The 56395-nt window shown below is 40.3% G+C and carries 61 protein-coding genes and 1 pseudogene; 34 read left to right on the forward strand and 28 right to left on the reverse strand.

Annotated features, from left to right (window positions below; genetic code table 11):
* Positions 1-284: 284 nt before the first annotated feature.
* Complete coding sequence (locus H6G74_RS22165; protein ID WP_190969789.1) at positions 285-452, reverse strand: hypothetical protein; 168 nt, start codon at positions 450-452, stop codon at positions 285-287.
* A gap of 225 nt (positions 453-677) precedes the next feature.
* On the opposite strand from H6G74_RS22165, the gene H6G74_RS22170 reads away from it, so the two are divergent.
* The 4 genes from H6G74_RS22170 (at position 678) to H6G74_RS22185 (ending at position 4595) form a co-directional block, all read left to right on the forward strand.
* Entirely contained in the window at positions 678-1565 is an 888-nt protein-coding gene (locus H6G74_RS22170) for a phosphate/phosphite/phosphonate ABC transporter substrate-binding protein (RefSeq protein ID WP_190969719.1), read from the forward strand.
* Positions 1566-1606: 41 nt separating this feature from the next.
* Positions 1607-3478, forward strand: a complete 1872-nt coding sequence (locus tag H6G74_RS22175) for a sensor histidine kinase (RefSeq protein ID WP_199341089.1) — start codon at positions 1607-1609, stop codon at positions 3476-3478.
* A gap of 80 nt (positions 3479-3558) precedes the next feature.
* The gene (locus H6G74_RS22180; protein ID WP_190969720.1) at positions 3559-4008 is read left to right on the forward strand and encodes an NADAR family protein; all 450 of its coding nucleotides are present in this window, start codon (positions 3559-3561) and stop codon (positions 4006-4008) included.
* Positions 4009-4289: 281 nt separating this feature from the next.
* The gene (locus H6G74_RS22185; protein WP_190969721.1) at positions 4290-4595 is read left to right on the forward strand and encodes a hypothetical protein; all 306 of its coding nucleotides are present in this window, start codon (positions 4290-4292) and stop codon (positions 4593-4595) included.
* A 39-nt stretch (positions 4596-4634) separates the two neighbouring features.
* Here H6G74_RS22185 and H6G74_RS22190 read toward each other — a convergent pair whose 3' ends face one another.
* Positions 4635-5303 (reverse strand): class I SAM-dependent methyltransferase, encoded by a 669-nt coding sequence (locus H6G74_RS22190; protein ID WP_190969787.1) that lies wholly within the window; start codon positions 5301-5303, stop codon positions 4635-4637.
* A gap of 352 nt (positions 5304-5655) precedes the next feature.
* On the opposite strand from H6G74_RS22190, the gene H6G74_RS22195 reads away from it, so the two are divergent.
* Together H6G74_RS22195 and H6G74_RS22200 are read left to right on the forward strand one after the other, a co-directional pair.
* On the forward strand, positions 5656-6735 hold the full coding sequence (locus H6G74_RS22195) for a tetratricopeptide repeat protein (RefSeq protein ID WP_190969722.1): 1080 nt from the start codon (positions 5656-5658) through the stop codon (positions 6733-6735).
* Between the two features lie 236 nt (positions 6736-6971).
* The gene (locus H6G74_RS22200) at positions 6972-7655 is read left to right on the forward strand and encodes a uracil-DNA glycosylase (protein WP_190969723.1); all 684 of its coding nucleotides are present in this window, start codon (positions 6972-6974) and stop codon (positions 7653-7655) included.
* 58 nt (positions 7656-7713) lie between these two features.
* On the opposite strand, the gene H6G74_RS22205 is transcribed toward H6G74_RS22200, so the two are convergent.
* Both H6G74_RS22205 and H6G74_RS22210 read right to left on the reverse strand, forming a co-directional pair.
* The gene (locus H6G74_RS22205) at positions 7714-7908 is read right to left on the reverse strand and encodes a heavy-metal-associated domain-containing protein (protein ID WP_190969724.1); all 195 of its coding nucleotides are present in this window, start codon (positions 7906-7908) and stop codon (positions 7714-7716) included.
* A 25-nt stretch (positions 7909-7933) separates the two neighbouring features.
* On the reverse strand, positions 7934-8590 hold the full coding sequence (locus tag H6G74_RS22210) for a DUF305 domain-containing protein (RefSeq protein WP_190969725.1): 657 nt from the start codon (positions 8588-8590) through the stop codon (positions 7934-7936).
* Between the two features lie 334 nt (positions 8591-8924).
* On the opposite strand from H6G74_RS22210, the gene H6G74_RS22215 reads away from it, so the two are divergent.
* Together H6G74_RS22215 and H6G74_RS31615 are read left to right on the forward strand one after the other, a co-directional pair.
* Positions 8925-9227 carry an RNA recognition motif domain-containing protein gene (locus tag H6G74_RS22215; protein ID WP_062297343.1) on the forward strand — a complete coding sequence of 101 codons (303 nt, stop codon included), beginning with the start codon at positions 8925-8927 and terminating at the stop codon, positions 9225-9227.
* A gap of 237 nt (positions 9228-9464) precedes the next feature.
* A pseudogene (locus H6G74_RS31615) lies at positions 9465-10531 on the forward strand (ISAs1 family transposase); the annotation flags it as partial.
* A 185-nt stretch (positions 10532-10716) separates the two neighbouring features.
* On the opposite strand, the gene H6G74_RS22230 reads toward H6G74_RS31615, so the two are convergent.
* Positions 10717-12555 (reverse strand): bifunctional serine/threonine-protein kinase/formylglycine-generating enzyme family protein, encoded by a 1839-nt coding sequence (locus tag H6G74_RS22230; RefSeq protein WP_190969728.1) that lies wholly within the window; start codon positions 12553-12555, stop codon positions 10717-10719.
* Positions 12556-12933: 378 nt separating this feature from the next.
* Positions 12934-13659, reverse strand: a complete 726-nt coding sequence (locus H6G74_RS22235) for an ABC transporter permease (protein ID WP_242051318.1) — start codon at positions 13657-13659, stop codon at positions 12934-12936.
* Positions 13660-14232: 573 nt separating this feature from the next.
* Between H6G74_RS22235 and H6G74_RS22240 the strand changes: the two genes are divergently transcribed.
* Complete coding sequence (locus H6G74_RS22240) at positions 14233-15318, forward strand: glycosyltransferase family 4 protein (protein ID WP_190969730.1); 1086 nt, start codon at positions 14233-14235, stop codon at positions 15316-15318.
* Positions 15319-15412: 94 nt separating this feature from the next.
* On the opposite strand, the gene H6G74_RS22245 is transcribed toward H6G74_RS22240, so the two are convergent.
* Positions 15413-15814, reverse strand: a complete 402-nt coding sequence (locus H6G74_RS22245) for a DUF4189 domain-containing protein (RefSeq protein WP_190969731.1) — start codon at positions 15812-15814, stop codon at positions 15413-15415.
* Between the two features lie 251 nt (positions 15815-16065).
* Positions 16066-16461, reverse strand: coding sequence for a DUF1499 domain-containing protein (locus tag H6G74_RS22250; protein ID WP_190969732.1), 396 nt, complete (start codon positions 16459-16461; stop codon positions 16066-16068).
* A 252-nt stretch (positions 16462-16713) separates the two neighbouring features.
* Between H6G74_RS22250 and H6G74_RS22255 the strand changes: the two genes are divergently transcribed.
* On the forward strand, positions 16714-17859 hold the full coding sequence (locus tag H6G74_RS22255) for an alanine--glyoxylate aminotransferase family protein (RefSeq protein WP_190969733.1): 1146 nt from the start codon (positions 16714-16716) through the stop codon (positions 17857-17859).
* A gap of 169 nt (positions 17860-18028) precedes the next feature.
* Here the strand turns inward: H6G74_RS22255 and H6G74_RS22260 are convergent, their stop codons facing one another.
* Positions 18029-18265: a hypothetical protein gene (locus H6G74_RS22260; RefSeq protein ID WP_190969734.1), complete on the reverse strand. Its 237-nt coding sequence runs from the start codon at positions 18263-18265 to the stop codon at positions 18029-18031.
* On the opposite strand from H6G74_RS22260, the gene H6G74_RS22265 reads away from it, so the two are divergent.
* On the forward strand, positions 18264-18467 hold the full coding sequence (locus H6G74_RS22265) for a hypothetical protein (RefSeq protein WP_190969735.1): 204 nt from the start codon (positions 18264-18266) through the stop codon (positions 18465-18467). The genes H6G74_RS22260 and H6G74_RS22265 overlap by 2 nt on opposite strands.
* A gap of 465 nt (positions 18468-18932) precedes the next feature.
* On the forward strand, positions 18933-19940 hold the full coding sequence (locus H6G74_RS22270; RefSeq protein WP_190969736.1) for a cyanophycin synthetase: 1008 nt from the start codon (positions 18933-18935) through the stop codon (positions 19938-19940).
* 83 nt (positions 19941-20023) lie between these two features.
* On the opposite strand, the gene H6G74_RS22275 is transcribed toward H6G74_RS22270, so the two are convergent.
* Positions 20024-21673 carry a Ppx/GppA phosphatase family protein gene (locus tag H6G74_RS22275; protein WP_190969737.1) on the reverse strand — a complete coding sequence of 550 codons (1650 nt, stop codon included), beginning with the start codon at positions 21671-21673 and terminating at the stop codon, positions 20024-20026.
* Positions 21674-21946: 273 nt separating this feature from the next.
* On the opposite strand from H6G74_RS22275, the gene H6G74_RS22280 reads away from it, so the two are divergent.
* The 3 genes from H6G74_RS22280 to H6G74_RS22290 all read left to right on the forward strand — a co-directional run bounded on the left by H6G74_RS22280 (position 21947) and on the right by H6G74_RS22290 (position 24104).
* A complete protein-coding gene (locus H6G74_RS22280) occupies positions 21947-22828 on the forward strand; it encodes a 4-hydroxybenzoate solanesyltransferase (protein WP_190969738.1) in 882 nt (293 codons plus the stop codon).
* Positions 22829-23021: 193 nt separating this feature from the next.
* Positions 23022-23600 (forward strand): hypothetical protein, encoded by a 579-nt coding sequence (locus H6G74_RS22285; RefSeq protein WP_190969739.1) that lies wholly within the window; start codon positions 23022-23024, stop codon positions 23598-23600.
* 6 nt (positions 23601-23606) lie between these two features.
* Positions 23607-24104 carry a TIGR00725 family protein gene (locus H6G74_RS22290; protein ID WP_190969740.1) on the forward strand — a complete coding sequence of 166 codons (498 nt, stop codon included), beginning with the start codon at positions 23607-23609 and terminating at the stop codon, positions 24102-24104.
* Between the two features lie 194 nt (positions 24105-24298).
* On the opposite strand, the gene H6G74_RS22295 is transcribed toward H6G74_RS22290, so the two are convergent.
* Both H6G74_RS22295 and H6G74_RS22300 read right to left on the reverse strand, forming a co-directional pair.
* Positions 24299-25321 carry a GGDEF domain-containing response regulator gene (locus H6G74_RS22295; protein ID WP_190969741.1) on the reverse strand — a complete coding sequence of 341 codons (1023 nt, stop codon included), beginning with the start codon at positions 25319-25321 and terminating at the stop codon, positions 24299-24301.
* Positions 25322-26050: 729 nt separating this feature from the next.
* Positions 26051-26251, reverse strand: coding sequence for a heavy-metal-associated domain-containing protein (locus H6G74_RS22300; RefSeq protein WP_190969742.1), 201 nt, complete (start codon positions 26249-26251; stop codon positions 26051-26053).
* Positions 26252-26607: 356 nt separating this feature from the next.
* Between H6G74_RS22300 and alaS the strand changes: the two genes are divergently transcribed.
* Together alaS and H6G74_RS22310 are read left to right on the forward strand one after the other, a co-directional pair.
* Positions 26608-29250, forward strand: coding sequence for an alanine--tRNA ligase (gene alaS, locus H6G74_RS22305; protein ID WP_190969743.1), 2643 nt, complete (start codon positions 26608-26610; stop codon positions 29248-29250).
* Positions 29251-29400: 150 nt separating this feature from the next.
* Positions 29401-29640 carry a type II toxin-antitoxin system Phd/YefM family antitoxin gene (locus tag H6G74_RS22310; RefSeq protein ID WP_190969744.1) on the forward strand — a complete coding sequence of 80 codons (240 nt, stop codon included), beginning with the start codon at positions 29401-29403 and terminating at the stop codon, positions 29638-29640.
* 167 nt (positions 29641-29807) lie between these two features.
* Here H6G74_RS22310 and H6G74_RS22315 read toward each other — a convergent pair whose 3' ends face one another.
* From H6G74_RS22315 to H6G74_RS22330, 4 genes are all read right to left on the reverse strand, one after another.
* A complete protein-coding gene (locus tag H6G74_RS22315) occupies positions 29808-30215 on the reverse strand; it encodes a DUF6979 family protein (protein ID WP_190969745.1) in 408 nt (135 codons plus the stop codon).
* 109 nt (positions 30216-30324) lie between these two features.
* Positions 30325-30723, reverse strand: a complete 399-nt coding sequence (gene vapC, locus H6G74_RS22320) for a type II toxin-antitoxin system VapC family toxin (RefSeq protein WP_190969746.1) — start codon at positions 30721-30723, stop codon at positions 30325-30327.
* Positions 30710-30934 carry a type II toxin-antitoxin system VapB family antitoxin gene (locus H6G74_RS22325; protein WP_190969747.1) on the reverse strand — a complete coding sequence of 75 codons (225 nt, stop codon included), beginning with the start codon at positions 30932-30934 and terminating at the stop codon, positions 30710-30712. The genes vapC and H6G74_RS22325 overlap by 14 nt, the downstream gene beginning before the upstream one ends.
* Before the next feature lie 37 nt (positions 30935-30971).
* Complete coding sequence (locus H6G74_RS22330; RefSeq protein ID WP_190969748.1) at positions 30972-31955, reverse strand: RsmB/NOP family class I SAM-dependent RNA methyltransferase; 984 nt, start codon at positions 31953-31955, stop codon at positions 30972-30974.
* 347 nt (positions 31956-32302) lie between these two features.
* On the opposite strand from H6G74_RS22330, the gene H6G74_RS22335 reads away from it, so the two are divergent.
* Together H6G74_RS22335 and H6G74_RS22340 are read left to right on the forward strand one after the other, a co-directional pair.
* On the forward strand, positions 32303-33748 hold the full coding sequence (locus H6G74_RS22335) for a DUF2157 domain-containing protein (protein ID WP_190969749.1): 1446 nt from the start codon (positions 32303-32305) through the stop codon (positions 33746-33748).
* A gap of 388 nt (positions 33749-34136) precedes the next feature.
* Complete coding sequence (locus H6G74_RS22340; protein WP_190969750.1) at positions 34137-34889, forward strand: GDYXXLXY domain-containing protein; 753 nt, start codon at positions 34137-34139, stop codon at positions 34887-34889.
* Here the strand turns inward: H6G74_RS22340 and H6G74_RS22345 are convergent.
* The 4 genes from H6G74_RS22345 to namA form a co-directional block, all read right to left on the reverse strand.
* Complete coding sequence (locus tag H6G74_RS22345; RefSeq protein ID WP_190969751.1) at positions 34886-35125, reverse strand: hypothetical protein; 240 nt, start codon at positions 35123-35125, stop codon at positions 34886-34888. The two genes, H6G74_RS22340 and H6G74_RS22345, sit on opposite strands and share 4 nt — an antisense overlap.
* A gap of 93 nt (positions 35126-35218) precedes the next feature.
* On the reverse strand, positions 35219-35494 hold the full coding sequence (locus H6G74_RS31325) for a DUF4351 domain-containing protein (protein ID WP_313888509.1): 276 nt from the start codon (positions 35492-35494) through the stop codon (positions 35219-35221).
* Between the two features lie 17 nt (positions 35495-35511).
* Positions 35512-35661, reverse strand: coding sequence for a hypothetical protein (locus tag H6G74_RS31330; protein ID WP_242051319.1), 150 nt, complete (start codon positions 35659-35661; stop codon positions 35512-35514).
* Positions 35662-35668: 7 nt separating this feature from the next.
* Positions 35669-36736, reverse strand: coding sequence for an NADPH dehydrogenase NamA (namA, locus tag H6G74_RS22355; protein ID WP_190969752.1), 1068 nt, complete (start codon positions 36734-36736; stop codon positions 35669-35671).
* A gap of 390 nt (positions 36737-37126) precedes the next feature.
* Between namA and H6G74_RS22360 the strand changes: the two genes are divergently transcribed.
* From H6G74_RS22360 to H6G74_RS22380, 6 genes are all read left to right on the forward strand, one after another.
* A complete protein-coding gene (locus H6G74_RS22360) occupies positions 37127-37540 on the forward strand; it encodes a secondary thiamine-phosphate synthase enzyme YjbQ (RefSeq protein WP_190969788.1) in 414 nt (137 codons plus the stop codon).
* 276 nt (positions 37541-37816) lie between these two features.
* The gene (locus H6G74_RS22365) at positions 37817-38566 is read left to right on the forward strand and encodes a hypothetical protein (protein WP_190969753.1); all 750 of its coding nucleotides are present in this window, start codon (positions 37817-37819) and stop codon (positions 38564-38566) included.
* A 41-nt stretch (positions 38567-38607) separates the two neighbouring features.
* Positions 38608-39405: a Nif3-like dinuclear metal center hexameric protein gene (locus tag H6G74_RS22370; RefSeq protein ID WP_190969754.1), complete on the forward strand. Its 798-nt coding sequence runs from the start codon at positions 38608-38610 to the stop codon at positions 39403-39405.
* Positions 39406-39734: 329 nt separating this feature from the next.
* The gene (locus H6G74_RS31335) at positions 39735-39950 is read left to right on the forward strand and encodes a hypothetical protein (RefSeq protein WP_242051320.1); all 216 of its coding nucleotides are present in this window, start codon (positions 39735-39737) and stop codon (positions 39948-39950) included.
* A gap of 223 nt (positions 39951-40173) precedes the next feature.
* Positions 40174-40359 (forward strand): hypothetical protein, encoded by a 186-nt coding sequence (locus H6G74_RS22375; RefSeq protein ID WP_083468859.1) that lies wholly within the window; start codon positions 40174-40176, stop codon positions 40357-40359.
* A 167-nt stretch (positions 40360-40526) separates the two neighbouring features.
* Positions 40527-40838, forward strand: coding sequence for a DUF6679 family protein (locus H6G74_RS22380; RefSeq protein ID WP_190590263.1), 312 nt, complete (start codon positions 40527-40529; stop codon positions 40836-40838).
* Between the two features lie 50 nt (positions 40839-40888).
* Here H6G74_RS22380 and H6G74_RS22385 read toward each other — a convergent pair whose 3' ends face one another.
* The gene (locus tag H6G74_RS22385; protein WP_190969755.1) at positions 40889-42559 is read right to left on the reverse strand and encodes an MBL fold metallo-hydrolase; all 1671 of its coding nucleotides are present in this window, start codon (positions 42557-42559) and stop codon (positions 40889-40891) included.
* 860 nt (positions 42560-43419) lie between these two features.
* Here H6G74_RS22385 and H6G74_RS22390 point away from each other — a divergent pair.
* From H6G74_RS22390 to H6G74_RS31770, 5 genes are all read left to right on the forward strand, one after another.
* The gene (locus H6G74_RS22390; protein ID WP_190590261.1) at positions 43420-44010 is read left to right on the forward strand and encodes a ParA family protein; all 591 of its coding nucleotides are present in this window, start codon (positions 43420-43422) and stop codon (positions 44008-44010) included.
* A gap of 5 nt (positions 44011-44015) precedes the next feature.
* Positions 44016-44279 (forward strand): CopG family transcriptional regulator, encoded by a 264-nt coding sequence (locus tag H6G74_RS22395; protein WP_190590260.1) that lies wholly within the window; start codon positions 44016-44018, stop codon positions 44277-44279.
* A 170-nt stretch (positions 44280-44449) separates the two neighbouring features.
* Positions 44450-44842 (forward strand): hypothetical protein, encoded by a 393-nt coding sequence (locus tag H6G74_RS22400; RefSeq protein WP_190969756.1) that lies wholly within the window; start codon positions 44450-44452, stop codon positions 44840-44842.
* Positions 44843-44894: 52 nt separating this feature from the next.
* Positions 44895-45089: an element excision factor XisI family protein gene (locus H6G74_RS31765; RefSeq protein WP_313888510.1), complete on the forward strand. Its 195-nt coding sequence runs from the start codon at positions 44895-44897 to the stop codon at positions 45087-45089.
* Positions 45090-45126: 37 nt separating this feature from the next.
* On the forward strand, positions 45127-45234 hold the full coding sequence (locus tag H6G74_RS31770) for an element excision factor XisI family protein (protein WP_313888511.1): 108 nt from the start codon (positions 45127-45129) through the stop codon (positions 45232-45234).
* A gap of 109 nt (positions 45235-45343) precedes the next feature.
* Here the strand turns inward: H6G74_RS31770 and H6G74_RS22410 are convergent, their stop codons facing one another.
* The gene (locus H6G74_RS22410) at positions 45344-45916 is read right to left on the reverse strand and encodes a TMEM175 family protein (RefSeq protein ID WP_190969757.1); all 573 of its coding nucleotides are present in this window, start codon (positions 45914-45916) and stop codon (positions 45344-45346) included.
* A gap of 434 nt (positions 45917-46350) precedes the next feature.
* On the opposite strand from H6G74_RS22410, the gene H6G74_RS22415 reads away from it, so the two are divergent.
* Both H6G74_RS22415 and H6G74_RS22420 read left to right on the forward strand, forming a co-directional pair.
* A complete protein-coding gene (locus H6G74_RS22415) occupies positions 46351-46752 on the forward strand; it encodes a sugar ABC transporter permease (RefSeq protein ID WP_190590257.1) in 402 nt (133 codons plus the stop codon).
* Positions 46745-48808 (forward strand): caspase, EACC1-associated type, encoded by a 2064-nt coding sequence (locus tag H6G74_RS22420; protein WP_190969758.1) that lies wholly within the window; start codon positions 46745-46747, stop codon positions 48806-48808. The genes H6G74_RS22415 and H6G74_RS22420 overlap by 8 nt, the downstream gene beginning before the upstream one ends.
* Before the next feature lie 105 nt (positions 48809-48913).
* Here H6G74_RS22420 and H6G74_RS22425 read toward each other — a convergent pair whose 3' ends face one another.
* Both H6G74_RS22425 and H6G74_RS22430 read right to left on the reverse strand, forming a co-directional pair.
* Positions 48914-49198: a type II toxin-antitoxin system RelE/ParE family toxin gene (locus H6G74_RS22425; RefSeq protein ID WP_190969759.1), complete on the reverse strand. Its 285-nt coding sequence runs from the start codon at positions 49196-49198 to the stop codon at positions 48914-48916.
* Positions 49198-49464, reverse strand: coding sequence for a type II toxin-antitoxin system ParD family antitoxin (locus tag H6G74_RS22430; protein WP_190969760.1), 267 nt, complete (start codon positions 49462-49464; stop codon positions 49198-49200). The genes H6G74_RS22425 and H6G74_RS22430 overlap by 1 nt, the downstream gene beginning before the upstream one ends.
* Positions 49465-49696: 232 nt before the next feature.
* Here H6G74_RS22430 and H6G74_RS22435 point away from each other — a divergent pair, with 232 nt between their 5' ends.
* Complete coding sequence (locus H6G74_RS22435; RefSeq protein ID WP_190969761.1) at positions 49697-50329, forward strand: type I restriction endonuclease; 633 nt, start codon at positions 49697-49699, stop codon at positions 50327-50329.
* On the opposite strand, the gene H6G74_RS22440 is transcribed toward H6G74_RS22435, so the two are convergent.
* The 3 genes from H6G74_RS22440 to H6G74_RS22450 all read right to left on the reverse strand — a co-directional run bounded on the left by H6G74_RS22440 (position 50330) and on the right by H6G74_RS22450 (position 52226).
* Positions 50330-50905, reverse strand: coding sequence for a Uma2 family endonuclease (locus H6G74_RS22440; protein WP_190969762.1), 576 nt, complete (start codon positions 50903-50905; stop codon positions 50330-50332).
* A gap of 254 nt (positions 50906-51159) precedes the next feature.
* Positions 51160-51393, reverse strand: coding sequence for a hypothetical protein (locus H6G74_RS22445; RefSeq protein WP_190969763.1), 234 nt, complete (start codon positions 51391-51393; stop codon positions 51160-51162).
* Between the two features lie 194 nt (positions 51394-51587).
* A complete protein-coding gene (locus H6G74_RS22450; RefSeq protein WP_190969764.1) occupies positions 51588-52226 on the reverse strand; it encodes a Uma2 family endonuclease in 639 nt (212 codons plus the stop codon).
* A gap of 54 nt (positions 52227-52280) precedes the next feature.
* On the opposite strand from H6G74_RS22450, the gene H6G74_RS22455 reads away from it, so the two are divergent.
* Positions 52281-52859, forward strand: coding sequence for a Uma2 family endonuclease (locus tag H6G74_RS22455; RefSeq protein WP_190969765.1), 579 nt, complete (start codon positions 52281-52283; stop codon positions 52857-52859).
* A gap of 4 nt (positions 52860-52863) precedes the next feature.
* Here the strand turns inward: H6G74_RS22455 and H6G74_RS22460 are convergent, their stop codons facing one another.
* The gene (locus H6G74_RS22460; protein ID WP_190969766.1) at positions 52864-56262 is read right to left on the reverse strand and encodes a PAS domain-containing sensor histidine kinase; all 3399 of its coding nucleotides are present in this window, start codon (positions 56260-56262) and stop codon (positions 52864-52866) included.
* Between the last annotated feature and the right edge of the window lie 133 nt (positions 56263-56395).

Here is a 56395-nt window from a genome sequence, read left to right on the forward strand (position 1 = left end):
TTTTTCATTACGATCGCTCGCCAACTTGGTTTCCGAACTATTCCTCAAGCACAACGTGCCCTCTCTAACCAACTGCACAAAGTTTTTTCTTTCTTTGTATGAAACCACCCTGCTCCCCGTTGACGGGGAGGGGAGACATAGCGTAGCTGTGGCGGGGTGGGGTTCTTCGGTTTTTGTAAGTAATCAAGCGGACATGATATCAGTTTGTCCCTGAATTCAACATTGCTGATTTACCCCAATACTAAAGTTTCATAAATTAACTGAATTAAATCTTGAGAACTATCTCAATAATGCCGTTCAAAATAACGCAAAATTGCCGGTTTATAACCGTGACGCTGTGCCACCAATGGCTTGAGAGGACAATGTATAGTTAATAGTTTAACTAAAGGCGATCGCTTTTCTTCTATGTATGTACTTAACTTACTATCAACGTTAAAATCTGAAATCGGCAAAAGATAGATTTTAATCAATCAATAATCTTTTGTTAAACAAATATTTACTATAGCTAAATTAGGTAATATTACAGAAGTCATTAATCAAGGCTATAAATATCATAATTAGTTGTATTAATTATGAATTCAATGCCAATATTTCGTTCAAGAGTTAAATATTAATTCCACATATTAATTACAGGATGGACTTATATTTTCATTAACTCTCCAGAATAGATAATAATTATGAAAAGACGAAAAATATTAAGCTACTGCTCTATATTTCTGTCTGGATTTATAACAGCATGTAATTCTAATTCCCAGAAGCAAAATACAGAAATATCAGTTAATGTACCAAAAAATATCAAATTTACTATTACAGATGTTAATAATCTTCAAGAATTAGAAGCAAGTTATGGAAAATTAAGAAAGACATTAGAAGAAATATTAGATATTAAAATTGAATTTTTACCAGTTGAAAATAGAACAGCCGCAGCCGCAGCCTTAGTTTCAGGTAAACTAGATATTGTTTTCGCCGGGCCTTCAGAATATTTAATTTTAAATTCTAGAGCTAAAAGTATTCCCATAATTGGAGTTAAGCGTCCTAATTACCATTCTATTATTGTTGTCCGTGCAAACAGTAAAATTAAATCATTATCTCAATTGAAAGGAAAAACAATTGCTATGAGCCGTATTGGTTCAACTTCTGGACATATTGGGCCAACAAAATTACTGATGGATGCTGGATTAGATCCAAAGAATGATGTAAAAATTGTTATGTTAGGTGATCATGGACTAAAAGCTTTAGTCAAAGGTGAAGTAGATGCTTGGGTCAATGCTTCTGATACATATAATGATAAACTAGCGAAAGAAAAATTATTAGAAAAAGATTTTGATATAATCGCAAAAAGCCCCTTATTACCCAATGATGTATTTGTTGCTAATAACAGACTTCAAGCTAACTTAATAGCAGATATGCGATCGCGGATGCTAAAAAATCAAGATAAAATACTTCAAAGTATTATACTAGCTGACAAGAAATACCAAGGAGCAAGTTTGACGGCTGCAAATGACTCTGACTACAACATGATTCGTGAAGTTTATCAGAACATGGGAGAAGGAAGCTTTCTCTAAAAATATTCATGTTGGAAATTAAATGAATTTTACTAAAAAAATTGGTTAAAAAACTTTCAAACTGGCTATTCAAATTAAGCAACAATTGGAGTATCGCTAAAAAAATAATTTACGGCTATACACTAACTGTTGGTATTACTTGTATAGGTACAGCAAGTGGTTTACTAGTAGGATATAACTATGAGTCTTACGCTCACAAACAGCTAATTCTTGCGTATCAACAGCAGGCTTTATTAAAAGATTTAGAAAATGCTGTCACTAGAGTCAGACTACACCCCCAAAGATTAGTTACAGTATTAGATAATTCCATTTGGCTAGAATTTGAAAAAAATCGGTTTTTAGATGGTATTGTTCAAGTTAGACAAAAATTATTAGAGTTAGAGCAGTTTGTCAGTCTTTATCAGAATGATTTATTAATTAATAGCCAAGATATTCATCAGTTATTAAATGCTTATGATCAAACCACTGAAAGTTATAATCAAATTGTTAAAACTTTTTGGCAAGAAATTGAAGTAAAAAATTCATCATCAATCAGAAATAAAAATTACCAGCAACAAATATTAAATTTTCTCAATCAAGAGAAAGCTACTAATATTCCGATAAAATTTGAGCAGCTATCAGACGAATTATCTCGGTTAATAGGACATGCTGAACTGCAAAAGCAGCACGCAAATACTAGTTTTAATAATGCTCAAAAATTACAAGTGAATGTTATTTTAGGAAGTGTGCTAATATCAGTTGCGATCGCTATCCTACTGGCAGTATTTACTAGTCATTTAATTGCTCGTCCTTTGCAAGTAGTGACTAATGTTGCTAAAACAATCACTCAAGAATCTAATTTTCGGATTAAAGCCGATATTACTAGTAAAGATGAGGTAGGAACATTAGCCAATTCTTTAAACCAATTGGTAGAGTGGGTAGGAGATTATACCCAAGAATTAGAACTAGCTCGTCAAACTCTAGAGAAACGAGTAGAGGAACGTACTCACGAATTAGAATTAGCACGCCATAATTTAGAAAAACGAGTAGAAGAACGTACTCAAGAACTGCAAAAAACTCTTCAAGATTTGCAAGCTACTCAAGGACAACTGATTCAAACAGAAAAAATGTCCTCTCTCGGACAGATGGTAGCAGGTATCGCTCACGAAATTAATAACCCTGTTAGTTTTATTTATGGCAATATTCAACACGCCAAAGAGTATGTAGAAGATTTATTAGCATTAGTAGAATTATACCAGCAACAATATCCAGAACCAAGCCATGTGATCATTGATAAAATTGAAGATATTGATTTAATATTCATTAGCCAAGATTTATCTAATTTACTGTCATCAATGCAAACAGGCGCACAACGCATTCGAGAAATTGTATTATCTTTACGCAACTTTTCTCGACTAGATGAAGCTGAGATGAAAGAAGTAGATGTTCATGAAGGTCTTGAAAATACATTACTACTTTTAAATCATAAAATTACTCCAAAAATAACCGTAAATAAGAACTATCATAACCTACCTTTAATTGAGTGCTATCCAGCACAGATTAACCAGGTATTTATGAATATTGTGAGCAATGCTATAGATGCTTTAAGCGAACAAAATAATCCTACAAATAAACAAATTAGTATTGAGACTCTCAAAATAAATGATAATTACATTAAAATAAGCATCAAAGATAATGGTAATGGAATCCCTACGGCTATTCAGCATAAAATTTTTGACCCATTTTTTACAACTAAACCAGTAGGTAAAGGTACAGGGCTAGGCTTAAGTACTTGTTATCAAATAGTTGAAAAACATCAAGGTAAAATAGAAGTATTTTCAGAAATAGGACAAGGTACAGAGTTTACGATCACTTTGCCAATTAAATATAAAATAAATCAAAAATTGTCTGTTAACTCTACATTGATTATTTAGTTTTATGGAAAGTTTTGGTAAAGTCCAATTAGAAATGCTATTAATAAAATTTCTAATTAGCCAGAGTGCAGAGTAATTCGATGACTGTCTATTTTTATAGCACCCGCGAACAATATGGTTGCTTTTCCAACTTTTCGGCTCACGGATTTGTGTTGGATGATTTATACTGGTATACTAGCGAGCATTATTTTCAAGCGCAAAAGTTTGTTGGGACATTTCATTTAGAACAAATCCGCTTAGTAAAAACTCCTAAAGAAGCCGCAAAAATGGGTAGAGAAAGAAGCCGTCCTTTGCGTCCCGATTGGGAGCAAGTCAAAGACGGTATTATGAGAAAAGCAGTACTGTGTAAGTTTGAAACTCATACAGATATTCGGGAAATCTTACTTAGTACAGGTGATGAGGAAATAGTAGAAAATTCTCCCATTGATTATTATTGGGGTTGTGGTGCTGATGGTAGTGGCAAAAATATGTTAGGGATAATTTTAATGGAAGTACGTGATATTCTACGCGCAGAAGATGGCACAAAATAGGGAAGTGTTACGATAAAATAAACTGGCTACTGTGAATTTTCAGTCTTGTATAGCAGTCCTAGTTGATATGTGAATAACAAAGATAAGGGAGACAAGGAAGACAAGGTATACAAGGTAAAGCGATGTTTATAAATCATTTGTGATTGCTGTAGATATCGTCACTTCATTCATTAATGTAAATTTATTAATAGATATTTACTTAGAATTACAAAAACTAGGTTTTTGTAACTTTAAGTTAAAAATAACAGAGTTTGAAAGGAGGCATTAAAGGAGGAAACAATATGCTCTTATCAACAACTAAGGTCAAGAAATATTGTAAATGGTTTTGGGATGAAACCTTGGGAGGAGAATATGATGCCTGGGGTACTAGTACTTATTTTCTCGAAATTGGTAATGATCTATATCCTATGAGACAAATAGAAGTCTATGAAAATGGCAACGTCTTATTTTATGATAGTAGCCACTTCGCAGACAATTACGGAATGTTATGTGATAAACCAATTCAAGAAGAAGATATTCGAGAATTTGGGATTACTAAAGCAGAATTTGAATTAGTTTGGAATACAAAAATCCCCATGAATCGATAAGTTTGGGTAGTAGAAATTAAAGTGTTGCTGACTTCAATTTTAAACAGATAAATTACAATGGCGTGCAATTGTCCAATGGCGATCGCTTGATTGATAAACTTTCACTCCAGCTAACCCGACACTAGTCACCAACTGATTCACCTCATCTAGTGTGAGTGCAGCGTGGAGAGAGTCTCGAAATAACTTTTGCTGACGGGGATCATAGTCATAGCCAATGCTGGATACTAAAGCATTCATGGTCTCTTCGTCGACTGGACGTAATAAATCTCGAATTAGCAAGCCGCCGTTTGGTTTACTAACTCGCTGGATTTCTTGGAAAAATGGCAGAGGATCAGGTAAATGGTGAACCAAGCTATTGGAAATCACCAAATCAAACATTTCCTTTGTGTAGGGTAACTGTTTCGCATCCACCAATTCCAAAGAAATTTGCTGTTGTAAGCCAGCTTGTTGAACATGCTGCGTGGCAATTTTGAGCATATTCTGAGCTAAATCAATCGCAATTAACTGCCATTGGGGACGCATTTGAGCGATGAGAACTGGGATACGACCGGGGCCAGTTCCAGCATCTAGTACTAAACATGGTTCTGTTGTCCCAAGAGCGATCGCTTCCTCAGCAAAAGCTGTGTTAACCCCAGTAAAATCCATCGCATCATAGTCAATGGCTTCTTCCCAAGTGTCCATGACTTCTGGTTCCAACACTCTTTCCATCATCAACCCTGCTATTAAACCAACAATAACTACAGTAAGCTATTAAGCACTTAGTTTGCAGTTTAGACCGCAGGGGAGCAGAGGGGCAGAGGGACAGAGGAGAGAGTTTAAGTCATTTATGTACAATTTCAATAGTGCAGCTTAAATGCTGATTAGCTTAATAGTTTTCTATTAAGACTTACGCAAAAAACGAAAAAATCAGGTCACACCTCCCACACCCCCACACCTCCCACACTCCCCACACCCCCCACACTCCCCACAGACAATTTTGGTGCGTAACTCCTGTCTATGAGAGATAAGCATTGATTTTGGGAACACTTGATCTACTAGTTGATTTAACGGGAATTGGTCAATGTCAGACGGTCAATGGAAAAACAACTTGAACAGTACCTCTCCTGCGCCAGCGCCTACAAACCGCCTTACGCCAATCAAGCGCAATACCATTACCCATGAATTTGACCAAAATTCACCAGAAGCAATGTTGGCGGAAGACAGCAACACTCAGTTATGGGAAGCAGCAGAACTATTGCGCCAAGGTATACAACAGCAACAAGCGGGGGAACTCATCGCGGCTTTGAAGTCCTTGCAACAATCCTTGGCGTTATTTGAGGTTCTTGGAGATATCCCCCAACAAGAACAGGCGCTATGCTTTCTAGCAGTAGTCACCTACGCTTCTGGAGATTATAAAAGTACTATTACTTATGCCCAGCAGTGTCTGGCGTTAAAAAAAGAGACACCAGACCCATCAATACAAATGCAAGCATTTTCCCATTTAGGTAATGCTTATCGTCATTTAAATGAACATAACAAAGCAATTAAATATTTAGAAGAGTGTTTAAAAATTACCCGCAGCTTGCAAGACAAGCGCAGTCAAGTTGCCGCCTTAAATAATTTAGGATTGGTTTACAAAGCAGCAGGTAACTTAACACAGGCAATAGAGTATCAAGAACAAAGCTTAAAATTGGTGCAGGAACTCCAAGATAACTGGGGTATAGAACAAGTCCTGAAGAATTTGGGTAACGCTTGGTATGCTCTAGACAATTATCCCAAAGCGATCGCCTACTACGAACAATGTGTCAAAGTTGCACGCATTCTCAACAATCCCCGCAGTGCCATTCAAGTACTCAAAAATTTAGGCAATGCCTGTTATGCTACCAATGACTACGGCAAAGCTATGACTTATTATCAAGAACGTCTCCAACTAGCCAGAGAATTAAAAGACAAACGCAGTGAAGAACAATCTCTAGGCAGTTTAGGCGTAACTTGTGAAGCTTTGGGAGATTATAACCAAGCCATCCAATATTATGAACAACGCTTACTCTTAGCTAGAAGTATCAAAGACCGCCGCATTGAAGAACAAGCCCTAGCCAGCCTCAAAGTTGCTTGCTATGCCTTGGGTGATTACGCCAAAGCTATGCAATATCAGCAATAGGCAATGATATCATGTCCGGGTAATCAGTTATGATTCGGTCAATCTGTGCAGACACATCAAAACCCTCTCCCCTGCTCCTCTGCTTCCTCTGCTCCCTCTGCGGTCTTGATGATAAGTCTTTTAGCGGACACGATATGATTCTTTGTCTTAAGTTCGCTGCTACAATGGAACTCACGCCAATTTCAGTATTCCGCAATCAACATCATCTAGGTGCTTAAACCAACAAGCGTAGTTTCATGAGCAGCGACATTCAACTGAGTCTCTTTGGAGAATCTAACATCAATCAAAAAGACCAGATTCCTACAGATGGCAAAATTCCCATTCCGGCGGGAACCTACAACAACATAGACGAATTGGCACAGCACTGCAACCAGTGTCAACGTTGCGAATTAGGACAAACACGCACCCATGCTGTCGTAGGGCGAGGTAATCTCAAAGCACCAATCATGATTGTGGGAGAAGCACCAGGCCAAAGCGAAGACGAAACAGGCTTACCATTTGTGGGTCGGTCTGGTCAGCTACTAGAGAAAATATTAGCATCGGTGAATTTGACTACTGAGCAAGATGTCTACATTGGTAACATCAATAAATGTAGACCACCAAATAATCGGGTTCCAACTCCTAATGAAATGGCAGCTTGCATACCATACTTGTTAGAACAAATTCGCTTAATTGATCCCAAAATCATTTTGTTAACAGGTGCAACGGCAGTTAAAGGATTAACAGGCGAAAAACAAGGAATCACAAAAATTCGCGGCCAGTGGATAGAGTGGGAAGGCCGTTTATGTATGCCAATTTTTCACCCTTCCTACTTATTGCGTAACCCATCGAAAGAAAAAGGCAGCCCAAAATGGTTGATGTGGCAAGATATCCAGGCAGTCCGCGCTAAGTATGACGAAATAGCAGGTGACAGGTTATAGGGTGTATTGCTCCCTGCCCCCTGCGGTCTTAATGTGCTTTATATGCTTAACACCTTACTTAAGCTGGGGGATAGCCAGCATTAACTAAAGCATCTTTGATTGTTTCCTCAGAAGCTTGAGTTTCCACATTAACAAGCTTAGTTGCGGGATCAGCTTGTACGATCGCATCAGCATCAACTGTTTTCACGGCATTGGTGATATTGTTAGCACAGGCAGAACAAGCCATGTTGGGAACGGTGAGTGTAAGTGTCATAGATTTAGAATTTTGAATGATAAAACTACTTAGACCAAGCTTGATACCATTGCTGCATTTGTTGAATTTCAGCAGTTTGAGACTTAATAATAGCTTCAGCTAACTTCCTAATTTCGGGATGTGTGGCATTATTGGCTACCATCTTGGCCATCATCACTGCTGATTCATGGTGAGGAATCATCTGGCGAATAAATTCCTTGTCAAAATCAGAGGCATTTTTTAATGTCTCTAAATTCATCCCCATACCCATCATTCCGGAGTGTATGGACATTTCCGGCATTTTGTGACCTGTACCATGATGACTTCCCATCTGGGTGCTTGGAGTCGCAGGAACTTCCGCGCCATACCATTGTTTGTACCAAGCTTTCATTTGGTCAATTTCTTTGGTCTGGTCGGCTTTAATTGCCGTAGCCAGCTGTTTAATTTCTGGCCGTTGAGATTTTTGCAACGCTATATCCGCCATCTCGACTGCGCCTTGATGGTGGGGAATCATCATTTCAATGAAGTGCTGATCTACTTGCTGTGTTCCTGCCATCTTATGTGGCATAGTGCTGGTTGTCGCACAAGGAGGAGATTGTAGACGCTGTTGTGCGGCTCTGGTAGCGTAGGTAAAAGATAAAGCAGTAATCGTACTACCTGCGAGTATACCTACTAGTCCATAAATTGTTGATTTACTTAACATCGCTGTTCCTCTTTGTTATTCAAAGGAACTATTTGTGTCCTACTCGTTACATTCATCCTAAACTCTCCAGTCGAATGGAGAATCTAGTGGATTTTACAAGTTGTTACACTTGCGCTTAAGTCCAAAATGTGGAGCGATCGCCTGTTTATATATATTTTTATAACAATTTTTCTCTTTTCTTCCCCAAAATTTACATCTTATGTCATGATGAGGTGTGAGAATTAATTCGGCGATAGCGTTTGTTTTTAGTATTGATGGGCTTTTCCTTTTGGTATTTACAGACTTCTCCCCGAAATCTAATATCTCTGCAAACTTGCGATTTCGGATTTAAATTATGTCAATTTACGTAGGTAACCTCTCTTATGAAGTTACACAAGATGCTTTGAATAGTGTTTTTGCAGAATATGGTTCTGTAAAGCGGATTCAAATCCCTACCGACCGTGAAACAGGTCGTCTACGTGGTTTTGCCTTTGTAGAGATGGGTAGCGACGCTGAAGAAACAGCCGCTATTGAAGCACTTGATGGTGCTGAATGGATGGGTCGTGACCTCAAAGTTAATAAAGCTAGACCTAAAGAAGACCGTGGTTCCTTTGGTGGTAATCGCGGTGGTGGTGGCGGCTACCGTAACCGCTATTAAGTGGTGACAGTTTCGGGATGATTTAATCATCTCAGTTAAATAATTTAATCAAGGCTTAAGTAGTAATACTTGAGCCTTTGATTTTTAAGATTTCTGTTCTACCTATCAGACAATGAGCAAGATTTGGGGGATTCTCCCCCACACCCCCGATTGGGCAGGGCTGTTTCATTCCCTAAAACAGGTAAAATTGCAAGTGTTGAAGGGATAAAAATCATGGGTGCTTCTCTGATTGAACATTTGCGGCAAGTGGAAGATTTCAGAACGACTGATGGTCGGAGACATCGACTATGGTTGGTGTTGCTGTTTGTAATAATGGGCACCATGAGTGGATATGTCGGGTATCGTGGATGGGGGGATTTCGTCAAACGGCATCGTCGGATACTAATAGAGATGTTTGGCATTCAAAAACATGGTGTACCTTCATACTCAACTATCAGGCGTATAGTGATGGGAGTAGATTTTGATAAACTTGTCGCTATATTCAATCAGTGGGCATACCAATACGTTGATTTAGAGCCATCTGATTGGTGTGGAATTGATGGTAAAAGCATTAAAGGAACAGTAATTGACCACGAGAAGTCATGTCAGAACTTTGTCAGCATAGTCTCAGTATTTGCAAGTAAAAGAGGACTAGTTTTAGGCATGGAAAAATTTGAAAACAAACAGGAAAGCGAAATCGCCGTGGTGCAAAATTTAATTGCCACTTTAGATCTCAAAGATGCTGTATTTAGCTTTGATTCTTTACATTGCCAAAAAAAACTTGCCAGTTAATTATAGACAGTGGTAACGAATACGTAATTGCTGTTAAAGAAAATCAGCCAAAACTTCATCGTCATATCCAAAGCGTTGCTGCTAAAACAAAGCCCACAAGTCGTTATATCGCCACCGAAAAAACAAGGGATAGGCTGACCAAGCGAACTGTAGAAGTTTTTCATGATTTGAATGGAATAGACCCAAAATGGATTGGAATTAAGTCTTTAATTCGAGTTGAAAGAGTTGGGACAAGAGGCGGTAAACAATACCATGATATTGCTTGTTACATCAGTAGCCTCATTTGCACGGCACAAGAATTTGCTCAGGGTATTCGCGGTCATTGGGGTATAGAAAATCAACTTCATTGGGTTAAGGATGTAGTTTTGAATGAAGATCGTTCGACTATACACCTGGGTAATGCCCCTGCTAATCTCTCTGTTGTGCGAGCGATCGCACTTAATCTTTTACGTCGCAATGGTCATACTTCCATCACAATTGCTCAACGATTTCTCTCCAATGATATTGACAAAATCTTTGCCCTTGTCGAATGAAACAGCCCTGCCCGATTGGGGGACGGTTGCGTCCCCCAAACCCCCTCCAAAATCATTTTTTCGTTTTTTGTTGAGTTAAGTAATTCGGTGGGAAAAAATCAAACTAAGCTAACAAAGGTAAACATAGCTAATATCCTCTTTCCTCCTGCCTTCTGCCTCCTGCCTCCTGCCTACTTGTAGCACGCTTATCCTAAAGACAAGACGACGCGAAAACCGCAAATTCTTAAACCGCCGTCTGATTCATTCCAACTGCGGCTGGCGCTACGACACAGTTCTGCACCAAAGTTCCAAGAACCACCACGCAACACCCGCCGATGGCTATCACCGCCATTTTCCCAAACTCTTCCATCTGTGGGTGCGCCTTGGTAATTGTTGTGCCAAGGATCAGCGCACCATTCCCACACTAACCCGTGCATATCGTACAATCCAAAGGCGTTGGCTACTTGAAAACTACCGACATCAGTGGTTTCTTTGCGATATCTGGTTTTGGTTTCCATGATGTAGGTATCGCTGTCGCTGTAGTTGACTAATTCGGTGGTAATTGTTTCGCCAAAGTGAAAGGATGTGGTAGTGCCGGCGCGACAAGCATATTCCCATTCGGCTTCGCTGGGGAGGCGGTATTCCTGTCCGGTTTTTTGTGAGAGTCTAACGCAAAATTCTACAGCTTCGTGCCATGAAACGTTTTCGACTGGGCGATATAGTCCTTTAAATTTAGAAGGGTAGGGGTTGAGGGTTTGTTTGACTTTGGGTAAGCTTGCAACAGCACGCCATTGTGCTTGGGTTATGGGATATTTACCCATAAAAAATGGTGCGATCGCAACTCGATGTTGGGGGCGTTCGTCAGCATCGCCTTCAAAGTTAGGTGAACCCATGAGATATGTCCCGCCGGGAATGGCAAGCATTTCTAAGGTGATGCCTTTACTTAATTCTTCCACAAAAAACTCGGCTGTGGCGCGATCGCGGTTAACTTCTCTACCGCCTGTGTCTATCGTGACTACATCAAATTCACAGGTTTGTAACGGCGGTAATGGTCGAATTATTTTTGGTTCTGTGGGTAATTTGAGTAATGTTGGTTGAGTGACTCGTGGTTCAATAATCACTGTTTTGGCAGATTTCAAATCATTGAGAACTTCGGTGGCTGATTGATATCTATCACTTGCTAAATGTTGCAGTAATTTATTGAGAATTTGCCTTAAGTCTTCGCTGATATAAATACCTTGTTTATCTATATATTCTTGCCATAACCACTGACCGTTCATGGCATCATATAGCGGGTCTTTAATCTGCCCGTAAACATCTTGAATGGGTAAACATTGAGTTAGCAACCGTACACAAGTTACACCCAAAGCATATAAATCACTCGCAGGACAAGCAAAACCAGCCATTTGTTCACTTGGGGCATAACCCATTGTATAAATCACTGTGGCTTGTCTCGCTATACTGGTTTGTGTAACTTGTTTTGCTCCACCAAAATCAATTAATACTAATTTGCCATCGTGATCACGACGAATAATGTTTTCTGGTTTGATATCCCGATGGACAACATTACAAGTATGAATAAAGTCTAATACTGGCAATAAATCAGTTAAAATCTGCCGGATTTTTTCTTCGTTAAATGGCTGTTCTTTAACTTCTTCTACAAGTGTTCTACCTTGGATAAATTCTTGGACTAAATATAAACTGGAACCTTGGGCAAAGTAAGCCAATAATCTCGGAATTTGGCTATGATTTTCTCCTAGTTCATACAGCCGGAATGCCTCTTCTTTGAAGAATTCTGCGGCTTTAGTACGTTGTCCGGTTCCTTGAATTTGCGGAAAGAACTGTTTAATGACGCAAGGTGCATCTAGTCTGTCTGCATCTTCGGCTGCGTAGGTTTTGCTAAATCCGCCTTCGCCTAATAGTCTAATGACACGGTAACGGTTTCGCAGCAGTTTACCAAAACTGCTTTGTCCACAACTTATGCAAAATCTATTGCCGTCAGCATTGAATGGATTTGAACAATTGGGATTTTGGCAGATTTGCATAACGAGGAGGAGGTAGCATCTTGTCCAAAGTTAGCCCCAATATTATCGAATTGAAAACCGATTTCTAGACAAATAAATATTAACTATTCTCATCTGCATAGATACCAGCACTAAAAAATACAAATGAGTATAATTTATTTATTTGTCACTCTGTGTTGGGTACTTTTTAATTTTGAGAACGAATGATAGCACTAATTCCCATTCCAAGAGGAATGATAAGACGGCAATATTGCGATTGTCAAGGGTATTTAATAATGGATGTAAGTACAAATTTATCTCGCAAATATTTTGTAATAATTGATATATTTGGCTTGATTTTTAGATACATTTTGCTATACCCATTTTTTTAAATAAATCGGGTATTTGATTCTACAAGTACTACTTCCTTTCTCCCAAAATTCGCAGGAATTCAGCTATAAAAGCAACAATAGCTGATACTGTAATTAGCAACATACTGAGGGCATTTATATCAGGTTTTACACCAGTTCTAATCCGACTAAAAATCTCCATTGGTAAAGTGTTATAACCACTACCAGCCGTAAAACTAGCAATTAAAAAATCATCTAAACTCAGCACAAAAGCCAGCAAACAACCAGCGATAATTCCTGGCATTAATTGTGGTACTAAAACTTTAATAAATGCTTGTAGTGGTGTAGCGCCTAAATCTAAGGCGGCTTCTTCTAAGTGGGGGTCTAAGTTATTCAGTCGCGAACTCACAACTAAGCCAATATAAGCTAAACAAAAGACAACGTGCGCGGCGACAATTGTCCATAAACTCAAAGGAATAGCAAAGGCGGCGAGAAACACGAGAGTGGCAACAGCGATCGCAATATCAGGAATAATTAAGGGTAAGTAAGCTACACCACGGTACAAGCTCTTACCAGGAAATTTATACCGCGCTAACCCCACCGCCATCAACGTTCCCAACACGGCAGAAACTCCCACCGCACAAAAGGCAACGATCAAACTATTGTTTAACGCTGATAAAATGCGATCGTCACTGAACAGTTTGCGATACCAATCCAGAGTAAATCCTTGCCAAGTGGCACTATACGGTGACTGATTGAAACTATAAAAACCTAGTACTAGTATAGGCAAGTACATAAAAATATACATGATTACTGACAAAACCGCCTGCCATACGACACGCGGTTTTTTTTGTGTGGGCGAAATATTCATCTTCAGAGTTTAGTGATTTTCTATAATCTCCTAGTGTATTCGATTTAACCCAAAAGTCAAAAAATCGGTGTGTAAAGATGATTTAGGAGATATCCACACCACAAAAACTGAATCAATTCTCTGTATTTGAGCTAATCTTCATTTAAATTGCACAATTTTCATGGTTGGAAAAGCTATAAATCTTCTCCCTTACTCCCTACCCACTGCACCCTTGCGGACTCAATATACCTTCTTATCTGCTTAACAACTTACCTCTAGAGTACAATTAAATTTCTCTACAAAGATAGACAACTTCTCACGAAGTTAAAGTCTAATATTTTAATGCACTTATTTATAAAATCGCTTTTGAAACCGAGTTGATAGTGCTAGAAAAAAATGCTGATTTAGAACTTTAGTGAATTATTTTCACTCAAAACTCATTGCTGGTTGAATAACAAATAACTACGAATCAAACAGCAGACTCTATTAACTCAAAATTCATCTTTTAGGAGGTTTGTGATGAGAATAGCTCAAGTTTCCCCACTATGGGAGAGAGTACCACCTCCAGCTTATGGAGGTATCGAGTTAGTTGTGGGGTTACTGACCGATGAATTAGTGCGGCGCGGGCATGAAGTTACTTTATTTGCGTCTGGTGATTCTATCAGTTTAGCCAAGCTAGAATCAGTGCATCCTCGTGCTTTACGAGTTGATAAGGATGTTAAAGAATATAACATTTATGAAATGTTGCAGTTAGCTTCTGTCTACGAACGAGCAGATGAGTTTGATATTATTCACTCTCACATGGGTTGTGCAGCATTACCTTATGCAAAACTTGTCAATACCCCATCAGTTCATACATTACACGGGATTTTCACACCTGATAATCAAAAGATGTTTCAACACGCGAAACGTCAACCTTTTGTGAGTATTTCTGATGCTCAACAGGAAAGTTCACTAGGTTTGAACTATACAAGCACAGTTTACAACGGTATTGATGTTAGTAGTTACAAATTTTATCCCGAACCAGAAGAACCACCTTATTTAGCATTTTTAGGTCGAATATCGCCAGAAAAAGGCACACATTTAGCAATTGCAATCGCTAAACAATCGGGTTGGCGATTAAAAATGGCTGGTAAGGTAGATGTTGTGGATGTCGAGTACTTTGAAAGAGAAATTAAACCTTTAATTGATGGTGAACAAATTGAATATTTAGGTGAAGCGAATCATCAACCAAAAAATGCTTTGATGGGAGGTGCTTTTGCTACTTTATTCCCAATTACTTGGCGCGAACCTTTTGGTTTAGTCATGGTGGAATCAATGGCCGCAGGTACGCCAGTAATTGCGATGAAATTAGGTTCGACAACTGAGGTCATTGCCCACGGTGAAACAGGTTTTCTCTGTAATAATGTGACAGAATGCGTAAGGGCAATTAATAAAGTGGCAGAGTTAGATAGATATGCTTGTCGTCAGCATGTCGAAAATAACTTTAGTTTTCAACGAATGACGGATGGTTATGAAGAAGTTTATCGGCAAATTCTCCAACAGAAATTTGCAAAAAATGGACATCTCCGCAGTCAACTAATTGCTGGAAATATCAAAAAATAAATCGGAATGTAGCAGTTGAAATTTATTGTGTAAACAACAAGATACCCGACTTATCCAAATAAGTCGGGTATCTGAATTATGACTAAATTTTGATTTATCTGGCCTGTCTAACAAAAACAACCTGACAATCTTGACCACCGTATTTTTCACAGGTTTCTACTGCAAATCTTTCTGCGAGAGATTGGTTCGTTCCCCAACCTGTACCATAACCACCATCGGAACTTACAGCTAAAGCTCCCCAAGCATTTTTAAACCACAATGGTGTTGTACAATCTTTAGCACCACTTTGACGGCGACAGTTATTCAAGGATGCGTTGATTGCGGCTTGCTTGGTTTTCGCAATTCCTGATGAGTAAGTCCTAGTAGAAGGAGAATAAGAAATTGCCCCAAATACATTTTTGGTAGAACCAGCCTCAGCAGTTGAGGTAATTACTGGTAATATCGAAATAACTGCGATCGCAGTTAATAAGCCTTTTTTCAAACCAGTTTTTAACATATCATTTCCTAATAATATTTAGGTTGTGAATACAACAAATCAAGTTGTATGGCAACTATTATTTGCTAAGTTAATTAATTTCGAGATTCGCGTTTATACTGGTTTTTGATGAAGATGTACTTCATAAGTAATTCCCTACTGAAAACCCCCAGCTTTTGCAATAAACTGGGGATTTTAATTCACGAAGATGGTCTAGATTTTTAATTTTTTTAGTTTACAAAAAATTACAATCTCCTGCACCTGGACTCAGACTATAATGTTTGGAGTTCAGCACGAATAGTTTCTATTCGTTTACGGTTAACACCTAAATCACTTTGTCCTAAACGAGAAGCTGAACGGACATGAAAAATATTTGCCTCTCGGTCTAGATAAAACTCAACATCATCTACAAATCCCATCAAAGCACTTTTAAACTCAGCATATAAATAGTCTGGAGTTTCAGTAATAATTGTGGTTCTGGGTAAGGACTGGATAATACTTTTGAGATGAGCGATCGCTTGTTCGGGGCTAGTATTAAAAGTTAGGGGTGCAATTTGGTGAATTGCGTCTGCACTTTGGCTAGAGACACAATTAGGCGAATTAGGGCAAGCTGCTAATCTGCCATTATTCACACCCAAGTTATTCGGGCGTTTACCTGCAAATATCATAGTTTCGTCGGCTGATGGGGAAGTAATATCGTGTCTGGTAAAAGACTTATTATAAAGACCGCAGGGGGCAGGGGGCAGGGTGCAGGGGAGAAAAAGTTTTGTCTTTCTGCTCAGATTTCTGGAATCATACACTGATTAAGGAACTTCCAAATACTTGCTGATTCATGCTGGAAATGTGTTGTTCTCCAGAGGATACAAGGGTGATGCGATCGCTCTATGATGCGGTAAGTACTGTCTAGACAAAAAGGAATTATGTCGCAAACCATCTCCATTAACGATAGTCAGCGATTACCACTCAAACCCCTGGAAATCCCTTCCAAGCTGCTATTAGGCCCTGGCCCTTCCAATGCCCATCCTACAGTTCTCCAGGCAATGAATACCTCACCTCTAGGGCATCTTGACCCAGATTTCTTAGGGCTGATGGATGAAATTCAATCTTTACTCCGCTATGTTTGGCAAACCGAAAATCCTCACACTATCGCTGTGAGTGGTACTGGTTCTGCTGCAATGGAAGCAACTATCGCCAATGCTGTCGAACCCGGTGATGTGGTGTTAATTGGTGTGGCTGGATATTTTGGAAATCGTTTAGTTGATATGGCGGGGCGATATGGTGCTGATGTCCGTACCATTACTAAACCTTGGGGGCAAGTTTTCTCTCTAGAAGAACTCCGCACAGCTATGGAAACCCATCGCCCGACAATTTTGGCTTTGGTTCACGCCGAAACTTCTACAGGTGCGCGTCAGCCTTTAGATGGTGTTGGTGAACTCTGTCGGGAATTCGGCACGCTGTTATTAATCGATACTGTCACTAGCCTTGGTGGTGTGCCGATATTTTTAGATGAGTGGGGAGTTGATTTAGCTTATAGCTGTAGCCAAAAAGGCTTGGGCTGTCCGCCTGGGGCTTCACCTTTTACTATGAGTCCTCGTGCTTGGGAAAAATTGCAGCGCCGCAGCACGAAGGTGGCAAACTGGTATTTAGATATGACTTTGCTGGGTAAGTATTGGGGTAGTGAACGTGTTTATCATCATACAGCCCCCATTAATTTGTATTATGCTCTGCGGGAAGCTTTGCGGTTGGTTGCTGAGGAAGGATTAGCTAACTGTTGGCAACGTCATCAAAAGAATGTGGAATATCTCTGGGACAGGCTAGAAGAAATCGGCCTAAGTTGTCACGTTGAACGGGAATATCGTTTACCAACTTTGACTACAGTCTGTATTCCTGAAGGTGTGGACGGTAAAGCCATTGCTAGACAGCTATTAACAGAACACGGAATTGAAGTTGGCGGTGGACTTGGTGAACTGGCTGGTAAAGTTTGGCGCGTTGGACTGATGGGTTTTAATAGCCGTAAAGAAAATGTTGACCGCCTAATAGAAGCACTGGCAAAAGTCTTACATTAGGGGGCTAGGGAATAGGGAATCATTTTCCTTATTCCCAACTCCTGATTCTTCATTCCCATTTATAAAAAATCTAATACTGGTGCGTTAATTAGGATGTAACGCACCGTCATAACAATGGTAATCGCACCCTTATTCCTTCGTTTGTGTAATTAAATAACGACTTGACACTTTAGGCTACAACTTCTTCACGTTGACAATCAAATACAACCATAAAAGAAGCATCAGGAATCATTTGACGTAGGCGCTGCATATAACCATCGGCATCAGAACGACTGCGAAAGCGAGCGACAATTTCTCTTTGGGCATCGGGTTGTAAACGGGCAATTGCCCAAGAATTTAGGCGTTCTTTGTAGGCGATCGCGTGATTTTCGTTCTGATTTGCTTTGTATTCAGTATTGTGTGGCATGATTTTAGAATATCCGTGTGTAATTTTCAGTGAAGGCGTTACTGACTTCTCTTGGCGGGGATGCACTAACGCCTTTTTTCAAGTTGCTGCCACCTTGTTATTCTATTATTTTTGGATTGTCAAGATTTCGCGGATTATTTTACAAGAACTTATCTTGTTAATTAAACTTGCGATCGCTCTCAAACCCTTCATTGGTAACTAATGAAGGTCAAAAACAATCCAAAAGTGGAATATTAACAAGTGTGGCATCTCCACGAGAGTTACTTACTTCTACACGCACATTTAATACCAACCGGAAAAATTTCTTAACGTCTCAATATATACATTTTTAGTATTCCGTATCCAAAGTTACTTTCCAAAAAGCTATTTATATCTGAAAAAATAATATTAATTTTTATCAATTATTATTAAATTGAGTGAGAAGTATTTTTAATTTTCGAGAGAAAAATCCGAAAAAGTGCTTGATTTGAATTAGCTTGACCAACTGTTTAGCAATTCGTTAAAATTTCTGCGAATTAATACTTTCAAGACTTACGCAAATGTCACAATTATTGGTTGATGCGTAACGCTATAAGTCTCATGACTATGTTCAAATCTGCTCGTTACGTCAAACACCCAACAGAAAAAATATGTCAGTTGCGTAAGTCCTAACTTCTATATACAGAAAATGCCATTAGTAACATCGATAATTCAAAAAATTGCTTCCCAAATAGGAGCAGTAGTTGTAGTAGACCCAGAATATGCTTTTGTTGGGCATATTACATTTAAAAACGGCAATAAAGCTTGTTTTAGTCATAGTAAATTAAATATCAATGGTTTTGGTTCTGCCGAGATAGCTAAAGATAAAGCATATTCAAACTTTTTTTTGAAACACTTTGGTTATAAAGTTACAGAAGGGCAAACTTTTTTTAGCAAAAAAATCTGTGAAAAAATCAGCAGTGAGAGAAATATTGATGCTGGATTTGATTACGCTAAAGAATTAGGATTCCCGGTAATTGTGAAGCCGATTAATCTCAGTCAAGGCAGATTTGTTACCAAAGTTTATAATAAAACTGAATACTATCAAGTTGCGAAAAAAATCCTCCGCATCACTCCCGGTTTTATAGTGGAGAGATTTTATGCAGGTAATGATTATAGAATTGTCGTTGTAGATGATGAAGTCCTCGCAGTATATCAAAGAATTCCTTTCTGTGTTATCGGTGATGGCAAGTCTACTATTGCAGAATTAATCCAAAAAAAATCAGCAGAATTGACTGCGAATGGCAGAAAAAATAATGTAGATGCTGATGATTTCCGCATCAAGCGTAAATTAAGAAGACAAAAGCTGAAGTTAGATAGTATCATCCCTGAAAATCAGGTGATTTATTTATTAGATAATGCCAATTTATCAAGTGGAGGTCAGGGAGTAGATGTGACTGAAAATATCCATCCTGACTTTAAAAAGTTAGCGGTAAATGCTACAAAAGATATGGGTTTAAGATTGTCAGGTTTAGATGTGATTACTGATGACATAACTCAGCCAATGAATAATTATGTAATCATCGAAATTAATGGTTCGCCTAGTTTAACTAATTTTGCTTCTATTGGTGAAGCGCAGGTACAACGAGTTGAGAATTTATATTTCAAAATTCTGAAAGCGTTGGAAAATGAGCCAGTTGGTTTTGAGTCTAATTGAATTAAATTGAATACACAATATGCGTTTCAGATCCCCGACTTCTTCAAGAAGTCGGGGATTTGTTTGGTCAGTTGAGACAATATTTAGTTAACTGCAAATTTAGCAGTTTCTAAAGTCGCAACTAATCTCACCCCAAACTCTGCTTCAAATACGCCTTTTTTGTAGTCTAAACTCCACATTTCTAAGGAGCAATCATCATCAGGATTTGTGGGGAATATTGACAGATTAACCTGTTGTGAATCAGGATAATAACTAAATTTTACCTGAGAGATTGCGCCGATTTGTCGTCTATCTAAAGCAACAGCTAATCGGAGAACTGCACTTAATTGACAGACTATTTGTCGATGATCTTTACTCAACAAGTTGCGGAAATTTTCGTGCTTTTTTTTGGGTGGTGATTTGCGATGATAACGGGCTAAGTTGGCAATGATTTCAATTTCGGTTTCGGTATAGCCTAATAATTCACCATTGCGAATTAGATAGTATGAGTGTTTGTGGTGAGATGAATGGCTGATATGATGACCGCAATTGTGTAAGATGGCTGCTGCCCATAAAAGTTGACGTTCCTCATTACCCCAGTTGTGGAGAATGCCTTGGGTTTGGTCAAATAAACTCAGGGCAAAAACAGCCACGCGATCGCTATGTTCAATATTGATGTGGTATTTGCTAACCTGTTTCAATACACTGCGCTGACGGATTGAACTTTGGTAACGCAAGCGGTCTTCAATTAAACCGTGAGTCAGCATCCAATCGACAATTACACCTTCGCGCAACGCCCGCCCGCAGAGTGTGACTGCATCTACACCCAACAAAGTCATTGCTTCTTGCAGAACTACCGCACCCGCCAAAATCACTTCTGACCGCTTTTCTGGCATTCCTGGAATGGCTGTCCTTTCCACATTGGTCATTGTCGCCAAGCGATTCACCCAGCCGCGCAAATCCTGAATACTCAATTGATAGCCATTCAGGGTGGAAGGTACTGTACCTAACTTTTCCCTAGCATCAATCATGGCGAGAGTTTCTATTGTGCCGGATGTTCCCACTAATCTGGGCGATTCGCCAAACTGAATATTTGCTAAAACATCGTCTACAGAACGTTCTAGCATTCCCCTGACATAAGCTTGCAGATATTGCAACTCGCTGTGGTTGATGGGGTCGGTGGTGATAAATTCCCCTGTCAGCCGCACTGCACCAACTTTGGTACTGGTGAGTGTGCGTGGTTCTTGACTGTCTCCCAAAATAATTTCTGTGGAACCACCACCAATATCGATAATGATGTGGGGCTGGTTGTTAAATTCCATCCCCGACAGCACACCCAAATAGATGCGGCGTGCTTCTTCTTGACCGGAAATTAAGTCAACACTTAAACCCAACTCGCTATCGATTCTGTGGAGAAAATCTCTACCATTGGGGGCTTCCCGCACTGCACTGGTAGCTACAGCAATGATGGTTTCGGCATTAAAAGTTTTTGCAACTGCTTGGAAGCGTCTTAAAGTGGCGATCGCCCGATCCATGACTTCTGGTTTTAATTCACCAGTCACTAAATTGCGATCGCCCAGTCTCACCGTCTCTTTTTCTCTGGTAAAAATACTAAAAGCTGGTAGGGTTGGGTCAATTTTTACCACTACCATGTGCAGAGAATTTGTTCCCAAATCAATGGCAGCAATAATCCGGTGTTGCTGAACTGGTTGAGTTTTTACACTCTCCCAGTTAGCAGAAACTAAATTTAGCATCTAGTTTTCTCTCTCTATTTAAGAAGGACGAAGATGGGATTGCGGGATTATGGACTTTGAAACTGGTTGCCACAGATGCCTTCTCAGACTGATGGTATCGAGACGCTACCTGAGCTTGGTAGATTTACCCTGCCATTTACAACTTAAGTGACGATGAATTATGTATTCATCGTTGCAAATTTAGGTTGTGTTTTTACAAATAACAAATAAAGTTATTCTATAGATGTAAAGAAGTATTAACTGAGCAATTTTAGTAATTTCTGCTGAATTTCTATGTTGAGTACGCCAGAAAGCAACCAAGAACCTGTGTGGTCTGTGATTATCCGGCTTTTACGGTGGCATAAACCAGAAGGACGGTTAATTTTGATGATTCCTGCCTTGTGGGCTGTGGTTTTGGCGGCGGCTGGTCAACCGCCTTTACCCTTAGTGGGAGTGATTGTTTTGGGTACTCTGGCCACGAGTGCAGCCGGGTGTGTGGTCAATGATTTGTGGGATAAAGATATTGATCCCGAAGTGGAAAGAACACGCGATCGCCCTTTAGCTTCTCGTGCTTTATCAATTAAAGTAGGCATTGTAGTGGCGATTATCGCCCTGGGATGTGCGGCGATGCTGGCATTTTATTTGAATCCCTTGAGCTTCTGGCTTTCATTTGCCGCCGTCCCCGTAATTCTACTGTATCCAGGGGCAAAGCGGGTGTTTCCTGTGCCGCAGTTGGTACTATCTATTGCTTGGGGTTTTGCGGTGTTGATTAGTTGGAGTGCTGTCACGCAAAATCTTTCTCAACCAACTTGGTTACTTTGGGGCGCAACTATACTCTGGACATTGGGATTTGATACTGTGTATGCCATGAGCGATCGCGCCGATGACCGACGCATAGGTATTAATTCTAGTGCTTTGTTTTTTGGTGATTATGCCCCAGAGGCGATCGGTATTTTCTTTATCGGTACAATCTTTTTATTAGGCTGGTTGGGGGTTGAGATTCATCTACACTTCGCTTTTTGGATAACTCTTGCATTGGCTAGTATCGGTTGGGTTTGGCAATATTGGCGATTGAAACAACAAGACTTGCCAAATGCGGCTTATGGCGAAATGTTTCGGCAGAATGTGTGGATTGGCTTTATTTTACTGGCAGGGATGATTGTTGGCTGGCTTTAATGGTCAGATCCCGGACTTCTTGAAGAAGTCCGGGATCTCAGCCTCATTTGATTTACAAGAATTTTATGAAGTTGCCGTATTTTCCCTGATTACACAAAGATTTCATCAATATTATAAATATTAGCTCCGCAATCTTACGAATATAGTTTATTTGTTGGGTATATGCAGATGAAGTTTAGCAGCACCCAACGCAATGCAGCGATCGCACCTTGCTAAAGCGGCCATGATAGTTTTCCTTTCCCTTGGTAGTTTAGGGATTGTGGGCGGCAGTTTTTTAATCCGAAGGGCTTTCAGTAGTACTACTGAGTCAAGCATTATTACTAATGCAGGCCGTTACAGTGAAATCCGCAATCAACTTTGGGCAAGTCCCGCCGAGATTCAGCATTTTCCCCGCACAATTTCCGCCGATTCTCCAGATGTGCGAGTTGCCTATTCTCCAGGGGTTGCCCAAGCTAGTACTTTTTTCCAAGTACGAAAAAAACAATCCCCCGCCCAAATTCAACAGTTATTAGCAAAATACCGAAAACTAGCCAAGCATAAATACTTAGGTGGCGATACCAATGTCCACTCTAACCTTCCTAATGGTGTTCCCACTACCTTTTTCTATACTGGTGATGCTGAGAGAGAATCTTTTCCGCCTTCTTATGAAATTTTAGTGTTGAATGCGAAAGATCAAGGTACTGCGGGGTTTAGGTGGAATCACGGTGATAGTTACGGCGTAGCTATTGATAGTGCAGCCTCAGAAATTGTTTATTGGGCTGAAAAATGGTAAGGCTGAATGCGGAAAATTATCATTGGGGTAATGGGGCCGGGAGAAGCGGCGACAACCCATGATTTACACAATGCTTATGAATTAGGTAGACTCATTGCCCAACAAGGATGGATTTTGTTGACTGGTGGACGAAATGTTGGCGTGATGGAGGCTGCAAATCAGGGTGCAAAGTCAGCTAATGGGTTAACTCTAGGAATTCTTCCTGGTAGTCAACCAGAAGGCATTTCGGCTGCGGTTGATATTGCAATTTTCACAGACATGGGAAATGCACGGAATAACATCAACGTTCTTTCTAGTCATCTGGTAATTGCTTGCGGTATGGGTGTAGGAACTGCTTCCGAAATTGCCTTAGCGTTAAAAGCACATAAGCCAGTGATTTTGCTAATTGACGACACAAACAGCAGAAATTTCTTTCAGAAATTATCTGGGGATAATGTTTATCTGGCGGATTCTGCTTTAGATGCGATCGCCACTGCTTTGAAAGTGCTGAGTGCTGAGTGCTGAGTAAAAAACCAGTCCGACTTTCATGCTTGGCTATGAAATATAGCGGTAGTCAGATATGTTAGGACAATTTGAAAACTTAAATGCCAGGAATAGTAAGACTTTTCCTCCTGCCTCCTGCCTGGTTGGTGAGCGACTTGCCTTGAGCGTTCGCGCAGCGTCTCCGTCAGGAAGCCGAACCACTGCCTCCTGCCTTCTTATGAAGACATAACCTTGAGATTGGAGAAATCAGCATATTCCCAACTCACAACTCGGTTTCGTCCTAAAGCTTTGGCATTTAATAAGCATTGGTCAGCACGGTGAAGCAAGCTATAACCTTTATCATCATCATCTGCTTGCAAACTAGCAACACCTAAGCTAATTGTGATTGGAATAGTTAGTTCTTTGCCCATAGCAAATGGTTGTTCTGCAACAATGCGATTTAAGCGTTCAGCAACGATGACGGCTTCTTCGCCAGTGGTGTTAGTCAGCACAATTACAAATTCCTCGCCACCGTAACGGAATGGTGTATCTTTAGAGCGTAGGTTGTGCCGTAGGCGAGAGGCTAATAATTGTAAAAGGCGATCGCCTACTAAATGCCCATAAGTATCGTTAACTTTTTTGAAATAATCGATATCTAGAATAATCAAACTCAAAGGATTACTTTGAGTCCGGGCTTTTTTGACTTGTCGAGGTAAATCCCACTCCATCGCCCGACGATTACTAATTTCTGTGAGTGAATCTGCTAGAGCGATCGCAGATAATAAATCATTTGTCCGCATCAGTTCCCGGTATTTTTGGGCTTTCCGTAAACCAACACCGACTTGAGCTAGTATTACCTGATGATGGGCTGCTACACTGGCGGGATTCTGAGCAATTATCTCATCTGTTAATTGCCAAATATAAGCATCTGCGCCTTGTCTAAGTGCAGTGGTGGTCATTTCCCATTCCCAACACAAATCCTGCTCACTTTTAGCCGTCAACTGATAGGAACGATCCTCGAAAAGAATACAATACAACCAAGATAGCTGGGTTTGGTTTTTTAACCAACCGCATAGTTCTATGCTTTTATCCAAACTTGCCTGTATAAATATGACATCAGGCGGTTCATTTTCTAGTTGAGAAATTGCCTGATGAAAATCAGCTATCACTTCTACAGTAAAAGCGGTTGTATCCAGTATCTGATCGGGAAGTTTGGCGAAGAATTTATCACTTCCAAAGACCAGAATTGAAATATTCATTTTTTATATCTGCCTTATTTCGAGTTAAAAATTCCTACTAATTTTTACAATAGAGAAACTATCAGTATTTTTATTATCGATATATTTCCCTATATTTGATAGTCATAACCTTAAATTAACTATGCCTAGATAATTTTAATATCATCTTAATACATGACCCTGAATACAACTACTGAACTTTACACTTATGATCATTACTGTCCGTCTTTGACCTTTTTTTTTAAAACAGTAGAAATACGGAAATTATATTTGTTTTTAATAGAATCACTGTAGTTTCCAGGTGTTAATTTTTTGTCGATAAAAACACAATGAATAGTACAGTTTCTGTTTGGTAACAGTTTATTTTCTTTGCTAAAAACAAATATTTAAAAAAATATAAAATTTTGCTTTTGTCCGTAAAAACCGAGATGCTTTATAAATATGAAAAATGCTATGGAGTTCATCTGGGTAAGGATTACCACGTCAAACAAGCTTAGTTGTTAGAGGATTTCAACTAGGCTTTTGAAATGAGTCTTATTTGTTGAATAAGTGAATTTACGAGAGCGATAACTTTGATGACCGACTAGAAGTGAATCGAGTCGATGATTTAGTTCTCAAATCTAGATGGGAACATATTTTGACACTGGATTGTGCAGGGGCTGAAAGTTCATTTGCCCCTACAAATCTGGAGTTGTGCTGTAGATTCAGCACCAACTAATCTAAAAATTATGTAAACCCTTTATGAAGAAATCAATAACCTTCAATGTTGTACCCAGATGCAACAATCACCTGTTTGATTGACTCTTCGGAAGCAGCAGATTCTACGGTGACAGTTTTATCTTCTACATTCACATCTACCAGCGCATCAGGTTCCATTACATGGATAGATTCAGTAATTTTTTCAGCACATCCTGCACAAGTAATGTTGGGAACTTTTAGTTTTAGTGCCATTATTCGCCTCTTTTGAGAAAGTTTAATATTTCTTTTATAAATAAAATTTTATTTCTGCATTGGGATCGCATACATCTAGCTAAAGTGGGGTAGTAAGATTACGTATATAGGCATAGGCGATCACTGGCAAGATATCTCTCTCAGTAATAATTACTAGCAGTAACGGAAAACAGAATGCAAAAATAAGGTTAGGGGTTAGGGGCTAGACGTTAGGGATTAGGGGTTAGAGGCTAGAATGATGTTTATAATTTCTATTTGCATCAGTGTCTAGCTCGAAAGTACTGATTTATTTCTCAAATAACTAGTTCCTAGTCTCTAACCCCCAGTCCCTAATCATTCTTTTTTGTTTTCTATCCATGTCTTCTAATCCCCAGTACCGCAGTGGTAACGAAATTCGCACCTTATTTCTTGACTTCTACGCCCAACGGGAACACCAAATTCTGCCGAGTGCTTCCCTAGTACCAGAAGATCCAACCGTGCTGCTGACAATCGCGGGGATGTTACCATTTAAGCCGATATTCCTGGGACAGCGCACATCTGAATTTAAAAGAGCAACCACATCACAAAAGTGTATTCGTACCAACGATATCGAAAACGTCGGACGCACCAAACGCCATCACACGTTTTTTGAGATGTTGGGTAACTTCAGCTTTGGTGATTATTTTAAAGAACAAGCGATCGCCTGGGGTTGGGAAATTTCCACACAAGTTTTTGGCTTTTCTCCCCAAAACCTCGTCGTCAGCGTTTTTGAAGAAGATGACGAAGCATTTAATATCTGGCGTGACAAAATTGGTGTAACCGAAGCCAGAATTAAACGGATGGGTGCAGATGATAACTTTTGGGCTTCTGGCCCCACTGGCCCTTGCGGCCCTTGTTCGGAAATTTATTATGATTTCCACCCCGAACGCGGCGAAGATAATATTGATTTAGAAGATGACACGCGGTTTATCGAGTTTTATAACTTGGTATTCATGCAGTACAACCGGGATGCAGTCGGGAATTTAACACCTCTGCAAAATAAGAATATCGATACTGGTATGGGTTTGGAGAGAATGGCGCAAATTCTCCAAAAAGTGCCGAATAATTATGAAACAGATTTGATTTTCCCGATTATTAAAACCGCCGCCCAAATTGCTGGCATTGATTATCATACAAGCGATGAGAAAACTAAAGTCTCTTTAAAAGTCATTGGGGATCATGTGCGTTCGGTAGTTCACATGATTGCTGATGAGATTCGCGCTTCCAACGTGGGACGGGGTTATGTGTTGCGGCGGTTAATTCGGCGGGTGGTGCGTCATGGCCGATTACTTGGCATTTCTGGGAATTTTATCAACCAAGTTGCGGAAACTGCGATCGCCCTGGCTGAATCTGCTTATCCCAATATCCGCCAACGAGAAGCAGCTATCAAAGCAGAACTCGAACGGGAAGAAACCAATTTCCTCAAAACCCTCGATAGAGGCGAGAAACTTCTCGAAGATATTATCCAACAAGTCAAACAACAAGGGCAAACCCAAATTAGTGGTGAAAGTGCCTTCACCCTGTATGATACCTACGGCTTCCCCCTAGAACTCACCCAAGAAATCGCCGAGGAAAACAACCTCACCGTTGATGAAGCCGGATTTAGTACAGAAATGCAAAAGCAGGTGGAACGCGCGAAAGCCGCCCACGAAACCATTGATTTAACTGTACAAGGTTCCCTCGACAAACTTGCAGAACATATCCACGCCACGGAATTTTTAGGTTATACCCAAGCTGCGACGACGGCGAAAGTGGAAGTATTACTAGTTAATGGTGTCGCCGAAGAAGCTGCTGAAGCCGGAACAGAAGTACAAATCCTCCTCAACCAAACCCCATTTTATGCGGAATCTGGGGGACAAATTGGCGATCGCGGTTATATCTCTGGCGATGGTATTGTAGTGCGCGTGGAAGATGTGAAGAAAGAATCTGATTTCTTCGTTCACTTCGGACGCATCGAACGGGGAACATTGCGGGTTGGCGATACAGTTACCGCCCAAATTGATGCGGCTTGTCGTCGTCGCGCCCAAGCAAACCACACCGCCACCCACTTACTACAAGCCGCGTTGAAGAAAATTGTCGATGAAGGTATATCCCAAGCTGGTTCACTCGTATCCTTCGACAGATTGCGCTTTGACTTCAACTGTCCCCGCGCTTTAACAACCGAGGAAGTCCAACAAGTTGAAGAACAGGTGAATACTTGGATTTCTGAGGCACACTCCGCTAAAATCGAAATCTTACCTTTAGCCGAAGCCAAAGCTAGAGGTGCTGTGGCGATGTTTGGGGAAAAATACGGAGAAGAAGTCCGCGTGATTGATTTCCCTAGTGTGTCTATGGAATTGTGTGGAGGTACGCACGTAAGTAATACTGCGGAAATTGGCGTATTTAAGATTATCTCTGAGGCTGGTGTGGCTTCTGGTGTACGGCGGATTGAAGCGGTTTCTGGCCCGGCGATTTTAGATTACTTAAATATTCGGGATAAAGTAGTCAAAGATTTAAGCGATCGCTTTAAAGTTAAACCCGAAGAACTACCAGACAGAATTACTACTCTGCAAACCGAACTGCGAAACGCTGAAAAACAATTAGAAACGCTAAAAGGACAACTAGCGATCGCCAAATCAGACAGCTTGCTAGAAACAGCCCAAACCGTAGGTGACCATAAAATCATTGTTGCCCAACTCGAAGGCGTTGACCCCGAATCTTTGAAAACTGCGGCGGAACGTTTACTACAAAAAATCAGTAACGGTGCAGTGGTACTCGGTTCCGTTCCCGAAGCTGGTAAAGTCAGCATAGTTGCAGCCTTCAGTCCAGAGGTGAACAAGAAAGGTTTGCAAGCTGGAAAATTTGTGGGTGCGATCGCTAAAATCTGCGGTGGTGGCGGCGGCGGTAGACCAAACCTCGCCCAAGCCGGCGGCCGCGATGATAGTAAATTACCACAGGCTTTAGAACAAGCGCAGAGTGAGTTACAGTCCGCCTTGGGTTAACTGTTTTTTAGAATAAATTTGTAGGATGGGTTACGGCTTCGCCTAACCCATCACTTATTTTGACTACTCTAAACAGATAACGAAGAAACGAACCGCAAAGGGCGCAAAGGACACAAAGGAATAAGATTTTCAGAGGGTTCTTTTTTAAAGATGCAAAAAGTTTCAATTGATGAATTCCGACAATATCCCTTAAAATACCTCAATCAAGTTGAGGCAGGTGAAAGTTTTATTATTATTCAGGCAGATAAAGAAATTGCTGAACTCAAACCTATTCAAAGTCATAACAAGCAGCTACGACCATTTGGTTTGTGTGCAGGAGAGTTTACTGTACCTAATGATTTTGATACGCTTCTGGCTGAAGATATATTAAACGCATTTGATGGTAGATGAAAACTCTTCTAGATACCCATCATTTTTTGTTTCGCGCAAAGACGCAAAGGCGCAAAAAAGCAGAACTACTTTCTCAAGAAGTCTATTGTTTCAATTCATACCGATAATTAAGTTTCAAGCTTCTAGTTGCTCTTCTTATTAAAAAATAGGACTGTTTAGCTCTTCAATTACGTACTTTCAACAATAATCAAATTCTTCTCCCATAAAGTCATAACCACGTCCATTTGACCGTTTTGTTTTTTATTGGGATTTTCTTTTAATTCTGACATTACCTGCTTCCAGAGTTTGGTCTTACCCTGCCTAGCTAAGTTATGGTTAGCCACTAAAAGTTCAACTGCTTTGACAGCGTAATTTCCATTCTTACTATCCATCAATTTGACTGTGTTAGGTGAGACACCAACTACCAGCCCAGCTGCACAAAGCCCAAGGAATGCACTACGAGGGCAAGGTTTTTCTCGTGAAGACTCTTTTGATATGAGTATTTCCGCCGATTTACGCCATGCTTGTTCAGCAGATTTGTACCCACTGTTTAGAAGTTTGGTAGCCTCAATCGCATTTATTCCATACTGTCCCATACGAACATCTTTTATTGCTAAATTTTACTTATTATACATTGAATATACGTATAAATATACATTTTTAGCGCCAAAATTTGTGAAGTAGCGATAGTTTTGCAGTTCAGTCTTAAGGTTGAAAGCGAAGGTGTTGGAGCGATCGCACTTGGGCAATGGTTTCAAAGTCTTGATCGTTGTGAATCAAAATTAAGTTGTTTTCCAGTGCAGCTTGAGCAATACAGCAATCGATTGGACTACGGACGGTCAAACCTTGGCGGCGCAAGTCATAGTAGATGCGAGCTGCTACTTGCCAAGAATTTATCGTGAGTTCAACATAATCTTGTGTTGCAAGGTAAGTAGAAAGAAGAGTCCATTCTTGCTCATTTAAGCTACCTTGAAGTAGTTCAAGCTGAGTGAATCGGGTGAGTAAAACTTCACGTCCAGCTATTAGAGTTTCAAGTTTCTGGCGTGTTTGACCACTGCGATCGCGGAATATGCTGATCCAAACAGATGTATCAATAAGCAGCATGACGAGTTTCTCGCAGGGCTTTGTAGTCGAAGTCTGGAGCAAACTGAATTTGTCCAGCAAGGTCGAGTAGGTTCTTTTTGCGGTGTGATTCACTGCGCGATCGCACGAGTTCTTGCAAAGCAAAATTCACCAGTTCTTCTTGAGTGGTAAGGTTAGTCAATTGCAAGGCTTCATTGAGCAGTGATTCATCTAAGTTCAGGGTAATTTTCATAAACACTAAGTCTGGTTTAAATTATTATCCTCACATTTTAACTCGATGCAAGCGTGCTATTTTCTACTCCATTTTGACTATTCATCCACACCGCAGATAAAGCACTTGCATCTAACTCATAACTTTCACCCTCAGTCGTATTTTGAAACAGCACAGCAAATGCACCAGCGCCTAATCTACTCTGCGGAAATATGCGGTAACAAGGAATATTTGTGAGGTGCGATTGATACGCTTGTAAATGGTTCACCTTGACTGCTTGAAACTGGGGAAAGCGGGATAAAAACCATTCACAAACCTGCTCATTTTCTTCTGGAGAATAGGTGCAAGTCATATAAGCAAGATATCCTTGAGGCGCGACTATTTGAGCAGAGTTCGCAATAATTCTTTTTTGGCGATTGGCACTTTTATTAATGGCAGTAGGGTGAAAACATCCGGGAGCTTTTTCACATTTGGCTAGTAATGATTGTCCGGTGCAAGGCGCATCAACAATTACTAAGTTGCTAGATGTGGGTATACTTTCAGCAAAAATACTTGAATCTCGATTCACTACAATTGCAGGGTGAATTTGGCAACGTTTTAAGTTGGAAATTAACATCCCTAAACGTTTACCAATCACTTCGTTACTAATCAATAATTTTGGTTGCAAAGCTTTCCACGCAAACACGCTTTTACCGCCGGGAGCAGCACACATATCAAAAACTGTAGGGATTGGCTGCGTAATTGCTAACAAAATTGAAGCTGAAAATACAGAAGAAAAATCTAAGCAATAGAAATATCCTTGATTATGTAGGGGATGTTGACCGGGTTTTTCTCCTAAAGCTAACCTGTCTATAAATTGTGGTTGCCAAGTTAAAGGTGTTTCTACTGCAAAGGGCGATGTTTCTGGTTTTGGCTGACACCAAAGAATAGACGGTGCAAAAGCTTGGGGATTAACTAAGGCTGCGATAAATTTTTCCTGTTCTTCTAGACTTTCAAATAAACGCCGTGCGACTTTGAGTAATAAGTTGGAAGGCTTTTCCATTATTTATGTGAATGATTATACGTATTTTTAATCCTAGTAAAACTGTTACACAAGAACAACGCTATTTCATGCCTTGGCTGCATACTGAAAATACAATAACCGCTATGCTGACCCATAAATCTTTATTGGTCGGGAGTTAGGCAAAAATCGCTCTTTAGCTTAATTTATCGTAGACGCAAAGTGGCTGGCTTTCCGAAGAGGACTGCGCTTCGGGTAAGAATGCTAATACATCACAGAATCTGCGTAAATCCTGATACTATCTGCCCTCTGCTGTCTTTTTGGGGTGAATAGAACATCCAAAATCTAGAGTTTGACCGTGAAACTACCTCGTTGCTTTGGAGATGGTCATGATATTGGATAATTTTCAGAGGAAGTTACGCCGAGAATCGCAATTATGGCGAGATGAAGGACTCATTAGTGCTTCGCAATACCAACAACTAGCAGACCGTTATCAATTTAATAATTTAGAAACTGCGGCACGCGATCGCTCTACGATGACTGCGATCATGACTGGTAGTATCCTACTAACATTGGGGATTATTACTTTTGTGGCGGCTAACTGGCTGGGATGGTCGCGGGATGTCAAATTCATCATCATGATGAGTTTGTTTATGGCTACTACCATCACTGGTTTTTACACTTGGCGACAAGCCGCCATTGGTATCCCGGAAGGCAAAAAACCAAAACGTAGCCAGCGCCTCTTGGGTGAAGGGTTGCTGATTTTAGCAGCGATGGTGTTTGGTGCAACTATCGCCTTGATGGCTGATGTGTTCAATATTAACGGTTCAACGCCAGAACTGTTTTTTGCCTGGGGTTTTGGCGTTTTGGTGATGGCTTACAGCCTGTCGTTAAATTCCCTGGGAATTTTGGGAATTGTCCTCATCCAAATTGGCTATTGGACGGGTATTGGAGACTTGCGTTATTCGGCAAATGATTGGAATTGGGCGACTCTGGTTATCAGACACATGCCTTTGCTGTCGTGGGTGTTGTTTGTCCCCTTAGCTTATTTTTGCCGTTCGCGGTGGATTTTTGCGATCGCTGCTTTTATTTTTGCCAGTTCTTTACAATTGAATCTCGACCCCTTACCCCTGTCAAACCTGTCGGATGCTGCGCCTTGGGTCGCCTCTTTTGCGTTTACACTACCACCGGCATTATTCTGGAGCTATGATGACCTGCTATTCCCGACAATTAATTACAGACTATTTCAATCTTTAGCCCGTGATTTAGCCTTAATTGCTTTTGGTCTAGCTTTTTATATCCTGTCGTTTCGTTGGCTGTGGCAAACTTCCGGCTACAATTTCTCTTCGTCAACGAATAACATGAATATATTCATGAATCGCCCAATTATTGATTTGGGAATCCTCAGTGGTTTGGCGGTACTACAATGGTTGTTTTTAGTCCGCCAGCGCAACAACCCCATTCGTCGGGAAGCAGTCTTCAATCTACCTTTGATTGTGACTTTTTTAGGCTTTACAGCTATCGTACCTTTCTGGCATCAAGCGATTAACCCTGTCGATGATTTGGGGGTTTTTGCTTTTAATGTGTTGTTTACAGTTTTGGCTTGGGGACTAATTCGGGAAGGCTTGAAGTTTAACGACAGGCGATCGTTTTGGGGCGGTATGCTGTTGTTAACTCTGCAAGTAATTAGTCGTGTGTTGGAGTATGACACGGAACTACTACTCAAGTCACTCGTGTTTGTCATGTGTGGTTCAGCATTGATTAGTGCTGGACTGTGGTTTGAACGCCGTGTAGGTTCTAACTCTAAGTCTTCCGGTAATGCCAAATCTTCCTAACTTTCTCTCTGCGATTCTGCGTGAAAAAAAATTAACCGCAGATGAACGCAGATGGACGCGGATGAAGTCTACCAAACTAGCCCCTAGCCTCTAGTACAGATTGGCGTAAATAAATAGACCATCTGGAATTGCTAAAAGACTTGTGGTATCAATATTCTTTCTTTTTCCTTTTGACTTTTTACTTTTGCCTTGTTGTACTAGGAATAGTAGGTTAGGTGTAGCGATAGCGTAACCCAACAAAGTATGCGTGAATGTTGGGTTCCGTTCCTCCACCCAACCTACACCTAGCTTTTGCCTTTTTCCTTTTTCCTTTTGACTTGTTGTACCAACCCCTTGTTTCTCTGCGTAAGTCCTAATATTCTTTCTCCCTAATAGTAGGACTACGCCAATGAAAAATGAATCTTCGGAATCTACTAAAAAATCAGAATCTAGTAAGTCGGAATCTACTAAGAATAAATCATGGTCGCCCGAAGCGGAATTTTCTGAGAAGCTGACGTTTCGTGATTATTTGTTAGCTACAGACCAAAAAGCAAATAAGCCTTTACCTGTAGGAAGGTTGGTGCTTCCTTTGGCTATTCAAGCTGCAATTATTTTTGCAGTGCCTTTTTTATCGATGTACACTACCCTCACAGGTAGGGAGGTAATTTTGCAAACTGTACCTGTGAATTCTCGTAATGTCTTACAAGGTAATTCTTTAGAACTTGACTACAATATCTCGCGGATTTCTACACTCAGAAGGGTATCAGGTTGGCAAGAATTACTGCGACGAAATCGCGGACGGGATGGAGAATTACTAGAAGGAACTAACTTGTATGTCATTTTACAGGAACAGCCATTTTTTAGTCAGGGTGTGCCGAGGGCTTGGCGACCAGTGCGGGTAACGACCAATCCACCCAGATCCTTACCTAGCAATCAAGCCGCCCTCAAGGGTGTGTATCAAGATGGCTATGTGCAGTATGGTGTGGAAAACTATAATGTGCAGGATGAAGAACGACAACAGCTAAATCGGGATGTTACCCAAGCTGTAAGACAAACCAGAGACGGACAATCGCGTTCTATAGTTGTGAAAGTCAAAGTAGACCCACAGGGTAACGCTGTACCTGTGAGTCTCTGGGTACGCGATCGCAACTATCAATTCTAGTCTTCGTGCTTGATATTCCATGCTACACCGAAAGCTGCCCCAGCCCCGGCGATTAAACCTGTACTCATTCCTTGGATAGTTCTTTCAACCGGGTCTTGGGTCAAGCATTCACTCGTAACTTGACTAGCACGTAAACAAAGATTACTCTCTGCCCAGCTGCTAGTACCACCTAAAATAACACCAGCAATACTACACGAAGCTACAAGCAGCAGCAGACGTTTTGTTTTTCTATCCATAGATGGATGCTTGAAAGTTGGGAAAGTAAATAGTCCTCAACTACTTTACACATCTATGTTGTTGTTGTCAGCTCCCCTTGATGATTCCATAGCTCAATTTTGGGCTAACCAATTGGTTAAATCAAGCAGGCTGGAAAAGTCTAACAAAGCTTCTCCTAAAGATTCCAGTTGAGTTAGGGATAAAACATCGATTTGCGATCGCACTTCCTGGGGCAATTCTCCCAGTTTACGGCTCAACAACCGCAAAACGAGCGATCGGGCTTCTCTATTGGCTCCCTGTTCAATACCTTGTCTCATCCAACTGGTGACAATTTCCATCACATCCTCCTGCTGATTCACTTCGAGTCTACTAATCTCTTCCTGAAACACTTGCTCTTCTTGCTGGTTTAGTTGTAAATAGGTGCAAAATATTCTTGGGGTAGAAAACGGATGGAGTTTGGATCAATTGTGCTGGCAAGTTGTGGTAGAAACAACTCTAGGAATTCGATGAAAAAAGTCGAAAGTAGTTCTTTGAACAGGCGATCATGTTCCGGCATTGTAATATTATGTCCAGGCGCGATCGTATTGTACTGGCCAGAGTTTCTCGTATCCTAGTTTTTTGGCTGCTAGATGTGGCCAGTAAGGATTGCGGAGTAATTCGCGCCCCAATAAAACTAAGTCTGCTACTTCGGTGCGAATAATTTGGTCGGCTTGTTCGGGAGAGGTAATTAAGCCGACTGCGCCTGTCGGGATTTTGGCTTCCTGGCGGATGCGTTCGGCAAATTGCGTTTGATAACCAGGTTTGACGGGAATGTTGATGCCAGGGATAATTCCCCCAGAGGAACAATCTATTAAATCTACGCCCAAGGATTTGAGTTTATCGCTTAAGGTAATGCTTTGTTCTATGTTCCATCCTTTATCTATCCAATCGGTGGCGGAGATTCGCACCAATAAAGGATGGGTTTCTGGTAAGATTTGGCGCACAGCTGTGACTACTTCTAATAATAAGCGTGTGCGATTTTCAAAGCTGCCGCCATATTCATCTTGACGCTGATTTGCTAGGGGTGAGAGAAATTGATGGAGCAGGTAGCCGTGGGCTGCGTGAATTTCGATGACTTTGAAGCCAGCTTGTAGGGAACGTTGAGTAGCGGTGACAAAGGCTTGAATAATTTGTTGAATCCCCCCAATACTCAAGGCTTCGGGAACTGGACTATCTTTACTAAATGCGATCGCACTGCTAGAAACTACAGGCCGCCAACCTTCTTGGGATTCATCTACGGCTTTACCACCTCGACTGGGTTTGGCTGTGCTGGCTTTTCTCCCTGCATGGGCGAGTTGAATTCCGGCTATGGAACCAAAGTTATGAATTAATTCGACAATTTTGGCTAAACCTTCTATGTGTTTATCTGACCATATACCCAAGTCTTGTGGACTAATTCGCCCACGGGCTTCGATTGCTGCTGCTTCTGTGAATACTAAACCTGCACCACCAACGGCGCGAGAGGCTAAATGTACTAAGTGCCAATCATTTGCATACCCATCTGTACTAGAGTATTGACACATGGGTGAAACGACAATACGGTTCCGAAAGGTGATTTCCCGAATCTTAAATGCCTCAAACAAATGTGCCATTGGAATGATTTCCTTCGCTTGCTAGGGTAGAAAAACTGCTGCTGTCAATTCCAAAAAGTTCAGTCTCTAGATAATGCCCGAAAGCAACAAGGCGGCTATAATTCTTGTGTAAGTTTCACCAAAAATATTGTAAATTTATATAAATGAAATATTGAGAATTTATCACAATAGATATTGGAAATTTACTCACACTCTTGATGTTGAACTGCCTACTCGATACAACTCAATTATCTAGATTTCGGGTGAGCGATCGCCCCCAACCACTCACCAAAAAAATATGCTTCCCGCTCATGAGCATTCATTCAATAATATAGCTAAATTGTGGTTGAACTTAGCAGCTAATTGCCTAAGAAAGTCTATATTATTAATGAATAGTCAATGAATTTACAAATGGTTCACTACCAAAAGCTACTGAGAGTTTCTACTACTGGCAAATCTTTTCACAATATTACTGCCAAAATCGAATCTATAGTTGCTGAGTCGGGCGTGGAAACTGGACTCTGCACTTTATTTTTACGCCACACTTCCGCTAGTTTAGTCATCCAAGAAAATGCTGATCCTGATGTGTTGGTAGATTTAGCTAACTTTATGTCCAAGCTAGTCCCAGAATCGGGGGGATACATTCACGATGCGGAAGGGCCTGATGATATGCCAGCACATATCCGTTCTGCGTTGACTCACACTTCGGAACATATACCTATTAATCGTGGTCATTTAGTATTAGGGACTTGGCAGGGAATTTATGTTTGGGAACACCGTCATCGCAGTCATACACGCGAGTTAGTTGTACACATTTCTGGATAATTAAAGTATCGCTGATGAGTTTTTATTCCTATTTTTATAACTGCGTTGATATTTACAACAAATATAGCAATTTTATTGGATTTATCAACTACTTGTGAAGGTGGTAAGTAGAGGTATTTTATCAAAACTCATTTTAAAATAGTCCGCTAAAATGCGGCTTTTTTTGTATTAATACAAATGTTAACGTTTGTTTATATTTGATTAATAATTTTAGGTATTTCGATACAGAAGCCCATAAAATTAAATATATCACTTGCTGAGGCTAGTTAAATCTGTATGAAGCAAGACTTACCTTTTACTTATAACTTTCAAAATATTGATGAATTTCTGGTGCAAAATTCGGTTAATCTTTTATCACTCAATCCCCAGAAAAAACTAATTAACAGATTTGCGGAATTAGAAAGTTTAATTGAGGAAGAAACTACAGATATTAGACTAATATCGAATTTGCAAAATACATTGGAATATATTCTAGAAGCTCAATTAGAAAACTTTCCCGGAAATATTTTTTGGGACTGCGATTTTATGGTAAATAGTATTTTGCGGCAAGCTTTAGCAGTGGAAGATGAGGCTATTAGTTTTTTAAAGATGTTTACTGAGAAAATGGTTGCTCTCAGCAGATTATTTGGTATTCATCAAGAAATCCGCTTTTGTTATGTTCACGATTTTATGTATGGTTTTGAGTGGGCAAGATGGGTGCAGAAAGACCCACAAAATCGCGCCCATATAGAACCTTTTAGTTTATTTTTTTTAGATTATTTGCTGGCTAAAGGTCAAGAATTAATTCATCGAATTAATCACGAGCAACCGATATATTATCAGTTGTGTGCTACTGGGTTTCGGAATCCTTTTCCGTTTTCCCGCGAACCAGAGGATGAATATCGATTGTTAACTTATCTTGCTAGTGAAGGACTTATCCCTGTCACAGCGTGGAATTGGCATAGTCAGCCTGTCTGGAATCAGCCTTTTCAGGAAATACGTCAGCAGTTAGCATTACAGTTGAATATTCAACCGCAAAGGCGATAAAAGTGCTGAGTGCTGAGTGCTGAGGAAACTAAGAGTAAGTTATGAAAATTGTTGATTTAATTAGTTGGTTTGAAGAATGGGCAAATCCGGCTTGGTGTGAAAGCTGGGATAATTGTGGTTGGCAAGTTGAGCCTGGGGTTTTGCAAGAGTCGGCGCGGGTGTTGGTGTGTTTAACTCCGACTTTGGCAGTGATGGAGGAAGCGATCGCCCATCATGCTAATCTGATTTTTGCCCATCATCCGTTAATTTTCACCCCTCCCAAATCTTTTCGGCGTGGTGAGGCGATATCCGAAATGGTACGGTTAGCCTTCATTCACAATATTGGGATATATACTGCCCATACGAATTTCGACCAAGTACCAGACGGTACGGCTGATGTCTTGGCTCAAATTTTAGAACTTCAAGAAGTCTCGCCTATAGTACCGGCTGTCTCTGGTTTTGGTTACGGAAGAGTTGGTGAACTGGAAAAATCACTCACACTCCAAGAGTTACTCGCCATTATTCAACAGCGCCTTTCTCCCCCTGATTTGATTTTTTCTCCAACGGCTGATTTACAACAGCAAATTTCACGGGTGGCTGTTTTGGGTGGTTCTGGCGCGAGTTTCATTTCGGCGGTGGTAAAAACTGGGGCGCAGGTTTATTTAACTTCTGACTGCAAATTTCATCAGTTTCAAGAAAGCCGCGATCACGGTTTAATCTTAGTTGATGCAGGTCATTACGCCACAGAACGTCCAGCTTGCGATCGCTTGTCACAAAAATTTATCTCTTTAAACCTTGACTGGGTGCAGTTAAGTCAACAAGATGAGGACTTCCGTAAGTTTTTTACTAGTAGGGTGTAGGGCTATATATATCCAAAATCTTGATACCCTGACAACCAGTCTCTACAGACAATCCTTGTGCGTAAGTCCTCTTAAGTAAATTTGTGGTATTTTTTCGACACAGTAATAATAGCTAAATTATTCTCAAAGTCCAAAACAATGATTTTGTCAGTTGGGGTTTGTACTGATAGCTTTATTATCGGAAATTACTGTGATCACAACAAAATGTGACTTAAATCACAGTTTTTATGTAACTAAAATCACAAACATCTACGGTGTGATATCAATCAATCTGAAAGCAAAATATTCCACACTAGATATATTAAGTTGCTGATGATGCCCTAATTACAATGATTCGCGCACTCGTGGAATCTGCTTTTCAAACTGGATATCTTAGTGTTGAATCGGAGGGTCTGCTCCATCAAGTCCTAGCGACTAAATGCTATCAGTCTGAGGACTTGTTAGTGTTGGCAGACCTATATGATGCGGTTCAAGCAGGTAAAATCAAGCGAGAAGGTTCTTCAGAGCGACTGATAGAATTTCTTACCCCGTACAAATCCAATTAAGACGAGGGGTTTGAGGAATAATGTAGGTGAGCAAAACCCTTATACCCCTCCACCCTGACACCCTAACACCCAGTTTCATAGTATGGAATTTCCCCGGTAACAACCTAAAAATTTAAAACTCATTAAGATGTTGTTGTTGAAAACCATGAAGGCAAGCAAAATAATGAGTTAAGATCAAATACACAGGGGTAAAAGTACAGCAGATTCCCCAGACTTCCTAGTAATGCCCATGACTACAAGTAGGCAACTTAAACAACCGCAATCACCGCTTGTTTTGGAGTATTTATTATTACATAATGATAGGAAAGACTCACCAGCAGCTATTAAACTGGTTAGCACAAATCCCGGATTGTGTGACTTCTCTGAAGTAGACATTCTCTCTTACAACCCTGAAGGAGATTGTGTTTAACGGGTGCAGTAGCTACTGGTTTATGACCTAAAATTTACCTAAATGGTCATTAAAGGCACTACATTCTTAACCGTGACACTCACTTTTTCTAGGGATGTAAAATCTTGGGGTAACACCCAAATTTTTTCAGGTTTAACGTACGTTGTTTAAAAAGGCAGAAGCAGTACATGCTACACCGCAAGATTTATCAACTGTGTTGCGATGGGCGGGAGGTATGTGTTTTCTTGCGGGACCAGCAACGCTGGATCGAACGAGCCCGCATCATCGACATAGAGGGAGATTTGGTGACGCTACGCTATGAAACGGATGAGGAAGACGAAGTTTGTTCATGGGAAGAAATGGTTCGCCTCGAAAGTATTGGCGCTGTCACTCAAAAGTTAGCTTCCGTACCAAGGGGTAATGTCGAACCTCTCTTAACTGAAGATTGTCCTGAAGCTGAACGCATCCGTAATCGTTTTACCGACTCCAACCCTGATTAACCAAAAACACAGTCCTAAGTCCTGGGTGAATGAGATCAATTTCTCTTTACTCAGGACTCGGTTGTTGATGGGCGTTCAAAAGCTGGACAGTATCCTTCCAGGGTGACTTTAAAGTTATATAAAGGTGAGACAGGGTTCCAACAACGCTGTCCCCTTTGATGTCGGCAAGTACCACAGCAATCAACATCTGATAAAGTATAGCGATCGCCACTTTGATTTAGTAATTCTCTTTGGGATAATCCACGTAAGACAATCTCTTCCCCTTGCCAACGCGCTTCAATTAAACCCGTATCGGCAAACTCTCGCCAACGCGGATCTTCAGTAATTGCTTCGGGTAAAGAGATGGTGATGACTGTGGCTAATTCTGTCAGTTCACCTTCGTAGTTCGTTTCAGGTGCGGCTGGTTGAACAAATGTTTCCCCAATTGGTAGTTCTACTGATGTGTTAGCTGCTGGTGAGTGGACGTGATAGCGATTTTGTAATTCCTCTAAACTTGTGAGATCAGCTAAGTAAGCTGCTGAACCGTGAACGAATAAGACATGCTGGGGGCGCAAATTGTGAATTAGCTGAGTTGTACCAGGGCCATCACTATGTTGAGCCAGCAAATAACTTTCTACAGTGGTAGAAGTTAAGTTTTGCTGGTTAATTTTTATATCAATTTTTTCTGGTACCAGAATCAGCCAAGGGCCTGTATTGGGTTGGCAATATTCGCTTAAATCAGCATTGGAGTCTGTAAGCACAATACAGGGTGATTTTCCCACAACAGCGCGTTGTTCTGGTTGCAAGCGCCGGACTCGCGGACGTACCCGTTCATCCCAAAATAAGGGTTGATGACGGGCAAAGTTCTGCACAGAGGGAGGAAGATAAGGTAAGAGTTCTAAATAAGCATCGCAGCCTTGAGCGACAGTACCATCTACCCAAATGTCTAAATCTCGCCCGGTGAAGTGATGATGACTCCGCAGCAGCATTAATAGTTCTTGTCCCAAACCTAATGCGGGTGTGGGAAGCAGTACAGCATGAGAGTCGGCGATGGCGCGATTAATTCTTTCCGCTAGTTGGTTTTCTTGGTTGCGGCGGTGGGGATGACGTGATGTCCCGTAAGTACCTTCGATGATTAAGACATTCACATCTAATCCCCGCAGTTCTTCTAAGCGCAAACCTTCGACTAAGCGGGAATTGGAGAGGAAGAAGTCACCTGTGTAGAGTACTTTATAAGCGCGATGTTCGGTGGTGTAGGTGAGTAAAATTGCCACAGCCCCTGGTAAGTGTCCGGCGGGAAATAACTCTACGACTAAACCTGCTTGCAATTCTATGGGCGATCGCAACGGCAGCGCATGACACAATTGGGGAGTATCTTTGAGGTTTTGTTCTGGCCAATTTAATGGCAATAATTTTGTAGTGACTTCACTGGCATAAATAGGTAAAAGTGGGAAAGCTTTATGTAATGCCAACACACCTCTAGCATGATCTGGGTGAGCATGACTGATCAGTACAACATCTGCGGGTAAGGGTGAACTTCCTCGACGTGCTGACTTGGTTAACCCTTTTTGCAGTGACGCAATATTCTCCATTCCACAATCTAGTAGAATGCGATGCGGCCCCATTTTGACCAGTAAACATACACCCTCATCATTATGCTGGACACTATAAGGAAAACAGTTTAATTCAACATTTGTTTCCTCAGTATCAAAGCGAGAGGATGCCGACAGATTATCCCTCATGCTTTCCCCCCTCCAACCTAATCACCTTTGACGTGTCGCAAAAGCTTGAGTTTTGGAGATTTTGCTTTTGTGACATAGGGCTAAGTTTTGGACTGCGCCCACATACCCTGAAATTGAGGATTTTTGATTGGAGAGAACGCCTTTGAAAAACCTAGATTGGTTCGCAAAAGTTAGGCATGATTTACCTTGAAAAAGTGCTGAGTGCTGAGTAACAAGATTACTCATCAGTCTCTGGTTTCTTTTTCGTTTATGACTGCTAGTTAATGTGCAGAGCCATTGCCATGATAGTTCTCTGAATCATAAAATCCATTTTTCGTACCAAAAAATAGGCACGCAACACTAAATACTACTGTTAATCCAGCCAGGATTAGTTTGACATCCATTGTCTACTACCCTCTATATAAAGACTTTCCTATCTTAATAGAATGATTCTACAGACAAGCAGAATCACCAGAAAATCTTTACTATGCTGGGGTTGATGGTGCAGTAAGTAGATTTACTTTTATGAGACAAATTCTAAAACGTTTCGGTACACCTGTCCATCTATTAACCTCGGCAGATTTTATCACGATAAAAGTACTTTTGTACTATTTTAACATATAGCAGCTACTGGTAGTTATAAATACTTTTATCTCTCACTTTACTTATATAATTTTGATGCCTAATAGTTTATATGCCTTTGATTAGTATATTAATGTTTTACATGCAGATATTTTATTTACTAAACATATAAATGTTTAGACATTTTGCTATTCAGATGTTTAAATGTTTAGATTAAGCCCCAACGAATGTAATTCGCGGCTATAAAAACAAAGTCCGCCTACGCGGACTAATGAATCAAATCTTGGTAGGTAAATAAAATGATCATCACCGTAGCCGCCTTTAAAGGAGGGGTAGGTAAATCAACGACAGCGTTGCATTTAGCTACATACTTGCAAAACAAAGCTGACACACTATTAGTAGATGGAGATTTAAACCGTAGTGCTTTAGATTGGTCTAACCGGGGTTGTTTACCGTTTAAAGTTGCAGATGAAGCGCAAGCAGTGAGTTTAGCTAAACTCTATGAACATATAGTAATAGATACTCCTGCCAAACCGGATGCAGATGAATTAAAAACCCTGGCGAAAGGTTGTGATTTATTAGTTATACCAACAACTCCAGATGCGATCGCACTAGCCGCAACCTTACAAATGGTAGAGTCATTGCAAAAACTCAAAACCAACTACCGAATTTTGCTCACCCTGATTCCACCATTACCTAATAAAGCAGGCGAAGAAGCGAGAACAACCTTGTTAAGTGCAGGTTTACCTATATTTCAAGCAGGAATCCGGCGATTAGCTGTATTTCAACGTGCGGCTTTAGAAGGAGTTCCTGTAAATGCTGTGAAAGATCCTTACGCTCAAATTGCTTGGCGGTGTTACGCTGAAGCCGGAAAAGAAATATTGAAATAATTAAAATGAATAACAAGAAAAAGACTAGTCGGTTTGATGATTTAATTGATGCTGCCCGTAGTCGTCAACTCAGAGATAAATTGCCAAATGTTGACGATAAACCAACATCTCCTACTAAAAGCACAGACCCAGATTATACCCGTACAACTATTTATTTGCCTAAACAATTACACCGCCAACTTAAAGCCGCCGCAGTCTCTCAAGAACGGCAAATGAGTGATATTGTGACGGAATTAATTGAACAATGGCTGTTAACTCAATCTGGTTAAGTGGCGAAAAATGATGGGTTTGTGTAAGGGTGTATGTATCCACAACCCTTACTTCCCATACCGTTCGGCTAATGCTGATGGCGCAGCCATTTCGCAGAACATAGAGTATAATATCTGGCTTGATGATGAGTTACTTGTAAGTATATATTCTTAATTGAGCGAGATTCTTTATGGGAATGATCTTATTATTGATTTTAATCGTTTGGGCTGTTGTAAATTTTGTAGGTTTATGCTCAGTTTTAATCTCATTTATTAGTTGTCGTAATGTGCCAGGATACCGAAATATTGCAATTGTCAGTGCAGTTTTTATCCCTGCAATTCTTCTGTATTTAACTTTCTTGGATATCTCACTCGATAAACCTACTCCTAGCCCAACTTATGAGATTCAACTACTAGCAGTTATTGTTTGGTCTAAAACTTTTTTAATTTGCTTTTTGGGTGGTTTTGTAACTGCGGTAATTGCGTTATTCAAATCTAATGCTATACGTCGTTTCTCAGCTATTAGTTGGGGTTTTCTGATTTCATCTCTTGCAGCTTCTACATTTGTGTTTATCAAATTTTGATTTACACCTTAAAGTTAATTATTTTTGATCCAGTTCAGAAGGAAATAATAACATGGGCAAAGTAGCTAAATATCAACAAATTATTAAGGAAGTTCTTACTGAATATAGTCAAATTAAGCCAGCCAATGGAGAGATTGAAGTAATTCCTATTTTTAACAGTGAAGCAAATATTTATCAAATTATTCATTTAGGATGGGATAATCGTCATCGAATTTATGGTTGTACAGTTCATATTGATATTAAATAAAGATGATAAAGTTTGGATTCAAAATGATAATACTGAAGTGGGTATTGCTAATGAGTTGGTAGATAGAGGTATACCAAAGCAAGATATTGTAATTGGATATCAAGCACCTTATTTGAGGCATTTTACAGATTATGCAGTTGGTTAATAGACTTCTTGTATGAATGTTATAAAACACAAATTTTAAGTCTCACGCAAAGGCGCAAAGACGCAAAGATTTTATCCCGCTTTGATGCAACGCCCACAATATTTGATTTTCACTGTCTCAAAGCTTTTTCTATTCTGCGGTCAGGTATTAGCCAGATAATGGCAACCAGAACATATAATGCACAGCCGAACCAAGAGTTGACAAAGGATAGTGGTATTGCAGCCGCATAAATCAACAAGGATAGTTTGCCTTTCCAATCTCGACCAACGGCGGTTGCGAGTGTTGAATCTTTACCGTGATGAGAAATTAAGGCGCGGGTGAGAATAAAATAAGCGATCGCAGCCATCAACAGAACTACACCATAAAGGGCAACTGGCAAGTTTGTAAAGTTTTCCCCCATCCAAGCTGTAGCAAAGGGTATTAAAGATAACCAGAATAACAAATGCAAGTTAGCCCATAATGTCCGACCGTTCACTTGTCTAACGGCCTGTAGTAAGTGATGGTGGTTGTTCCAATAGATACCGACGTTGACAAAACTTAAGAGGTAGCTAAGAAATATTGGAATTAGTGGACGGAGTGCGCCTATTTCAGCCCCATGAGGCACTTTTAACTCCAACACCATAATAGTGATGATGATTGCGATTACACCATCGCTAAATGCTTCTAATCGCCCTTTTCCCATCGGTTTATCAGGTGGTTTTGCTATGCTTCTGCAAATTACCTTGTTGGTAAGCTGACAGCAAGTATTTGACGAAAAAGTTTAGAGTTGCGGAAGTTGAATTTTTTGTGTCTCACGCAGAGACACGGAGGCGTAGTACCTAGCCCCGACGAATGGAATTCGCGGCTATAAAAACGAAGTCCGCCTACGCGGACTAAAAAATCAGGGTTGTTGAACCCGCGTAGGCGGGTTTTGTCTGTGTAGCTGCGACTTCAGTCGCTTGGTGCAAGATGTGAAACTACGCCCTTCTCCTATCGGAGATGCGGCACGAATGGCTATGCTTAGGACAAGCTCAGTAACTGGAGGCGCAGAGAGGAATGACCGCAATTTTACTCAAATCGCCCAAATAACCGATACAATCGTTTAAATAGATTCTAAATTATATTTAAGCGATCGCTATGGTAACTACATCTAATGTGCAGGTAACTGTTTCCCTGACGGAGTTGGGTTTGGATGATGAAGAGTTGCAAGCCCAAGTACAGAATTTGCTTCCCCAGTTGCGCGAGGTGGATGGGGTAGAGGATGCAGATTTAGTTGCGGTTACAGATGTACCAGAAGGTTCTAAGGCTTTGGGTGGTTTTTTGTTGGGGTTTTTGAATGCAGAGGTTAACCCCAAAAATTTGAAAGCTTTGTTTGGGTTTCTGGGCGATCGCTTTGGCAACAAACCAATTAAAATTTTGGTGAAAGCGCCTGACGGTAGAGAAATCAACATCGAAGCCAGCAGCCGCGAAGAATTTGACTTTGCTTACCAAAAAGCCCAGGAATTTCTCAACAACTCGTCAAACAGCAACAATGGCTAAAGTAGCACTGCTAATTGGGATTAGTGAATATCAGGAACCAACATTAGCACCGCTACCCAAGGCTGTGGAAGATGTGGAGGCGATGCGGCGAGTGTTAGAGAACCCGGAAATGGGTGGTTTTGATGATGTCACAGTGCTGAAAAATCCCAAGCGTCAGGAGTTGGAAAGGGAAATTTATAACTTGTATGCTAATCGTCAAAAAGATGATTTAGTGCTTTTGTATTTTTCTGGTCATGGGGTGACGGTTGAAAATGGTGATTTTTACTTCTCGACTTGGGAAACTCAAAAAAATCAAAATAAACTGCTGCCATTCACATCTGTAGCCGCCACAAGTGTACACCGATGGATGAATGAGAGTAAATCAAAGCGGAGGGTAGTAATTTTAGATTGCTGCTTTAGTGGTGCTTTTGCCAAAGGTTTGACAGCTAAAGATATTGGTACGATTGCCCTACAACAGCAATTAGGTGGTGAAGGGACAGCAATTCTCACGGCTTCTACTTCTACACAATATGCGTTTGAGTCTGATGAATTAGACTTGTCGATTTACACTCAATATTTAGTAGAAGGCATAGAAAAAGGTGCAGCCGATAAAGATGGCGATGGTTTAATTGCGGTGGATGAGTTGCATGACTACGCCAAAACCAAAGTCCAAGAAGCATCACCCGCGATGACACCGGAGTTTTATCCTTTTAAGGATGGTTATCGGATTTTTTTAGCGAAGTCACCCAAGGATGATCCTAAGCTGAAGTATCGTAAGGAAGTAGAACGCCGCATCAATCAGGGCAAATTTACCATCCCCGCTCGTCGCTTGTTAAACTCATTACGTCTCCAGTTACAGCTTGATGCTGATGTGGCTGATGCAATTGAAGTGGAAGTTAAAAAACCATATCTGGAATATCAGCGCAAATTAGAAGAATATGAAGCAACGTTGGTTGAAACAGTTGAAAGTGAACCAACCCTAAGTGAAAGAACGCTCAACGATTTAAGAGATTATCAGCAACATTTAGGTTTGCGGGATGAAGATGTCGCACCGATAGAAAAACGCATTATTGGACAACCAAAACCGCCTGGGGTTGTGGAAGAATTACCAAACGCGGCGTATCCATCAAACCTAACCCCCAACCCTTTCCCTACGAGGGAAGAGGAGCAAGAATCAAAGCCTCTCTCTGCTTCGGTGAGAGGTTCTACGTTATATGAAGCTATTCAAACTAATCAGTTTGAGTTTGAGATAGTAAAGGTAGACGCTAAAGGACAAATCATCAACCGCAGCCAGGGACGCGCCGAGTATTTTACCGAAGACTTGGGTCATGGCGTAGTTCTAGAGATGGTTGCAATTCCTGGTGGTACATTCCTTATGGGTTCGCCAGAGAGTGAAGAAGGACGATGTGTCTTTGAAAGTCCACAACATCATGTCATTGTTCAACCCTTTTTTATGGGGAAATTTCCCGTCACCCAAGGGCAATGGCAAGCCGTTGCGGCTCTTGATAAGGTAAATATTGATTTAGACCCAGACCCATCCCATTTTCAGGGTGCTAACCGCCCTGTTGAGTGTGTTTCTTGGGATGATGCGGTAGAGTTTTGCGCTCGATTGTCGAAAAAGACTGGTAAGATATATCGCTTACCCAGTGAAGCAGAGTGGGAATATGCTTGTCGTGCAGGAACGACTACGCCGTTTTATTTTGGAGAAACGATTACGACTGAGTTAGCAAATTACAACGGGAATTATATTTACGGTACTGCTCCCAATGGTGAATATCGACAAGAAACAACAGAAGTTGGGAAATTTCCTGCAAACCCCTTTGGTTTATTCGATATGTGCGGTAATGTATCGGAATGGTGTCAAGATAAGTGGCACAAAGACTATAATAACGCTCCAACTGATGGTAGTGCATGGCTTATTGAGAATAATAATCAAATTCAGAGGTGGCTGCGCGGTGGCTCCTGGCCTGACGATCCGAGGAAGTGCCGTTCTGCGTCTCGTTACTACTACGACTATCCGGACTATAGGAACGATGTCTTCGGTTTTCGGGTTGTGGTTTGCGCCGCGAGGGCATAATTCTTTACTCGTTCCTCGCGCTTCGCGCGACAAATTTTTTTAGATTTTACAGATGAATGATTTACCTATAAAACAGTACGATCGCAATCTTTTGTAGCGACTGTCTTAAAATATAGATTCTAAATCCCGATAACCACTAACTACGCGCACAATCACCACACTATCTTCAAAAACTTGATAAAAGATAATGTAACCATCCAGAGGTATTTCTCTCAATCTTGGGTCAAACTTGGCGTAACTTCGCCCGATATTGGGGAATTGCACTATATTTTGGCATTTTCTATTAAATTCTCGAATAAATTTTTCGCCAGCGTTGACATTGCGAACTAGAAAATAATCTAAAATTTCCTCTAAATCTTGGCTTGCTTCCTGGGCAATAAAGTATTCCATTATCCTTGAGTCTCACGGGCTATGCGTAATTTCTCTTCTAGTCGCGTCATTACCACTTGACTATCTAATACATCTCCATGTTCGATAGAAGCAAGTCCAGCAGCTAGTTTTTGCTGAGTTTCTTCTTCCCATTCCTGATAACCCTGTTCCCATTCTTCTAGTAGTTTCAAGGCTTTAATAATCACATCTTCAGCGTTTTCATATCTACCTGTAGCAATTCGGTTTTGGATAAATTGCTCATACTCTGCTTTGAGTTGAATGTTCATAATTTTTAGCAGTTAATTCAGGTGTTATCTAGCCACATTCTACCCAAACTACCATTTTAGAATGTGCGATCGCGCATTATTCACATCTTGCACTTAGCCCCAACGAATAAAAGTCGGGTATCTAAGCCTTGACGCGATAATATACTAAATGTGCGATCGCTAATAATCTTGTTTTAGTCACTCACAATCAGGAAACCCAACACCAAAAATTTTATCTAGCGGTAAAGCAAGGATGACACAGGTAACAGCAATCACGGAAGCAATTACCAGTTTGACAGAAGCAGAAACCCGCTTTGGTTTAGTTCGCGTTGAGTCGGAGGAATTTTTTCCAGAGTGGTGTAGTGAATTACCCCAAATTCCGGAAACAGAAAAAGCTTCCCTGGATGTACTGCGTCGCAGATATCTCTACCACCGTGGTGAAGGTGATTTGTTAGAAGGAACAGTGATGTTGCTAGTGGTATCCCCATTGCTGGCGCTGTCTGGGTTTTATGACCCTCCTTTCAGAATTAAAGCAGAATCATCTGTAGATTTAATATTGAATGATGGGGAAGAAGTACTGCGTGGCAGGATTGATGTTTTGGTACTTCAAAATCAGTTGTGGGTAATGGTGGTAGAATCCAAAAAAACCACACTTTCGATTTGGTCGGCTTTACCCCAAGCCTTAGCTTATCTCATGGCTAATCCTCACATTGATAAACCTGTGTTTGGGATGGTGACAAATGGGGATGATGTTTTGTTTATCAAAGTCAAGCGAGAAGCAGGTACACCAAAATACGATTTATCACGGGTGTTTGCTTTGTTTACATCTGCTAGGGAACTGTATAATATTTGGCAAATTCTCAAGGGTATTGGTCAGGTAATTTGATTAACCTTGCAAAATTTGAGCCACCGTCAATTTTAAATCAGGAAATACTGGTGATGCGATCGCATTATCCCCTACATACACTTGCTCTTCATAAAAACCCTCTACCCATTCCAACACTGTGACTTTTTGAGCAATAGGATCAACAATCCAATACTCAGGAATACCCCGCGCCCCATATTCAGAACGCTTGTAGCGATAATCACGACTGCTTTGGTTAGGGCTGACTACTTCAACTACTAATAATGGTGGTGGCATTTCTGGCATAATTGTAGAGCGTTTCGCGCCCTCCATTGCCGTTGCTAACTCTTCAGAAAACACCATTAAGTCAGGAACACGCACCCGCGAACCCGTGGTGACAATTTCCGTTTTCATTGATAGCCGATAAGCCGGAATACCGAGTTGTACAAAGCAGACAAGCAGAAACATCGCAATTCGGCGATTAATTTCACTCTCGGCTGTCATCAGCAGCAAGTTTCCATCTTCAAACTCATATATTGCATCTGTGCCATCGTCATAGTTAAAGAACTCCTCAATTGTCATCTTTGCAGATGCAGCTTTATCTAATGCGATCGCCATATCATCTTACTTAAGTAGCTAATCTATTATGGCAATTTCCGTTTCAGAGCGATCGCCTGAATGATTGCAGATTTAGAAAATTACTGAAATAGATCACGTCGTGTGCAACTTTCTCTTAAACCTAACCCCCCAACCCCTTCCCTACGAGGGAAGGGGAGTAATCATCAAAGCCTCTCTCCGTTGCGGGGAGAGGTTTGGAGAGGGGTCTAAAAATGCTTTTTTAAAGACGTTGCATTGCAACGTCTTTATGGTGATTAAATCATTATTTGCCGGATTAAAATACTCATCACTTCACCTGAGTTACCAGTTGGTAGCAGTGGACTCCAATCTCCGACACTGGCGTAACCAATTACTTGCAAATGGTGAATTGTACTTGTCACAGCTTTGGAAGAACCCCGCAAAATATGCTTGATTGGTTCTCGCTGGGGAACTGGCTGTTGGGTGGCTTCGTGGCTGGGTGAGGGCGCTAACTTTGATAATTGTGCCATTATGGTATTTGTACTCCATTACGGGGTTTACATAAAGGCGATCGCCCTCCGACCAAAGATGCGTGCGATCGCCTTTATTATTTTCATAATAAGGTATAATTTTATACTTGTCAATCACAAATACAAAAATTCTTGTTAAGAATTATCGAGATTTTAGAGATTATAGATAGTAGGAAATAATCAGGCGATCGTCATTATAATTGCTCTCTTATCCAAGCACGAAAAGCTTTCATGGCTGCATTTCGTCCTTCAGTTTTACTGCGTTGTAAATATTCTGGTATCACTTGAGAGATGGGTAAATTAGGAAAAGCCAAGCTGTTATTAGTTGTTACATATTTACCATTAATCAAGACACTTATTTCTAATTTATTGCCTCTCCATCGCCACAATTCTGGGACTCCTAACACTTCATAATTATTAAACCGAGTCCGCGATGTAATATCAATTTCAATAGCTAAATCTGGCGGTGGATCAATTGTTAAATCAATTCTGTCTTTACCTCTAACAGATGCTTCATTTTGAATGTAAAAGCAATCATCAGGTTCTACCCCAGCATCCATTTTTTCTTCGTCAAAAGTTGTAGAACCCAAACTCCAAAATTCAATGTCGAGTTCTTCTAGAAGAATTTCTACTAAATTACCGATAATTTTTTTACCTACCTCATGTTCTGGTAACGGAGCCATAATTTCCAACACCCCTTGACTGTAAGATATGCGAGAACTGCGATTTTCGCCTAATTCTGCCAAAATATGTTTATAAGTTGACCAAGATATATTTTTAATCAACAACTGATGACCAGCAGGTACAATTAGTTGGTTGAGTTCTAGTAACATCACTTTCCTCGCTGTTTAAATTAACCTAACCAGTACCAACTCTAGGATATAACAATGACAGCTATTACATTCAACCTCAACGCCATTGTTAAGCTCACTGACGAACAGTTTTATCAACTATGTCGAGAAAACCCCGATGTCAAATTTGAGCGCAATAATAAAGGAGAATTAACTGTTATGCCACCCACAGGCGGAGAAACAGGAAAAAGCAATTTTGAAATTGCTGTAGAATTTGGTATATGGAATCGTCAAACAAAATTAGGTGTATGTTTTGATTCTTCCACCTGTTTTAAGCTTCCCAATGGCGCAAATCGTTCTCCTGATGTTGCTTGGATAAAACAAGACAGATGGGATGCACTAACACCCAAGGAAAAAGCGAAGTTTCCCCCCATAGCACCAGATTTTGTTTTAGAGTTGATGTCCCCTAGCGACGATTTGGCAGAAACCCAAGCAAAAATGCGCGAGTATATGGATAATCAAGTGAAACTTGGTTGGTTAATTAATCCTCCAGCCAAGCAAGTTGAAATTTATCGTCAAGGTAAACCAGTAGAAATTTTGGATGCGCCTACACAATTATCCGGAGAAGAGATATTACCAGGATTTATTTTAGATTTAGCAATAGTTTGGAATTAATTCATTATTTACGACTTTGGGGTTGCGTAATGGGAATTTCAATTACAAACTCTGCACCTTGTTTTGGTGTTGAGTTGCAATATAACTTGCCACCATGTCTATCTACTACAATTTGGTAACTAATTGATAAACCTAATCCTGTGCCTTTACCTACATCTTTAGTTGTAAAGAAAGGGTCAAAAAGTTTCGCAATTACAGGTTGAGTAATTCCCAGACCATTATCTGATATATGGATAGCTACTCTGTTTATATTCACTAACTCAGTCCGAATCCAAATTTGTCCTTGTTCACCAATAAAAGCCTCATCTAAGGCATCAATTGCATTACTTAAGATGTTCATAAATACCTGATTTAGTTGACCAGGATAACACTCAACAGGAGGTAATTTACTATATTCTTTAGTGACGATGATTTCTGGATGATTTGGTTTACATTTAAGCCGGTTATGGAGAATCATTAAGGTACTTTCTATACCTTCATGAATATCTACTTGCTTAAATTCCGCTTCATCCAAACGAGAGAAATTACGCAGTGACAAAACAATTTCGCGGATGCGTTGAGTCCCGACTTGCATTGACTGAAGTAGTTTCACTAAATCTGTTTTGAGAAATTCTAAATCAATGTGTGAGATTTCTGCTTGAATTTCTGCTGGCGGCTCAGGAAAATGTTCTTGATAAAGATTTACTAATCTTAGTAAATCTTGGGTATATTCGCTGGCTGGAATAAGATTAGCGTGAATAAAGTTGACTGGATTATTAATTTCATGGGCTACACCTGCAACCATATTACCCAAAGAAGACATTTTTTCGCTTTGAATAAGTTGCGATTGAGTGCGTTGGAGTTCTAATAAAGTATTTTTTAAATTTTGAGCTTGTTGTTGTAATTGAATAACTGCTTGTTTGCGTTCAGTAATATCAGTTGATACGCCTAATATTTGCTTAACTTTGCCATCAGCATTGCGAGTAAATGGTGTTTCTCTTGTATATAGCCAAGACCATTCACCATTGTGTTTTTTTATCCGAAATTCAACTTCAAAAATATCTCCATCATTAGCAGTTTCTATTTTTCGATGATTTTGGATGACTATCGCTAAGTCATCGGGATGAACAATAGTAGGAATTACTTTATCTCCCATTTGTTCAATCATTTCGATAGAATAACCAAGCACAGTAGCGATTTCTTTATTGGCATACACATTGCGTTGTTCTTCTAAGTCGAAAATGTAGAGGACATTAGGCGAGGAATCTGCAATGCGTTGAATAAAGTGTTGACTAGCTTGTAGTTCTGCTTCTGCTTGTTTGCGAGCTGTAATATTCAAAGTTGAGCCAACAATTCGATAAATTTTACCTTCATTATTTTTCACAGGATTGAGAGTAGTCAACCACCAAGTTTCCTCACCTTCAAAAGTCAAACATTCTTCATAATTAATGCTATCACCAATATCTACACAGCTTTGATAGCGTTGAGTAACTGCTTTACCTTCAATTTCACCATGTAAATCTCTGGGTGTTTTACCAACTATTTTGTCATGATTAATCCCCACCATTTTTTCTGCTGCTGAGTTGCAACCAGCAAACCGAAATTCACCATTTTCTAAAACATTAACGACAAATATTAATTGAGGAAATCCGTCGTAAATGGTGCGTAAAAACTGCTCTTGTTGTTGTAATTGAGCTTCTGCTTGTTTGCGATCGCGACTATCCCGTGTAATAGTTGATAGATATAAAGGTTCACCCGTCTCAGGGTCTTTCATCAAAAAAAGATTATAATCAACTGGGATAATCTCTTTGCTTTGAAAGTGTTGAAACCGATATTCTCCTTGCCAAATACCATCTCGCATCACTGCCGGAATAATCTGCTGATAGAGATATTCTTTATCTTCTGGGGCAAAGCAGGTATCAAGGCTGAAATCCTCACTAAATCCTTGACTAGCTAATCCCAATAACTTGCGTCCAGCTTCATTTAAAAATATAGGTTTGCCGTTTAAATCTGCACAACCAATGAAATCACTGCTATTTTCAATTAAAGAAACAAACAATTGACGTTCTTTCTCGGCTTGCTTACGTTCTGTAATGTCGGTGATAGTAATAACTAGTTGAACAATTTGCGAGTCACTGTCAAAAAGCGGCGTAACATTGAAGAACCACCAAATTTCTTGTTCATTTACGACAAAAGATTCTTCAAAAAATATCGTCTTGCGAGATTGTACACATTCTCTGTAGCGTTGATGATAATAATCTGCCACCTCAGCAGGTAGCCCTTCCGTCATTGTTTTTCCGACTAAAGGTTCTAAAGGTACCAAGCTAAAGTTAAGAATTGCAGGATTCCATTTCACAAAACGAAACTCCGTACCGTTATCTAAAACGTCTAAAACGCAGATACCATAATCTACGCCTTCCCAGATACTTTGTAAAAACTGGGCTTGTTCTTTGAATTGTTGTTCAGTTTGTTGGGCTTCGGTAATATCAGCCAAGTAACCATACCAAGTAATTGCCCCGTCTGCTTGCAATTCTGGCCGAGATGCACCACGAACCCATTTCTGTTGACCAGAGATATTGCCCACCCGCCATTTATAGTTAAACTTTTGCAGAGTTTGGGCAGATTGCATAATTGCAGCTTGCAATTCAGGAAGATCATCAGGGTAGACATCAGCAAATCCCATGACTGCATCGTTTTGAACTTCTTCTGGTTCTAGACCTAAAACTTCACGGCATCCCGGAGACACAAAGGGAAAAGATATACTACCATCAGTATCCAGCCGACATTCATACAACATCCCCGGTACACTATCAGCCAGCTTTTGAAATCTAGCTTCACTTTGGCGTAAAGCGGCTGTACGTTCATCGACTTTTGCTTCTAATTCTTCATTTAATTGTTTAAGAGCGGCTTCTGCTTGTTTGCGTTCCGTAATATCCAAAATGACACCACAGAAAATAATTTCCCCTTCTTCATTACGTGTAGGTGTTGAGTCGCCTTGAAACCAGCGAATTTCGCCATTGGGTTTCACCAAACGCCCTTCGTAGTGCCAAGTAATAGATTTTTCTATGGCTATTGTTGCTGAATCTATATAACTATCAAAATCTTCTGGATGTATACAAGCATGAAATTTACTAATATCCTCCATCACTTCGGCTGCTGTGACACCTGCAAGCTGCCAAATAAAATCGCTCACATAGTCTACTTTCCAAACACCATTGCGATTGGTGAATTGAAAAATTGCCCCGAATATATTATCTGTAATACTTTTTAAACGCCTTTCGCTATTTTCTAGGGTGATTTCTGGATGTAAGTTTCTGCATGAATTGGTTTGCTGATACTGGACAACTAGCTGACGCAACTCCCTGAGTTCTTGGTGCAGAGAATCGTAAGTATTTTTATCTACAGTTATCAGATTACCAGCCATAGTTTTGTTACTTGCCTGTTAGGGAACTGAATTGAACTTAATCTATATGTTTCCCAATCTCAGGCGAACAAGAACAAGATCCCCGATTTCTTGAAGAAGTCGGGGATCTGAGTCTTTCTAAGATGAAATTTCG

This window comes from Nostoc spongiaeforme FACHB-130, assembly GCF_014698475.1.
Lineage (GTDB): Bacteria > Cyanobacteriota > Cyanobacteriia > Cyanobacteriales > Nostocaceae > Nostoc_B > Nostoc_B spongiaeforme.

What these genes read in the sequence shown, in the direction of transcription:
- H6G74_RS22170 (WP_190969719.1), top strand. Translation starts at nt 678, where the DNA reads ATGAAAAGACGAAAAATATTAAGCTACTGCTCTATATTTCTGTCTGGA.
- H6G74_RS22180 (WP_190969720.1), top strand. Translation starts at nt 3,559, where the DNA reads ATGACTGTCTATTTTTATAGCACCCGCGAACAATATGGTTGCTTTTCC.
- H6G74_RS22185 (WP_190969721.1), top strand. Translation starts at nt 4,290, where the DNA reads ATGCTCTTATCAACAACTAAGGTCAAGAAATATTGTAAATGGTTTTGG.
- H6G74_RS22190 (WP_190969787.1), bottom strand. Translation starts at nt 5,303, where the DNA reads ATGGAAAGAGTGTTGGAACCAGAAGTCATGGACACTTGGGAAGAAGCC.
- H6G74_RS22195 (WP_190969722.1), top strand. Translation starts at nt 5,656, where the DNA reads ATGTCAGACGGTCAATGGAAAAACAACTTGAACAGTACCTCTCCTGCG.
- H6G74_RS22200 (WP_190969723.1), top strand. Translation starts at nt 6,972, where the DNA reads ATGAGCAGCGACATTCAACTGAGTCTCTTTGGAGAATCTAACATCAAT.
- H6G74_RS22205 (WP_190969724.1), bottom strand. Translation starts at nt 7,908, where the DNA reads ATGACACTTACACTCACCGTTCCCAACATGGCTTGTTCTGCCTGTGCT.
- H6G74_RS22210 (WP_190969725.1), bottom strand. Translation starts at nt 8,590, where the DNA reads ATGTTAAGTAAATCAACAATTTATGGACTAGTAGGTATACTCGCAGGT.
- H6G74_RS22215 (WP_062297343.1), top strand. Translation starts at nt 8,925, where the DNA reads ATGTCAATTTACGTAGGTAACCTCTCTTATGAAGTTACACAAGATGCT.
- H6G74_RS22230 (WP_190969728.1), bottom strand. Translation starts at nt 12,555, where the DNA reads ATGCAAATCTGCCAAAATCCCAATTGTTCAAATCCATTCAATGCTGAC.
- H6G74_RS22235 (WP_242051318.1), bottom strand. Translation starts at nt 13,659, where the DNA reads ATGTACTTGCCTATACTAGTACTAGGTTTTTATAGTTTCAATCAGTCA.
- H6G74_RS22240 (WP_190969730.1), top strand. Translation starts at nt 14,233, where the DNA reads ATGAGAATAGCTCAAGTTTCCCCACTATGGGAGAGAGTACCACCTCCA.
- H6G74_RS22245 (WP_190969731.1), bottom strand. Translation starts at nt 15,814, where the DNA reads ATGTTAAAAACTGGTTTGAAAAAAGGCTTATTAACTGCGATCGCAGTT.
- H6G74_RS22250 (WP_190969732.1), bottom strand. Translation starts at nt 16,461, where the DNA reads ATGATATTTGCAGGTAAACGCCCGAATAACTTGGGTGTGAATAATGGC.
- H6G74_RS22255 (WP_190969733.1), top strand. Translation starts at nt 16,714, where the DNA reads ATGTCGCAAACCATCTCCATTAACGATAGTCAGCGATTACCACTCAAA.
- H6G74_RS22265 (WP_190969735.1), top strand. Translation starts at nt 18,264, where the DNA reads ATGATTTTAGAATATCCGTGTGTAATTTTCAGTGAAGGCGTTACTGAC.
- H6G74_RS22260 (WP_190969734.1), bottom strand. Translation starts at nt 18,265, where the DNA reads ATGCCACACAATACTGAATACAAAGCAAATCAGAACGAAAATCACGCG.
- H6G74_RS22270 (WP_190969736.1), top strand. Translation starts at nt 18,933, where the DNA reads ATGCCATTAGTAACATCGATAATTCAAAAAATTGCTTCCCAAATAGGA.
- H6G74_RS22275 (WP_190969737.1), bottom strand. Translation starts at nt 21,673, where the DNA reads ATGCTAAATTTAGTTTCTGCTAACTGGGAGAGTGTAAAAACTCAACCA.
- H6G74_RS22280 (WP_190969738.1), top strand. Translation starts at nt 21,947, where the DNA reads ATGTTGAGTACGCCAGAAAGCAACCAAGAACCTGTGTGGTCTGTGATT.
- H6G74_RS22285 (WP_190969739.1), top strand. Translation starts at nt 23,022, where the DNA reads ATGCAGCGATCGCACCTTGCTAAAGCGGCCATGATAGTTTTCCTTTCC.
- H6G74_RS22290 (WP_190969740.1), top strand. Translation starts at nt 23,607, where the DNA reads ATGCGGAAAATTATCATTGGGGTAATGGGGCCGGGAGAAGCGGCGACA.
- H6G74_RS22295 (WP_190969741.1), bottom strand. Translation starts at nt 25,321, where the DNA reads ATGAATATTTCAATTCTGGTCTTTGGAAGTGATAAATTCTTCGCCAAA.
- H6G74_RS22300 (WP_190969742.1), bottom strand. Translation starts at nt 26,251, where the DNA reads ATGGCACTAAAACTAAAAGTTCCCAACATTACTTGTGCAGGATGTGCT.
- alaS (WP_190969743.1), top strand. Translation starts at nt 26,608, where the DNA reads ATGTCTTCTAATCCCCAGTACCGCAGTGGTAACGAAATTCGCACCTTA.
- H6G74_RS22310 (WP_190969744.1), top strand. Translation starts at nt 29,401, where the DNA reads ATGCAAAAAGTTTCAATTGATGAATTCCGACAATATCCCTTAAAATAC.
- H6G74_RS22315 (WP_190969745.1), bottom strand. Translation starts at nt 30,215, where the DNA reads ATGGGACAGTATGGAATAAATGCGATTGAGGCTACCAAACTTCTAAAC.
- vapC (WP_190969746.1), bottom strand. Translation starts at nt 30,723, where the DNA reads ATGCTGCTTATTGATACATCTGTTTGGATCAGCATATTCCGCGATCGC.
- H6G74_RS22325 (WP_190969747.1), bottom strand. Translation starts at nt 30,934, where the DNA reads ATGAAAATTACCCTGAACTTAGATGAATCACTGCTCAATGAAGCCTTG.
- H6G74_RS22330 (WP_190969748.1), bottom strand. Translation starts at nt 31,955, where the DNA reads ATGGAAAAGCCTTCCAACTTATTACTCAAAGTCGCACGGCGTTTATTT.
- H6G74_RS22335 (WP_190969749.1), top strand. Translation starts at nt 32,303, where the DNA reads ATGATATTGGATAATTTTCAGAGGAAGTTACGCCGAGAATCGCAATTA.
- H6G74_RS22340 (WP_190969750.1), top strand. Translation starts at nt 34,137, where the DNA reads ATGAAAAATGAATCTTCGGAATCTACTAAAAAATCAGAATCTAGTAAG.
- H6G74_RS22345 (WP_190969751.1), bottom strand. Translation starts at nt 35,125, where the DNA reads ATGGATAGAAAAACAAAACGTCTGCTGCTGCTTGTAGCTTCGTGTAGT.
- H6G74_RS31330 (WP_242051319.1), bottom strand. Translation starts at nt 35,661, where the DNA reads ATGCCGGAACATGATCGCCTGTTCAAAGAACTACTTTCGACTTTTTTC.
- namA (WP_190969752.1), bottom strand. Translation starts at nt 36,736, where the DNA reads ATGGCACATTTGTTTGAGGCATTTAAGATTCGGGAAATCACCTTTCGG.
- H6G74_RS22360 (WP_190969788.1), top strand. Translation starts at nt 37,127, where the DNA reads ATGGTTCACTACCAAAAGCTACTGAGAGTTTCTACTACTGGCAAATCT.
- H6G74_RS22365 (WP_190969753.1), top strand. Translation starts at nt 37,817, where the DNA reads ATGAAGCAAGACTTACCTTTTACTTATAACTTTCAAAATATTGATGAA.
- H6G74_RS22370 (WP_190969754.1), top strand. Translation starts at nt 38,608, where the DNA reads ATGAAAATTGTTGATTTAATTAGTTGGTTTGAAGAATGGGCAAATCCG.
- H6G74_RS31335 (WP_242051320.1), top strand. Translation starts at nt 39,735, where the DNA reads ATGATTCGCGCACTCGTGGAATCTGCTTTTCAAACTGGATATCTTAGT.
- H6G74_RS22375 (WP_083468859.1), top strand. Translation starts at nt 40,174, where the DNA reads ATGCCCATGACTACAAGTAGGCAACTTAAACAACCGCAATCACCGCTT.
- H6G74_RS22380 (WP_190590263.1), top strand. Translation starts at nt 40,527, where the DNA reads ATGCTACACCGCAAGATTTATCAACTGTGTTGCGATGGGCGGGAGGTA.
- H6G74_RS22385 (WP_190969755.1), bottom strand. Translation starts at nt 42,559, where the DNA reads ATGAGGGATAATCTGTCGGCATCCTCTCGCTTTGATACTGAGGAAACA.
- H6G74_RS22390 (WP_190590261.1), top strand. Translation starts at nt 43,420, where the DNA reads ATGATCATCACCGTAGCCGCCTTTAAAGGAGGGGTAGGTAAATCAACG.
- H6G74_RS22395 (WP_190590260.1), top strand. Translation starts at nt 44,016, where the DNA reads ATGAATAACAAGAAAAAGACTAGTCGGTTTGATGATTTAATTGATGCT.
- H6G74_RS22400 (WP_190969756.1), top strand. Translation starts at nt 44,450, where the DNA reads ATGGGAATGATCTTATTATTGATTTTAATCGTTTGGGCTGTTGTAAAT.
- H6G74_RS31765 (WP_313888510.1), top strand. Translation starts at nt 44,895, where the DNA reads ATGGGCAAAGTAGCTAAATATCAACAAATTATTAAGGAAGTTCTTACT.
- H6G74_RS22410 (WP_190969757.1), bottom strand. Translation starts at nt 45,916, where the DNA reads ATGGGAAAAGGGCGATTAGAAGCATTTAGCGATGGTGTAATCGCAATC.
- H6G74_RS22415 (WP_190590257.1), top strand. Translation starts at nt 46,351, where the DNA reads ATGGTAACTACATCTAATGTGCAGGTAACTGTTTCCCTGACGGAGTTG.
- H6G74_RS22420 (WP_190969758.1), top strand. Translation starts at nt 46,745, where the DNA reads ATGGCTAAAGTAGCACTGCTAATTGGGATTAGTGAATATCAGGAACCA.
- H6G74_RS22425 (WP_190969759.1), bottom strand. Translation starts at nt 49,198, where the DNA reads ATGGAATACTTTATTGCCCAGGAAGCAAGCCAAGATTTAGAGGAAATT.
- H6G74_RS22430 (WP_190969760.1), bottom strand. Translation starts at nt 49,464, where the DNA reads ATGAACATTCAACTCAAAGCAGAGTATGAGCAATTTATCCAAAACCGA.
- H6G74_RS22435 (WP_190969761.1), top strand. Translation starts at nt 49,697, where the DNA reads ATGACACAGGTAACAGCAATCACGGAAGCAATTACCAGTTTGACAGAA.
- H6G74_RS22440 (WP_190969762.1), bottom strand. Translation starts at nt 50,905, where the DNA reads ATGGCGATCGCATTAGATAAAGCTGCATCTGCAAAGATGACAATTGAG.
- H6G74_RS22445 (WP_190969763.1), bottom strand. Translation starts at nt 51,393, where the DNA reads ATGGCACAATTATCAAAGTTAGCGCCCTCACCCAGCCACGAAGCCACC.
- H6G74_RS22450 (WP_190969764.1), bottom strand. Translation starts at nt 52,226, where the DNA reads ATGTTACTAGAACTCAACCAACTAATTGTACCTGCTGGTCATCAGTTG.
- H6G74_RS22455 (WP_190969765.1), top strand. Translation starts at nt 52,281, where the DNA reads ATGACAGCTATTACATTCAACCTCAACGCCATTGTTAAGCTCACTGAC.
- H6G74_RS22460 (WP_190969766.1), bottom strand. Translation starts at nt 56,262, where the DNA reads ATGGCTGGTAATCTGATAACTGTAGATAAAAATACTTACGATTCTCTG.